Origin of the sequence: Paenibacillus fonticola DSM 21315, assembly GCF_000381905.1 — a bacterium.
Lineage (GTDB): Bacteria > Bacillota > Bacilli > Paenibacillales > Paenibacillaceae > Fontibacillus > Fontibacillus fonticola.
The window spans coordinates 2,951-60,621 of sequence record NZ_KB907245.1 but is presented as its reverse complement, the minus strand read 5'-3'; the positions used below and the strand labels follow the sequence as shown (position 1 = coordinate 60,621).

Below are 57,671 nucleotides of genomic sequence, written 5' to 3'. Positions count from 1 at the left end.
GGTGCTGTGGTTCAACGACTTGTCCTTTCTCAGTTGGAACTTCTCCGCTCACACTGCGCACAAAGCTGCTGAATTGCGCTTTTTGCTTGTCAGCCTGCTGTTTTGCTTGGAGAAGTTCTTGCGGGTCATTGGTCAATCCGTTTGGGGTGCTGTCAGTCAAGGCGATCCCTCCTTTCAGGTGAATGTAATTTAAGATTACCCGATGCGGTAAATTTCAATCGAAAGCCGGGGCCATTGATGCTCCTTATGTGAAACTTGCTTTGCCGGGCGAATCTTGCTTTATCGGACGTGTCGGGCGTAAAGAGCGATATGGTGCATTCCGCCCAACAGTTGTCCAGAGTATGGTATAATGTGTTGCAGGCCGCTTCTGTGCGGTACCAATTCTTCTATTTCTTAATGTTTGTAATGTTGCCGGTCCCCCGCTAGATGAACATCTTTTACGAAGTGTTAACACTTCGGCTCACTCGAGTTTAAATAACCTCACGTTTACAATCCCTATTTTTGTCAGCTTGGTATTATTTATGCACTTTCATTTCCAGTATTAACATTATTTCTAGCAAAAAATAATGTAAACGCTTAATATTAAGCGCTTTCAGAAGAAAAATGGTGTATTTCCATGATTTATATGGTTTAATGGACAAGTAAGGTGTTTTTTCTCGATTTTTGTCTAGTTTAATTGTTCGTTGGATGTTAAAATGGGCCATGTGTTTTTTAAGTGAATCTATCAAGCACAGGAAAAGGGAGATCATAGCATGTGTATTCGTTCCTTCCAGTTGAGTGATGCCAATCAAGTGATGGAGCTTCTGCAAGTAGCCCTGTCAGAACAATGCTACGAGGACACTAAGCGGGCTTTTGCCAGACAATTGTCCTGGGATTCGGAGTTAATTATGATCGCAGAAGCCGATGAGGAAGTTGTCGGTGTGTTGATTGGAACCGTCGATCAGAATCTTGGCTGCATTTATCGAACTGCAGTTCATCCCGAATATCGTCGTCAAGGGTTTGGCAAAAATCTGGTTAGCGCTATGGAGCAAAGATTCCAGCAGCGCAACGTTCGCCGGATTGTTGTAGCTGGTGATGAGCACAACAAGGCTATCATGCCGCTCTATGAAGCAATGGGATACGGAGCAAGCAAGTTTTTGGAAGCGTTCCAGAAACTGGGTATCGCGGCGGTTCATTCGCTGTAGGATTCATATAAATAAATCCAATACCGCTATGCCGGATAATTTGGATAATGATCTCATTTTTAAGAAGCATATCTTGGCCCGTTGCATTTGGGCGTTAGATATGCTTTTCTATTATTAATGTTCAATACAGTTAAACGGGCTGTACAACGTATTTAATAAATGATCAAGTTATAAAAGAGGTGCAACATGAAGCCTGTCATTCCATCTGAACAACAGAAGTATGTTCGCGAGCCAAATGAGTTGGAAGAGGAAGCCGGAGCAGCTGATAACGAAGCTGTCGAAGAAGCAGAGCAAAGTATTTTAAAAAATAAATGGGTACAAGAACTGTGGGATATGGGCAAGACGGTAGCTGCTGCATTTATCATTATGATGCTGTTGAACATATTTGTGTTTAATTTGTCGATGGTGAAGGGTGAATCGATGCAGCCAACGCTCGAAGAGCGGGAGCGGCTATTTGTAGATAAAATTGTTTACTATTTCGGTGCGCCGCGCGGCGGTGAAGTCGTCGTGCTTAGAGACCCGAGTACCGGTCCGGGTAAAAAGCAATTTCTCGTAAAACGGGTTGTCGCAACGCCAGGACAGACGGTTGAGGTTCGCGATCATGTTTTGTATGTGGATGGTCAGCCGCTAAACGAGCCTTATACCGATGTGGAAATTCAAGACCGCGATATTGCGCAGATACAGCTCGGGGAGGACGAGTATTTTGTGATGGGCGATAACCGCCATTATGGCCGAAGTAAAGATAGCCGCAGTTTTGGGAGTGTACGGAAGAAAGATATTGTCGGGCGTGCAGAATTCGTATTCTGGCCAATTTCAAAAATTAGGGCGCTATAAAAATTAGAGCGTTATAATTGAATGATAATTGGATTGTTGAATGGTAATTGGAATTGTTAAAAAAAGGGTAAAATTGGAAAATGCAGCCGTTACAGGCCGCATTGGAGCGGAGGATATCTGGTGAAGGAGATTACAATTTATACGGATGGAGCCTGCTCAGGAAATCCCGGGCCCGGCGGGTGGGGAGCGGTTCTGCTATATAATGGGCACCGGAAGGAATTGTCCGGCGGTGAGCCGATGACGACGAACAACCGCATGGAGATCCAGGCGGTCATTTCCGCGTTGGAACAGCTTAAGGAGCCGTGTCGGGTGAAAGTGTACAGCGACTCTGCTTACGTCGTAAACTGCTTTAAGCAGGGCTGGATTCGCAACTGGTTGAAAAACGGCTGGAGGAACAGCAAAAATCAGCCTGTCGAAAATCAGGAGCTCTGGCAGGAGCTATGGGGCCTGATGCAGATTCATCAGGTCGAATATATTAAAGTAAAGGGACATAGTGACAATGAATTGAACAATCATTGCGATTTTCTGGCCCGGGAAGCGATTAAACGGATGGCTCGTTAACAGGATGTCTCGTTAATAAACGTCTTGTTAAAACGATTTCTCATAAAAGATTTACTTACAACCAAAAGTTCTCTATAACGATATGCCTACTATCTGATTGCTCAATCACCGCATATGCTCAACAACATGACTTAATCAATCGCTAACATGGGTGACACGGCGACAGAGTACACGAGTACGACAAATCCAGGAAAGGAGGGAGCGGAAATGTCGAAGGAGACGACGAAGGAACTACCGAAGGAGATAACAAAAGAACTGCCGAAGGCGGAAGACGGTCAGGACAGGAAGAGCAGTTGGGCAAAACTGAAGCAGGAAATCAAGGATGCCGCTCATTCCCTGGGAATTGATGATATCGGTTTCGCTTCGGCCGATCCGTTCCTGTCATTAAAAAATGTACTATTGGATCGCCGCGCCAAGGGCTATGAATCCGGGTTTGAAGAACCGGACATCGATAAGCGGATTTACCCTGAGCTGTCGCTCGAGCGGCCAGCTTCTTTGATCTCCATCGCGGTGGCCTATCCCTCCAAGCTGGATAATCCACCGAAATCTGAGCCCGGGATGCGCCGGGGAATTTTGGCCAGATCGGCATGGGGCCGCGACTACCATAATGTGCTTCGCGAGGCGATGACCAGGCTGGAGGAGTTCATTGTGGAGAGGGTAGAAGGTGCGCGGATCGTCAACATGGTCGATACAGGTGCGCTGGTCGATCGTGCTGTGGCGGAGCGGGCCGGAATTGGCTTTAAAGCGAAAAATTGTATGATCATTTCTCCGAAGTGGGGTTCATGGATTTATCTCGGCGAGCTGATTACAAACATTCCGTTTGAGCCGGATACTCCTGTGACTGAAGATTGCGGAGAATGCACGAAATGCATCGATGCCTGCCCTACTGGCGCACTCGTGGCTCCCGGGGTGCTTAACGCGCAGCATTGCGTTTCTTTCCTGACCCAAACCAAAGGCTTCATTAAGGACGAGTTCATGAAAAAAATAGGAAATCGCCTGTACGGTTGCGATACATGCCAGATCGTATGCCCGAAGAATAGGGGCAAATCGTGGGATCACCGGCCGGAATTACAGCCGGATCCTGAGACGGTGAAGCCGCTGCTTTTGCCCATTCTGGAACTGAGCAACCGCCAGTTCAGGGAGCGTTTCGGTACGAGCGCCGCGGCCTGGAGAGGCAAAAACCCGATTCAGCGAAACGCAGTTATTGCACTCGGCAACTTCAAAGATAAGACATCTGTGCCGAAATTAATAGATATCATGCGAAAGGATGCTAGACCTGTATTAAGGGGAACGGCTGCGTGGGCATTAAGCCGGATTGGCGGGGAGGAAGCCCTGCAGGCCATAACCCGGGCCATCTCCACCGAGCAGGATGCCGAGGTGCTTGAACGTATGCATGCTGCGAAGAAGCAACTTGAGCTGCAGGGTGTTGAACGGCAGGTTGAAAAGGAAGAGGCGCAAACGGAAAACAAGCTGCAGACGGCTATGAGGGTACAAGCTGATAAAGAGCCGCATGCGGATATGAAGGCACCAGCGGCTGTGGCACAAGCCGATAAGAAGCTGCAAGCGGATGTAGGAACACAAGCCGATCAAAAACCGCAGGTGGCTATAAAAGTACAAGCGGCTATGAAAGCACAAGCTGTTATGGAGGAACAAATGGATATGAAGGCAAAAGCGGCTATAGAGGCTGCGAGCTTGTATTTTACCGAAATGGATTCGCCTATAGGTGTGCTTACGCTGGTAGCCAGCAATGAAGGGCTGTGCCATATTGAATTTGGCAATTATGCGGACAAGGCTGATTTTTTGCAAAAATGGGCTGAACGCTATTACAAAGGTGCGGCATTGACTCGTTCCAGACAGCCGTTTGTTCCTGCTGTCAGCCAGTTGAAAGAGTATTTTGCCGGAGAGCGGGAAAGCTTCCAGCTTGCACTGGATATCCAGGGAACTGAATTTCAGCGCAAAGTCTGGAAAGCCTTGCTTGAAATTCCCTATGGCACGGCCGTTTCATACAAGTCGATTGCCGAGAATATTGGTCAGCCCAAGGCTGTACGTGCAGTTGGCGGTGCCAACAATAAAAATCCGCTGCCGATCGTCGTCCCTTGTCATCGGGTGATCGGCTCCAGCGGAGCGCTTGTCGGTTATGGAGGCGGGTTATCGATTAAGGAGAGCTTGCTGTCTTTGGAGGAGCAGAAACTGGCAGTATACTGACATAAGACGACAAATGATCGTCAAGGGGGCTAAGGTCATGAGATTCATGAGTGTGGAGGATATCGAACCGGGGCAGTACCTTGGTAAAACGGTGTATTCTGCTAACGGAACAGTACTATTGTCGGCTGGAATCCAGCTTACGGTCTACATGATTAACACGCTGAAGCGTATCGGCGTTACAATGCTTTACATTAAAGATCCGGAATTCGAAGACATTGAGCTCGAAGAGGTGCTTAGCGAGTCGACGAAAGGAATAATTTTCAAAGATATGAGCCATACCTTGGAAGCGGTGAGGTCCGGCAAGGACTGGAGCACGAAGAAGGTTAGTGTCAGCGTGGAAGCCCTGCTGGAGGATGTGCTGAATCACCGGGGCGTGCTGCTTCAGCTCACAGACATCCGTACAACGGACAATGACGATTACCTTCATGCTGTGAACGTATGTCTGCTGTCCGCCATGATCGGGCTCAATATGGGGCTTAATTATTCCCAGCTCAAGGATTTAGCGATCGGAGCACTGCTGCATGATATTGGCAAGGCGATACCATTGCCGGAAGATGCATCCGAGGAGGAACTGAACTCCCATCATACGTGGCGAGGCTTCGAAGTGCTGAAGAACAAACGGGAGTTTAATCTGATGATTGCGCATACTGCACTTCAACATCATGAATATTTGAATGGAAGCGGATTGCCCCGCGGGCTCGACAGCGACAGCATCCACTTGTTCCCCAAAATTGTAGCCGTCGCCAATAAGTACGATAATCTAATAGGCGGTGGCGGAGGCAACACAAACACGCCGCTGCTGCCGCATGAAGCATGCGAACGATTGATGGCCTCCTCCGAGCATGAACTGGACCATGAGGTGCTGGTCGAGTTCACCAGAATCATTTCTGTCTACCCGAACGGGACGTCCGTTCGGCTCTCCACAAAGGAGACAGGGGTCGTTGTCAGCCAGCACCGCGGCTTGCCGGGACGCCCAGTCATTCGGATTATTCGCGGCTCCGGTGATGATATGGATATTAAGGAAGTCGATCTTGCTGTGGAAACGACCGTTTTTATCGAGGCGGTTTTAGCTTAAATTTTAGAATTTAATTTGCTAGGTATGTTGCGGGATGTTATGATATTTTGAGTTGCTTAACGGCAGCCTGGAAGAAACATTTCAACTTAATACAGGGGTGGCGGAACTATGAATTATGTAATTCCTATTATTACACTGATCGTCGGTCTGATCGGCGGTTTCTTCATTGGTGTATTTTATTTGCGCAAACAATTGACGAAGATGCAGAATGATCCGCAAATGCTTCAGAAGATGGCTAAGCAGATGGGCTACAATCTGAACGGGCAGCAAATGCAGCGTGCCCAGCAGATGATGAAGAAGCAGGGAATGTCCCAGCCTCAGGGCCGGCGCAAGAAGAAATAATAGGCTTTATATTTAGCAACACACATAAACTGCTCCCTGAACAGGGAGAACAGGAAGGAGGAGGCGCGAGTGGCAGGCGTCAAAGATTATGTAAATACCCGCGTTGGAGCCAACCGGGAGCAAATTGAACACCATGTCCGCGAAATTTTGAAGCTGATTGGTGAGGATGTGGAGCGGGAAGGTCTTATCGATACTCCTGCTCGGGTAGCCCGGATGTATGAAGAAATATATGGCGGCTACGATGTAGACCCACGAGATGTGCTTGGCGTGACGTTTGAGGAAAATCATGAAGAGCTGGTTATTGTAAAGGATATTGTGTATTACAGTCAATGCGAGCACCACACGGCCCCTTTTTTCGGTAAAGTGCATATCGGTTATATCCCTAGCGGAAAAATTGCCGGATTAAGCAAACTGGCCCGTCTGGTAGAAGCGGTCACGCGCCGGCTGCAGGTACAGGAGCGCATCACATCGCAAATCGCCGACATCATGGACGAGGTGCTGAAGCCGCAAGGTGTAATGGTTGTCGTAGAGGGGGAGCATCTCTGCATGTGCGCCCGCGGGATCAAGAAGCCGGGCAGCAAGACGGTGACCTCTGCGGTACGGGGAACGTTCCGTTCGGATGCTGCGTCGAGAGCGGAGTTTTTGTCACTAATTAAAGAGTAGCGAGCTGAATTATGTCGCTGATTAAGAGTAGAGAACTGAACTATCTCGTTAATTAAAGAGTAGAGAACTGAATATAGTATGGTGTAAATAACATCCCTAGGCATGTTGCTGCCGGACACTTGACCAGTGACATGTGCAGGGGGTGTTTTTTTTATTTGTTCATGATATTATTTGTAAATGAAGGAAATTATACATAGTTTAGGAATCGCTTCTATGCTTTGGTTGGCTGACGTTGGTGCTTAACAATTTTTACGAGGTGAATTATGAGCAAGGAAATCATCTTATCGGCGGATAATTTAACGAAGACATATGAGGAAACAGAGCATAGCGTATCCGCGCTAAAGAATGTCACTTTTGATTTGAAAAAAGGAGAAATGCTGGCAATCATGGGGACCAGCGGCTCGGGAAAAAGCACGCTGCTGCACATTATCGGAGCGCTGGACAAGCCGGATCAAGGCAAAATAACTTTAAACGGCGTCATTCAGGACAAGATGTTTACGGAACCGCACGCTACCGAATATCGGGGTGAAAATATCGGTTACATTTTTCAGTCCTTCCATTTGTTGAAGGATTTGACGGTGGAGGAGAACATCGCATTGCCGCTGATTTTAAAAGGGGCTAATGAAGCCTTGTTAAAGGAAAAGGTAGATCAGATTCTCGGACTGATGGGATTAACGCCTTGGAGGAAGCACCGGCCGATCCAACTGTCAGGCGGGCAGCAGCAGCGCGTGGCCATCGGCAGAGCGCTCATTATGTCGCCTCCGATTATTTTGGCGGATGAGCCGACAGGGAACCTGGATTACAATACATCAAACGAAATTTTGAATGTATTGGTGGAAATGAAAGAGCGTCTGAATCAAAGCATGATTCTCGTTACGCATGATGCTAACGTGGCTGCGTACGGGGATCGCATTTTATTTTTTCACGATGGCGAAATTGTCGACAGCTACGTACGGACAACGGACGAAGCGGATATGGATTGCATTCTCGATAAGTTGAAGCAGATTATGGAGAAATCGGCATGATTAAATCTGTGAAGGACCTGGCCTTTCGCTTTTTCAAAACAAACCGCTTTCTCTCGCTGTCGTCGGTCATCAGCATTGCGATTGCCGTATGCTTAACTATTGTGATGACGATCTATATTTTTAATGCCAATCAATCCTATCGTGATGAAATTAAGAAATTGTACGGAAACATGGACATTATGGCCGGATTTAATCCAGAGCAAAGGCTGCCGATCGAATCGGATCTTTTGGCGCAAATGAGTTCTATTCCCGGCATTGCCGAGTCTTCCCCTGTGCTGCTCGACCATTTGTATCTAAATGAGCTTCATAGCAGCGTATATACCATTGGTGCGGAATCGGATGATTTAACTAAAAGCAAGTATCATTTTACGGAAAATATTTCTGCAGATGAAGTCATTATAAACGCAGGGCTGGCAGAAGCGCTGCATGCAGAGGTCGGGCAAGCCATTATGTTAGAGGGCATCCCCTTTACTGTAAAGGAAATATTGCCCGATTTGAACAACAGCAGCGGAAGTACGAACGACTTACTGATTATGCCTAGAAACAGGCTGAAGGAGTTCATACATGTCCAGACAGGCATTCAGAATGAAGCCTCCTATGTCCTGATTAAAAACGAGCCGGGAGTGAATTCATTTGAAGTCGCCAAGTGGCTGAAGCAAGCGGATCAAAACTTACGGATAGACATTGTTGAGGAGGAGGAAGGCATTAAGTCCAATCTGATCTCCTTGCGCATATTTATTATCGTACTGTCTGTACTGGTGCTTATTGTTACGGCGCTGCTGATCACTTCTAACCTCCAGACTTATTTGTATAAGTACAAGGAGCAATTTGCCATTATGCGTTCGATTGGGGCGCGGGCGGATGATTTGTTTAAAATTATTTTTATTCAAAGCCTGATCATCAATATAACGGGAGGAATTTTAGGATATATTTCGGCTTTCTTAGCCAGCAAATATTCAAGGGTTTGGTTTGAGCGTTTGTTCGCTGTTTCTGTTGAAGATCTTTCCTTTAATTTTGGTTTAGCGTTCGTTGTACTTATAGCGGACATAGCGGTAATACAAATATTTATGCTGATACCAGCTTATCGGGCCAGTACTATACTTCCCCTGCAAGTTCTGCAGGGTAACGAGAAGGGTGATTTTTCCTTTACAAAGGCACGGCGAAAGCTGGGGAAATTCATTATGGCCGCAGGTATATTCCTTCTTATCTATGGCAAGATTTTGACTGCTTCATATGACAGTGATGCATTGCTAGTGTTATTGGGAATACTGCTGTTTATTATAGGCGTATTCGTATTGTTCCCGCTCTATTTATCGGCATTGTTGACGGGGCTTCTTCCCGTCATCCAGCGCTTGCTTGGCAGAGTGTCGTTTGTCGCAATCAAGAATGTCATTCCGCAAGTGAGAAAAAATACATTTGTCATTCTGTCACTTAGTATAACGATGATTATTGCAGTAGTAGGCTCGACACTGATGACGACGATTAAGGGGAACGAAGCCAACTATATCAGGGGCAATTATCCTACGGATATCCTCATATCCAGCCGGGCTCAGGATTCGGCTTTGGTTGATTATGCAGAACTGCGGTCTGCTTTGGCGCGTATTGATGGAGTAGAGGGAGCAAGTATAGTGAGCAGCAATGTCGCGGGGCGAATGTGGTATGAAGAAACAAATGCGCATATTAACTATGTTATGGCGGATCTTCAGGATATGATCGACCAGCAGCTGATTCCCGGCTACGACGGCTCTTTAAGAGAGGCGGTGTATATAACTAAGCCATTTGCTGACCGCTATCAAATTAGCGAGGGCGATGCGCTGGATCTTGGCTTATACTCCAACTCCAGACAGGCTGATATACCGGTTAGCCGGTTTAACGTGGCGAGGGTTGTCGATAAGCTGCCGGGTGTTTTTGGAGAACATATTTTTATTGATTGGAGCAATACGCCATATATCACGGATTACATTTATGTGAAGAAGATATTTATCAGTTCCTCGGAACCGTCAGAACAGCTCGTGGCGCAATTAGAAGCACTCAAAGGGCAATTTCCCGGACTGAGGATTGACACGTATGAGCAAACGATGCAAAATTCCAAGCAAATGTTCTATCAAAGATGGTCGCTGTTTATTATCGTTTTAATCGTTATGCTGGCGGGCGTGTTAATAGGCGTTATTAATTCCCTTTTAAACAATTTTCATTCCAAGCGAAAAGAACTGGCGATACTGCGTACGTTATCTGTTACCCGTGGCGGCATTTCCAGAGTCGTCTTAACACAAGCCTTCGCTTACACTGTTACCGGCTTGCTGCTGGGAGCGGCAATCGGCATTTTGCTATCTTATGCCTTAATGTTAATCGATCCGGTGGGCATGCGGATTAATTATCAGGTAATGGGCGTGCTCACTGGGGCTGTAACCGCTTCTGTTATCGCCGTGTTATGGCCATACTCTGCCTACTTGGGGCGCAGAAGCTTAACGCGTGAGCTTACCCAGGATGGTTGACAGCCATAAAGAAACAGGCTGCTTATCGGTGAAGAACCGAGAGGCAGCCGTTTTTCTTTGCAAATGTATTTAAAATTAAAACGGCTGCCATTTGAGCTGCCTAGCCTTTTCAAATCGTTTTGCGACTTCCGGCCAGTAAACGACTTTCCACCAGTCGGCAATATATTTCGCCCGCTCATTTTGGTGCTTTAAATAATAGGAATGCTCCCAGACATCCAACGCGAGCAGCGGAACGACATCCCATTGCGATAAGTTCTGATGCTTCTCGGCCATTAAAATTTCCAGGCGATGACTGCGCGGACTCCAGACTAAAATGGCCCAGCCGCCGCCTTCCACTTTATCCGCGGCATTCGTAAATTGATTCTTGAATGCCTCATAGCTGCCGAAGTCTTTGCGGATTTGCTCAGCAAGTTCGCCTTGGGGCTTGCCTCCTCCTTTGGGATTCATTGTATCCCAGTAGATCGTATGCAGGTAATGTCCAGCACCGTTGAATGCCAGCTCCCGCTCCCAATGCTTTATCAGGTCGAAATTCCCCGATTTACGGGCTTCCTGCAGTTTCTTCTCTGCTTTATTCAGATTGTCAACGTAGCTCTTATGATGGATGTCATGATGTATGCGCACTGTTTTCTCATCGATATGCGGTTCTAATGCGTTGTAAGGATAAGGAAGCGGGGGCAGCGTATGTCCGCCAATCGGAACGGCATCGTCCTTATCCCTGTTGTCATTGATTGTCATTTCCTCTTCATAGGCCGCAATTTTTAGCTTTGGCTCCGACCAGGACTCCGACCAGGGTTCCGTTCTGGGTTTCGAGTCGAAATCCGGGCCGAAGTCTGATAAATCTGGGCTTGAATCGGGGAAACCATTTCCCAGCAGCTGATGCGGGTCGCCTGCAATTTGCTGAAGATCAGGGGTGGAAGGGAACTGCTCAGAGTTTCTTTTGATGGCGCCAGGGGAGTTCAACGTCTCCAGCACACCCAAGAAATATTCCGACTCGCGGATAATGTGGAGCAGGACGGTCTTCGCAAGCGGGACAGCTTTTACCGCATGACTGCAGTCCAGAATCGTATACAGTTGTCTTACGAATTCATGAGATTGGCGGAATGCGGTGTTCAGCAGCTTCTCTGTCTCATGTATTAATTTCGGATCACAGGCGGCATGCTGGGAGGACGTTGCATACTGCAGTAATTGGTTGGCGGCTAGCGTAGTCTCTTCAAACACTCTTTTCCAATCGTTCAGAAGTTGAACATAGTAAGGCTCAAGTCCAGGAACGATGGCTTTAATTACGTCGGTATGCTCTGCCTCCTGCTGCTTCCAGAAGCGGATCTCTTCCAGAATGCGGACAGGCAAATAGGGCCCGTAGACCAATAGCATCGGGTTAACCTCCTTCGATTTAATCGGCAATACAAGATTATGCGAATGAAGGGTTGGCCTATGCCTTGGTATACGGGCCGCAATTAATATTATTTCGCCTTCGCGGGCTCTACACTGCTTAGAAACTTGGAAACTTTGCGAAGGTATTCTTTCGGATGCTCCCGGAAAATCATCTCATGATGCGAGCCTTGCACGATCCAGACGTCTGAAGCGGCATTCGTCTGGTTCTCAGCCAGCTTCTCGGCGATAGGATAAGGCGCCTTCTCATCCTCTGTTCCATGGATAAACAGGGTTGGGAAGGGATAATCGTTCGCTTTGACCTCGGTATACGGAATTTGGCGCATGCTCGTTCCGTTCAGCACTGGAAGCAGGAGACCGATAATTTCCAGGGAAGGGTGCCGTGGCAAATCGATATGCTGGCGGATATTATGGTACATCGTATCAGGCTCCAGCAGGAAGGTGCTGTCCAGAATCATGGCATCGATATCTTTACTTGTTAGCGCTGCCTGAAGCGCTGTGCCTGCTCCCATGGAGAAGCCCCATACAACAATTTCTTCTGCTCCGCGTTGTTTGGCAAGTTGAATTGCACCCAGCAGCTGTTCCGCTTCCTTCTTGCCGCCGGTCGCGACCTCCTTACTCGTCTGTGCCGCGAAGCCATAGTCGAACATAATGACATTATAATTGAGGCGATTGGCGTAATGAGCCAAATCGTACATTGGTACCCAGGGCTCTTCGCGGTTCGCTCCGTAGCCATGGCTAAATACAATCGTTTTCGTGGAATGCTCAGCCGGAATGTACCAGCCTTGCATCATGCGGCTGCTATCTGCCGCCGGGAAAAAAACATCTTCATATGCTAAATTTTTGGACAGCTTCGGATTGGAATACAAAGGAGCAACATTAGGATTGGACAGCACCCAGGCAATATATCCGTGCAGGACAATGAAGCAGAATATTAGAAAAAACAAGGAAGATAGCAGAAGAGCCACTAAAATGTGCTTGAGGCTGACCTGCCGTGCGGACAATATGCGCGTCTGTGGCGGTGGAGTGTCTTTCAGTCCTGATCTTAAGGGAAGATCACTCCGGGTTGTTGGACTCATGTTCTTCCCCTCCTCATCATATATTTAGTACAATATATACCCGGGCATACACCAGGGATCAGATGAAATAAATCTTAATATGTCGATTCCAGGCGAATCTTATAAAAATATCGTAAGGCAATAGGTTCAGTAAAGTCAATGATAGGATGATAATGCGTACGTGATGCATTGACGATTGAGAATGTTTTACATATAATTTATGTAACCACGTTTCACGTAGTGAAACTTATGGAGAGGTGAGGTCGGATGGAAGACCGAAAATTAACCGTTCGCGCGGTAGAGCGGGCGCTTGATATATTGATGTGCTTTACGAAGGGGAATGAGCTCGGACTAACGGAAATTGCCAACAGTATCGGACTTCACAAAAGTACGGTGCATCGCTTGATGACGACGCTAGAGGATAAAGGCTTTGTCATTCGTGATACGGCAACGGAAAAATATAGGCTGGGTTTAAAAATATGGGAGCTGTCTGCGCATTTGTCGCATAGCGATGATCCGGCTGTCCTGCTGCTTCCACAAATGGAGCAGCTTCGCGATCGGCTGGGGGAAACAGTTAGCCTTTATTTGCGGGACGGTACAGATCGGCTGAGAATCCAAGCGGTTCAGAGCAATCAGGCTATTCGCAGAGTAGCTCCGGTTGGTGCAAGGCTGCCGCTTTATGTCGGCGCATCCAGCAAGGTGCTGCTCGCTTATGCCGATGAATCGGTATTGCAAGCCGTACTGAACAGCCCGGACTGGCCTGCGGCGGTTGATAAGGAAATATATGTGTCCCAGCTCCAGGACATTCGGCAGTCCGGATATGCAACCAGTTATGAGGAGCGTGAGCCCGGGGCTGCCGCGGTGTCCGCGCCGATTTTTGATCGAAGCGGGGGAATAGCTGCGGCTCTGTCCGTATCGGGGCCTGTCAGCAGGCTGTCGCCACAAACTCTGATTGAATTCGGCCCTGTGCTGGTCGAAGCGGCCCGCGATATGGGCATGATGATTCATGCCTAAATTTGTATCATGCTGTGAAAGGACGGGTTATGTTGAAGAGGTAATGGCACAGCAGGCCTTGTACTTTTTACTGCTTCCGCAAGCGCACGGTTCTTTGTGTCCTGGAGCTTTGCCGTTAAAATACAGTTGCAGATTGCGGGCATAAAGTTCCTTGCGCAGCCTTTGGCCGAGCTTTTGCATTCTCTCGTGGGCATAATATTTCGAATACCCTCTGATTCATCGCGCATAATAACTGGATTTGTTGTATTTAAAAGCCGTACTCTATCTCTGAATGTATAATTAGTTGGATTTCTTACCGTTAAAATGAGGTTTAAGGCTAATAAGGCCCAAAACGATGTTTTTGACACACGGAATACAGCTATTTCGCGTCATTGGCGCAAGATAGACAAAATAAACACATGGAATCCAGCTAAATCCAACTTGGAGGGTCTACACTTAAGCCCTTATTTAAGTACGAAAGTTGAGTTAAAAAATATAAAGAGATAGTAAGACAGTGCAATTAGTAAGGTAGTGAAGGATGAGGTGGTCTGAACTGCGCTCAAACCCGGCGAATGACGGAAAACTCCAGGATATTATCGCTTTTCTGCATCGCTAGAAGCTCCCAGCGCACGGCGTCTGTCCTGGTCAGGCGTCATATGACGAGTGGTCAACCTTTAGCGGGAATGCCCTTGTTTGCCCTTGTTTGCCCTTGGTTGGCTTTGGTTGGCCTCGGATGGCCCCGGGTTCCGTAGCTTAAATGCAGCCGCGATGGGAAGATGATGCTGAAGCTCTGTATCTGACGTAATCTGGCTTTGGCGCAGTTAAATTCAGGAGAAGCCATGTGACGGCTTCTCCTGTTTAGATGTTTTTGCCGTTATAATGTTTTAGTTTGTTAATTGTTAATTGTCATATGTCATAAATCATATGTCATATTTCATATTTCATGGATCGTTAAAGTCCCAGGAAGAGCCCTATGGCAATAACGATAATTAAGCCTGACAGAATGAACCAAACCCCAGGATGGGCGAAATTGATCGTCCAGCCGATGCCGACTCTTTTCTCAACGGATAGGGAAGGGTCGTTCGGGTTGTAGTAAAACATGCCCAGCTTCCAGTAATCGTCATCATTCACGGGCACGACGGGGGAGCCGTCCTTCGAACGGCCAATCCGGCTGCCACCTTGACCAATCGTAATGGATAGAATGATTGCAAAGAGTACGATAAATAGGGGGAGCAGCAGGCTGACGAACATCATTGTGCTGTTCTCCAGCGGATGAATCATATTCAATTGTATGAAGGAAAACAGGCCGACAATCGTAAGTCCGGATAATATAGAAAACAAGGACCAGCGACGGCGAAAAGCTACATTTTGCCGCACAGAATGCTCAGGATTACCGGGGCTGATTTGCTGTTTGCTGCGTTGAATACTCCAGTTAACAAATATAAACAGCGCTATGATAAATAATTGCATGAGATTAGGATACAGTACGGTTACATACGATTTTGCGACACTGTTGATGATGTTGCCTTGCAAGTCAAACTTCATCGCAATCTGTTCCGGAATGCTGTCATAATAAATGAGAGCAGCAGCTGCGCTAACAAGCGAAAGGATAAGATGGATAATATACCATTTATTCGACAATACAAGCTTCTGACGGTGGAAGGAAGTGTCGACAGCCAACACAGCCTTTTTCTGAACAGATACGGGAAGCGAGGCTTTCAGTTTTTTCATATTAAAATAAAAAGTTATATTTAAAGCCAAGGAAAAGATCACAATCAGACAAATCATAACTCCAAATAACACACTCTGGAGCTCAGCACTGCTCTGCATTGATACATAGATACAGATAATAAATATAGGAATATAGAAAGCCAAACTGATTACAGCGTATTTCTTTCGCATTTTGCGGAGCGGCTCACTGCGGAAGACTTCCTCGCTAATGGAAATACCGAAGCTTACGGTCTCCCTCGTTAAATAAGGCATAAAAGCAAGAAGAGCTGAAATGGGTATAAACATAAATAAAAATGTGAGGGTAAATAATAGTGTCATTAAGCATTCCCCTTTTCGTTGTCGGTCTCTGTGATTTCCTTATGGATGAGTTCTACCATATCAATCAACTGCTGCTTGCCCATTCCCCGGCATATCGCTTCTGCGACGATTGGCTTCAACTGGCTGTGCTGCTTGGCCATGAATTCCTCCGTCACAGGGGGCATGCCTTCTGGATCAATGACGACGCCGCGCTGGCGATGCACCTGAATATATCCGTCCTGCTTGAGCAGGGTATAAGCCTTGTTTACGGTATGCAGGTTAACGCCGATATCCGCGGCTAAACTCCGAACCGAGGGAAGGGGTTCCCCCAACTTCAACCGTCCGCTGGCAATGCCTTCGATAATTTGGTTGACCAGTTGGGTGTAAATAGGGATATCCGATTGCATATCAAGTTCAATAATCAATATGACACCTCCACTTACTATCTGTTATATATATACTATAACAGTTACAACGAATATAAGCAATGCTTTTTTGAATGTCAGGTGGCAGGAGGCTCGATTAGTTTGTTTGGCTTGTCTTGACTTGAATTGGCTTGGCTTGGCCTAGCTTGGCCTGGCCTGGCTTGGCTTGTTTGATTTGATTTGGCTTGCCTAGCTTGGCTTGGCTTGATTTGATTTGATTTGATGGTAATGGTGGTTGCGGTGGTGCAGGTGGTAATGGCAGTAAAGTCAGTAATGGCAGTAAAGGTAGTGAAGGCAAGCTAGTAAAGGTAGTAACGGACACAGGAGGCGCTATTTGCGCATATTTCAACTATTCCAGTAAGTAACGGACACAGAAGACCTTATTTAGTAATTATTGTCCAGTTTTTTGGGTATTATATACAAATAAGTGCATCTGAGTCCGTTAGCTTGCCGTGATCGACGTATTTTAGCCAAATAGCGGATTCAGGGTCCGTTGCAGTACAAATACAGTTCAAACTCGATTACTGCTTGCTCATTATCTGCTCATTATCTGCTCATTACCTACTCACCACCTACTCACCAGCTACTTATCACCCGCTCACCAGTTACTCACCAGCAACTCACTCCTACTCCCCAACTAATCGCTGCCTACCTTTAAATTCTTGTACCTGCGAAATTTGCACAAAAAAAGAATGTCCCACCCAAAAGTTGGATAGAACATTCCTAAAAACAAGTATTTAATATTAGTTGTTAGATTGAATCATTTGCCGCAGTACAGTTTGCAAAATGCCGCCATTGTGGTAGTAGTCGACGTCGACCATGCTGTCGAGACGGGCGATTGCCGTAAATTCAAACTGCGTGCCGTCTTGGCGGGTCGCTACAACGGTCAGTTCTTGGCCAGGCTTAACGTCATTGCTCAGCCCGATAATATCAAACGTCTCTGTACCGTCAATCCCCAGCGTCTTCCAGCCATGTCCGTCCTGGAACTGGAGCGGGAGCACGCCCATGCCGACCAGGTTACTGCGGTGAATCCGCTCGAAGCTTTCGGCGATGACGGCTTTAACGCCAAGCAGGTAAGTTCCTTTGGCCGCCCAGTCGCGGGAGCTGCCTGTACCGTACTCTTTGCCAGCGATGACGACGAGATTTTGGCCATTTGCCTGGTAGTTCATTGAAGCATCGTAGATGGACATAAGCTCATCTGTAGGCAGATACTTCGTTACGCCGCCTTCTGTACCTGGAGCGACTTGGTTGCGAATACGGATGTTGGCGAATGTCCCCCGCATCATGACCTCATGGTTACCACGGCGGGAGCCATAGGAGTTGAAGTCCTTGCGGGCCACGCCATGATCGTTCAGGTAAATGCCGGCCGGACTTGTCGGCGAGATATTACCTGCCGGCGAGATGTGGTCGGTTGTGACCGAATCGCCAAGCAAAGCGAGCACGCGAGCGCTGCGGATATCAGTGATGTCCTGCAGGCCGTCGCCAATTTTTTCGAAGAACGGCGGGTTTTGAATGTACGTGGACTTCTCATCCCACTCATACAATTCGCCTTCTGGTACTGGAATGGCGTTCCAGCGTTCGTTCTGAGTAAATACGTTCTCGTATTTGCTGCGGAACATTTCCGGGCTAACGGAGAGACCGATCGCTTCCTTGATCTCTGCCGAAGATGGCCAAATGTCCTTCAAATAAACCGGCTGATTATTTTGATCGTAGCCGAGTGGCTCGCTTTGCAGATCAATATTTACCGTTCCAGCCAATGCGTAGGCTACAACGAGCGGCGGAGAAGCCAGATAGTTCGCTTTAACCTGGGCGTGAACACGGCCCTCGAAGTTCCGGTTACCGGACAGTACAGCGGCTACAGTAAGGTCATTCTCGGCAATCGCTGCGCTAACTTCATCTGGAAGCGGACCGGAGTTACCAATACAGGTCGCACAGCCGTAACCGGCAACGTGGAAGCCGAGCGCTTCGAAGGAATCGATAAGTCCGGCTTTGTTCAGGTATTCGGTAACGACAAGCGAACCTGGCGTCAAGCTGGTCTTCACATAGCCCGGCTTTGTAAGGCCGCGCTCGACCGCTTTCTTGGCAAGCAGGCCTGCGCCGATCATAACACTTGGATTCGAGGTGTTTGTACAGCTCGTGATCGCAGCGATGACAACTGCGCCGGCTCCAAGCTCGCTAGTGCTGCCGTCCGGATGCTTGACGGTAACTTTCTGGTTTACCTTCTCATCGCTAAGGCCATAGCCGCCCTTATCGACTGGAGTGCGGATAATGCCGTTGAAGTTCTCCTTCATATCCGTCAGCTCGATGCGATCCTGCGGGCGTTTTGGGCCAGCAAGGCTTGGCACGACGGAAGCGAGATCAAGCTCGATCAGATCCGTGAACTCTGGATCTACAGTATCGCTCGTACGGAACATGCCTTGCGCTTTGTAATAAGCTTCGACCAAAGCGATTTGCTCCTCAGAGCGGCCTGTGCTGCGCAAATAGGACAGCGTCTCGTTGTCGACAGGGAAGTAACCGATCGTCGCACCGTACTCGGGAGCCATATTGGCTACGGTTGCCCGGTCAGCAAGGCTGATATTGGCCAGACCTGGTCCGTAGAACTCGACGAATTTGCCGACGACGCCTTTTTTACGGAGCATTTGCGTTACAGTAAGTGCTAGGTCAGTTGCAGTAGCGCCTTCTGTCAGGCTGCCTACCAGCTTGAACCCAATAACTTCAGGTGCAACGAAGTACAACGGTTGGCCGAGCATGCCGGCTTCCGCCTCAATGCCGCCAACCCCCCATCCGACAACGCCCAGACCGTTAATCATCGTCGTATGGGAGTCAGTACCGACGAGGGAATCCGGGAATACAACGGTCTCGCCGTCGATCGTCTTAGTGGCGGCCACCGAAGCCAGATACTCCAGGTTGACCTGGTGAACGATACCGGTAGCTGGGGGAACAGCGCGGAAATTATTGAAAGCGGTTTGGGCCCAGCGAAGGAAACGATAGCGCTCCTCGTTGCGTTCAAATTCCACTTTCATATTATATTCCAGAGCTTCCGGTGTACCGAAAGCATCGACCATGACAGAGTGGTCAATGACGAGATCAACAGGAACAAGCGGGTTGATTTGCTTTGGATCACCGCCTGCTTTCTTCACTGTATCACGCATTGCAGCGAGATCAACGACTACAGGCACGCCTGTAAAGTCCTGCAGAACGATACGGGCAGGAATAAAAGGAATTTCCTTGTTCTGATCCTGACCTTCACTCCAGCCGGCGATTTGCTTTACGTGTTCCTCGGTAATTGCTCTTCCATCAAATTGACGAACGGCAGCCTCCAGCAGCACTTTAATGGAAAAAGGCAGCTTGGAAATTGAACCGAGACCTTGTTGTTCCAGCAACTGCAAATCATAGTAACGGTAGTTCTTTCCCCCAACTTCGAGATTACGGGAGACAGAGAAAAAATCTTTCGTTGTCATGAATGAACCTCCTTGTTTCACTAGATGAAACACTATTTCAAAAAATATCACTACATTAAGTATACCGTCCTCCTTGTTGGGAGTAAAGAACTTTTTGTTGGCAGAACGCTTGTTTTTCTAAGGCAGGACGCCTACTGAGCAAGTTTTTCCGGTACATACTCAATCCACTTCTCTCATATAAATGGAAATGATGAGGAGGGGATTGAATTGAACGATGATTGGAGAAGAACGTTATCCTTGTACGTGAACCAGCATAATCAGGATGAGGTGGATTATCGTCCCCGAAATGATGACGCCATTGTGGCTGATTTACAATATTTGCTCCGCCGTGGCGAGCGGAAGCGGAAGCTTCAGGAGTGGTATAAGGAACGCGGCGCGACTCCGCTGCGAAGCGAGACCAGGGCCAGGCTGTTGCGGGAAATTGAGAGCCGCAGCGGCGAAGTGGAGATCGAGCTGCAGTTAGCCCGCAAAACGAATTATGAGAAGGGAGGCGCCCGCCACCAGGAGGAGATCATCGACAGGCAGCGTCTGACGCTTCAGCGGGATGGAAATGAATGGATCATTACACGAATCGACCAGCCCGTGGCAGAGCGCCATATTCCTCTTAAGCTGCCCGACAGTCCAGGCGAGTGGGAGGGGCGGGAACGCGGTTCATTGCCGGGACCCTACCTGAATAGGAAGGTGCTTGGAGGTGGGGCTTCGCGAAGCACAGCTTACCGCCGCGAGGACGCTGTATTGTACGCCGACCGCTGGTGGGAGAGTTTTAACCCGGAATTTTCCGCTTTTGAAGTAGATTGCACCAATTATATATCCCAGTGTCTCTTTGCAGGAGGAGCCCCAATAAACTATACTGGAAAAAGGGAATCCGGCTGGTGGTACAAAGGGTATGTTGGCGGCCGGGAAGCATGGAGCTACAGCTGGTCTGTGGCGAATGCCTTAGAACGCCTGCTGACCTACAGTAAATCAGGACTCCGGGCAGAGGCCGTGGAAAGGCCCGAACAGCTCCAGTTGGGAGATGTCATCATTTATGATTGGGATGGAGACGGCGGTTTTCAGCACAGCACGATTGTGACCGCGTTCGATGCGGGCGGCATGCCGCTTGTAAATGCGCATACGACTCCAAGTAAGCACCGTTACTGGGATTACCGGGATTCATATGCCTGGACGGAGAACACCCTTTATCGTTTTTTCCGGATTGCGGATTATTTCTGAAGATTATTGAATTAATAAATTTTCAGGAGAGCTGGAACAATTTTATCATCGCAAGAAAATTACCGCTTATCATGGTCTGTCTTCTTAGAGAAGACGTCGGTAGATGAATTGCGGTTTGTCTTCTTAGAAAGTACGTCGATGGACGTTTTTCTTTTGACATGAGGCCAGCGCGGCAATCAATGACTATCAAAGAAAGAGGTTTATCATGGGACAAGACAAATTAACCGTCGGACTTATTTACGGCGGTAAATCCGGGGAGCATGAAGTATCGCTGCAAACGGCTCTGGCGGTTTCACAGGCATTTAACTACGAGAAGTACGAATTAATTCCTTTTTATATTACGAAGAGCGGGGAATGGCGGGTAGGCAGCAAGCTGACCGGTCCATTTTCGGCTTTAGAGGAGCTGAAGCTGGAGAACGGAGCGCATAACACGTCCGCGGCGATTAACATGCTGTTCGAAAAGCTATCCACCGGCCATAGCACACTTGACGTTGTATTCCCGCTGCTGCACGGAACGTATGGGGAAGACGGCACGATTCAAGGATTGTTTGAAATCGCGAATCTGCCTTACGTAGGTGCCGGTGTATTAGCGTCAGCCGCTGGTATGGACAAAGTGATTATGAAGAAGCTGTTCGCAGAGGCGGGGCTTGCCCAGTGTGAATACTGCTATTTCACAGCATCGGAATGGGAGCGTGACAGTCACGCGATCGTACAGGGAATAGAAGAGAAGCTCCGTTATCCTTGCTTTGTCAAACCGGCCAACTTGGGCTCCAGCGTAGGGATATCCAAAGCGAGAACGCGAGAGGAGCTATTAAGCTCCATAGCGATAGCGCTCCGTTACGACATTAAAGTGATCGTCGAGGAATTTGTAGATGCCCGTGAAGTGGAGGTCGGTGTACTCGGCAACGAGGAGCCTTTGTCATCGGTGCCGGGCGAGATTGTGTCCTCCAGTGAATATTACGACTACCAGGCTAAATATCTGGATGGCAAATCGCAAATGCTAATTCCAGCCGAGCTGGATACGGAGCTCGCGGAAGAGATTCGGGACTTAGCCGTCAAAGCATTTAAAGCGATTTCTGGCAACGGGTTGTGCCGGGCAGATTTTTTCGTAAAAAAATCCGACCAAACTGTATGGATCAACGAAGTAAACACGATGCCAGGATTTACTCCATACAGTATGTATCCGTTACTTTGGCGGGAGACAGGTCTTTCCTATGAAATGCTGCTAGACCGGTTGATTGAACTGGCACTGGAGCGGTACGAGGTCAGACAAAATCTTAACTTTGAAAATGGTGTGCAGTAAAACCGGGCACGATTTGCTCTCCGTCCAGGCAGAATGGGCGGCGAACGATTACGGAGATGGAAAGGAAGTAGAGCTATGGGCTTTCAAACCGAATTCAATTCAGTATGTAAATTCAAGAAGGAGCAGGAGCTTTATGAGCTTCTCGAGTATGGGCGCGGAAAAATGCTCAAGGAAGGGCTGCGGGTGTACCCAACCGGGCAAAAGGTGATTGCTTATTCACCGGATAACAAGGCTGTGGCGATCGTCAAAATTACCGCCTGCGTATCGGAAATTAATTTTAACGGAGATGAAGTGACATCGGTGGAACTGCAGCTTGTTCGTCAATTGACAGAGCAGGAATCTGCTGTGCAGACAGCGCTTGCGCATGAAATGTTCTTCGGGGATGTGGACTCCATTTGATTGTTCGCTTCGGATACGTAGCCATGTCAACGGTCGTAAAGAACGCTTCTCCATCCAAAACTATGACTTACAAGACGTTCAGCGGTCTGAGTGACCGAGCGGCAGCTATACGCCGTTTGGAGGCGATCTCGGCGGAAAATTTGCACAATACGCTCCGGCTATTGCGGCATAACGAGGCGAATGATATTAAGGTCTACCGCTTTTCCTCCAAGCTGTTGCCGTTGGCGACGCACGAAGCTTTAGTGGATTGGGACCCGTACAATGCGCTCGAAGCATCCTTTAAAGCCGTAGGTGATTATGTTAAACAGCATCGCATGCGCGTTTCGTTTCATCCGGATCACTTTACGGTGCTAAGCACGCCGCGTCCGGAGGTGCTGCAAAGCTCCATCCGCGATCTTTGCCATCATGTGGCGATGCTCGATGCGATGGGCTTGGACGCACGGGCGAAGAACAACATTCACGTTGGCGGTGCATATGGAGATAAGCAGTCGGCCGCCGGCCGCTTTAAAGAGAATGTTGCGTCTCTCCCAAGCCGTATTAAGCAGAGGCTGACCTTCGAGAACGACGATAAGACGTTTAATGCTCCAGAGACGCTTGCGCTGTGTGAGTCGCTCGGAATACCGATGGTGCTCGATATTCATCATCAGTGGGTGAACAATGAGGGAGAACAACCGACGGACTTGTGGCCGCGTATAATGAATACGTGGCAGTCGCCATTTGCACAGGCGGATTCACAAGGAGAAGAGCCGCTTCCGCCGAAAATTCACGCCTCTAGTCCCAAAAGCATGAGCGACCCCAGAGGGCATGCAGACCATGTCAACGTTTCACCTTTGCTTGATTTTCTACGTTCGATCGCAGCTTCAACCGATCGGATTGATGTGATGCTCGAAGCGAAATTGAAGGATGGCGCCCTTTTTAAGCTGATGGAGGACCTGCGTCAATATGAGGGCGACGGAGTTCATATTTTGAATGAAGCATGTGTCCGAATTGTCCCTTAACGCCGGTTATTGCTTGAAAAAGCAGCCGAAATAAGGTAAGTTGAACAAAAATAAGAAACAGCAATATAAGCTGAGCAAAATGAAGTAAACAAAAATACAGTGTTAGTTGGAGGTAGGTTCTACTATGGGAGAATTACTGGCAGGTAAAAATATTATTGTAATGGGCGTTGCCAACGATCGCAGCATCGCATGGGCGATTGCTCAAAGCTTGGCTGAACAGGGTGCCCGCTTGGCGTTTACATACGAGAGTGAGCGCGTGGAGGGCCGGGTGCGCAAGCTGGCCGAAACGATTCCTAACTCGCTTATTCTTCCATGTAACGTCACTGTCGATGAGGAAATCGATAGACTGGCCGATACGCTGAAAGGTGAATTCGGCGTGCTGCATGGCGTTGTACACAGCATTGCCTTTGCGAAGGCGGAGGATTTGGCGGGAGAATTTGCGGACACGTCCCGTGAAGGTTTTGCGCTGGCCAACGATATTAGCGTATACTCGCTCGTGGCCGTATCAAAGCGTCTTGCCCCGCTCATGACAGAAGGCGGCAGCATTATGACGATGACTTATATGGGGTCAGAGCGTGTCATGCGCAACTATAACGTTATGGGTGTAGCCAAAGCAGCTCTGGAAGCTTCTGTCCGCTATTTAGCGAACGATCTTGGACCGAAGAATATCCGTGTAAATGCGATTTCTGCCGGACCCATCCGTACGCTCGCTGCTAAAGGCATCAGCGATTTCAACTCGATTTTGAAGCAGGTTGAAGAGAAAGCACCTCTGCGCAAAACGACAGAAACCGCAGAAGTGGGCGATACGGCAATGTTCCTGCTCAGTCACCTGTCTCGCGGTATTACTGGAGAAGTTATATTTGTCGACGGCGGATACAACATCGTCGGTGCATAATTGCTTACATGATAAGGAAAGTTCGTTCCCGGCTGTCAGGTGCTTGTCCTGTGCTGGTTACGGGCTTTTTGCATAAGGAAGGACATTTCGGTCAAGCTGCCCGATTGCAGTCAGGGCGGGGTAAAAGGATGCAACTTTATGATCCTCAAGGCGTATAGTTTTATCAAGAGCAGATTACAAGATTAAGATAGAAAGTAGAGTGAACATTAGTGGAACCAAACGACAACGTGGTGGGCAGTAAAAGTCCGACAGCTGTAGCTATTAACTCGGCCTCCAAAGCTGGTGAATGGATTAAGAGCAGGCTTGGCACGTATAAGCAACTCGATACGAAGCTATCCCCACAGGATTTGGTGACGGATGTGGATAAGGGTGCGGAGCTAATGATCCGCAAGCTGATTCTTACTCATTTTCCCGATCATGAAATATTGGGGGAAGAAGGTATGCCGCCAGGCGCCGATGCTTCAGCGGAAGCTTTGGCCAAAGCGAGTACTTCGGACTATTTGTGGATCGTGGATCCGGTAGATGGCACGACTAATTTCGTACATGGCTTTCCATTCTTCTGCGTATCGCTCGCATTGGCTTATCGAGGCGAAGTGGTCGTCGGTGTGATTTATGATCCGCTCCGTGATGAGTTGTTTGTGGCCGAGAAAGGGAAAGGGGCATACGTGCACGGCAACCCGACCCACGTATCGGAGGATGCGGATCTGTCCAGCAGCGTAGTAGCCGTTGGCTTTAATCCGGACCGCCAATTTGCCCTGCCAACGAATATGAAGGGCATTAACGCGCTTGCCATGCAGACACGCAGTATAAGAGCCGGTGGCTCGGCCGCGCTTCATCTTGCTTATGTAGCAGCAGGACGTCTTAGCGGGTATTATGAAATCGGGCTGAATGTATGGGATGTGGCGGCAGGTGCCTTGCTGGTGAAGGAATCGGGAGGAACCGTGACGGATACGGAGGGAAATCCCTATCATCTCGGCGTGAAGCATCTTGTGGCCACAAACGGCAAAATTCACGGTGAAATGCTCGAATCCTTAAAGGCAGCAGAGGCTACTGGCATTTTGAAGTAAGTATTACGCTTTCTGGCAAACTTTATTTTCCGTGTCGGAGGATAGCTGGAGCCGTTGTTAGCAGACACTAGTTCTGAAATTCCTTAGTACATTGGTAATCCAACGATGAAAGGGTGTCCCAGAATGAGTGAAAATAACGAGAAGCGTTTGGAGGAAGAGCTTAGCGGGCTGCTAAGCGATGCCGAAGAGAAGAGCGAAGAAGAACGTCTTGAGGAAGGCCGCAAAAGTCTTCCATACAAATACGAAATCCGTATTCAGACGGAGCTTGATCCGATCGTAGAGGAAACCATCAAGTATCGGAGCATGGCCAAAGAGCTTGATGGCCGCTACGATGAGTATTTAAAGAAATCAGGACGTGGCGGGAAGGGCTCTGATTAATTCGGGCCCTTGTTTTTTGCTAAACGTGGCTGTTCCGCATCGGTCCGGCCAAATAGCAGTGCAAGTGTGAAGCCGGCTGGATTTGGTTGTTACACCGGCTTTTTGTGTGACGAGGAGTTGAGTTGAAATTGTTCAAAAATAAATACGGTATATGCCACGCTCTGACAGGGTTGCTTGTATTCGCGCTGCTGCTTTCTTTTCCGGCAAATATCCTGGCCGGGGCATCCGCGCTTCTGGCGGCAGAGAAGGCCCGCGGCGAGCAAGCTTTACCGATTGCCGTACGCCAGAAGGATTACAATATCGTTGCCCTTGGCGATTCCATTAGTGCTGGCTATGAGCCGGGAATGACCGCGCAAAGCACTCCTTACGGCTATGTGGAGCGTTTGAGGGAGCAGGGCCTGTACTACGGGCGGACAAAGACGTTTAACTACGGCATCTTGGGTCTGACCAGCGAAGGACTGAAAAATTACGTAACCGCGATTGGGAGCGGTAAACCAGTGAAGGCCGAGGCGATCCAGCGAGGAGTGCCAGATCCTCGAATATCTGTGCTGGCATCGGAAATTGCCGAGGCGAGAGCGAATATCGAACGGGCGGATCTGATTACGATTACGATTGGCGGCAATGATCTGTATCAGCTGATTTCAGATGTGGATGATTATGATTACAGTATCGCTGAGATAGAAGCCAAGGGAGAAGATCTGCTGAATGCCTATATTTTTAACGTTCGAGAAGTAATCCGGGCTCTCAATGAAATAAATCCAGAAGCGCAAATTATTTTGATGGATCAATATCAGCCTATACCGAAAATAATCGGAGGGACCATCTACAGCCAACTGCAGAGCGCGGCAAACAGCTTTACGGGGGCAGTAGAAGGGATTGCGGCCGAATTCACTACATTGGGCAAACTGGTAAAGGCAGCGCATGTGGCTGAGGTGTTTAAGGGGCGGGAGATTGTGTTTACTCACATTTTCCCCGGAGGTGATATTCATCCTAATCAGGCGGGCTATGAAGCGATTGCCAAAGTTGTGGCCAAGGAAGTGTGGGGGAGCTATCGCGAGACAGAAGCTTTGCGGGACGGAGTGCCCGTTAACGTCGTCATAAAAGGTAAGAAGCTGCAGACGCCCTATAAGCCGGTGCTTCGGAACAATCAGACCTTCCTGGCCATTAAAGATATTACAGATGCGATTGGTGCGGAATCCCAATGGGATAATCGCAGCAGCACAGCTACGGTTACATACGGCGGACGAAAGGTCGTCATTCCGGTCGGCTCCAGCACAATTGTAACGGGAGGGAAATCCGTGCCAACGGCGAGTCCGGCCTTTTTGAACAAAATCGGCCAGGAATCGAAAACTTATGTTCCGCTGGCCCTGCTTGCGCAAGGATTAGGTTTGGATGTGCAATATGTAGAAAAGACCAAGACGGTATTTATAAATTTATAAGCGTTCCGGCATCAGCTATCATTTAAATTAAAAAGGGCGGCCCCGCTTGTGATATGCTCCCTTACAAGTGCAGGTAAAATAAAACCTGTTTTGTGAGAAGCAGTTCATTGAATGCGGGAACCGTCCTTCTTTTACGACGAGATAGATAAGTTATTGCTGCATATGAATTTGGTTGTATGCAAGCTGATTTTATTGGGCTGCGATTTCGCGGAAGGATGCTTCCGCAGCGTCGAGTGTGAAATCGATGTCTTCATCGGTATGAGCTGTCGTCAAGAACCAGGCCTCGTATTTGGAAGGCGCAAGGTTGACTCCCCGATTCAGCATCGCCCGGAAAAAGGCAGCGAACATTTCACTATCCGTATTTTGCGCCTCTTCATAGTTTGTAACCGGGTGATCGCAGAAATGTGTTGAGAACGACCCGGCGATCCGATTGATCGTGAGCGGGACGCCGCTGCGGCGGGCGGAATCGGCCAGGCCGTCCGTCAGCTTGACGGCAAGCCGTTCCATTTCCTCGTAAACGCCTGCGCCTTGGAGCACTTCCAGGCAGGCGATTCCGGCGGAAATGGAGGCTGGGTTACCGGCCATGGTACCGGCCTGATAGGCCGGGCCGAGCGGGGCAACCTGCTCCATGACCTCCTTCGTACCGCCGTATGCGCCGATCGGCAGACCGCCGCCGATGATTTTTCCCAGCGCGGTCAAGTCGGGCCGGATCGCCTCGTGATTGGCGAGGCCGGTAAACGTCTGGGCCGAGCCGTAATGGAAGCGGAAGGCGGTGATCACCTCGTCGTAGATGACAAGGGCGCCGTACTGGCGGGCGAGCCTGCACAATTCCTCCAGAAAGCCTTCCTTGGGCATGACCATGCCGAAGTTGCCGACAATCGGCTCGACCATTACCGCCGCAACATCGTCGCCCCATTTGTTCAGGGCGGCCTGAAGCGCTCCGGCATCGTTAAACGGTACGGTGATCACCTCGTGGGCGATACTGGTCGGGATGCCCGCGCTGTCGGGAATGCCGAGCGTGGAAGGCCCCGATCCAGCCGCCACGAGCACGAGGTCGGAATGACCATGGTAGCAGCCGGCGAATTTAATGATCTTATTTCTTTTAGTATAGGCACGGGCAACACGGATCGTTGTCATTACCGCTTCGGTGCCGGAGTTGACGAAACGGACCTTGTCCATTGAAGGAATCTGGGACTTCAGCATTTTTGCCAGCTTGATTTCCAGCTCCGTTGGCGTACCGTATAATGTTCCGTTTGCAGCGGCTTCCTGAATCGCCCGGGTCAGATGGGGATGGGCATGGCCGGTAATGATCGGGCCGTACGCGCCTAAATAATCGACATAGCGGTTGCCGTCTACGTCCCAAAAATGGGAGCCCGACGCTTTGTTCATAAAAACGGGCGCCCCGCCCCCAACCGCTTTAAACGAGCGGGAGGGGCTGTTGACGCCACCGACAATATGCTTGAGTGCTTCTTCGTATAAACGTTCTGATTGAATCCGGTTCATGAGGTCATAACTTCCTTTCAAATGGTGTTAACGGTTGGCTTCGACGCCTGACGTCAATTGCTGTTGTTAACGCCTAATTGTCCACGTCAAGTGTCAAAGCTTGGGTCAATGGCATATTATTCATTCCGCCTTCCGCCGTACAATTACAGACGGGGCACCCCGGAATCTGCCGCTTCCGCTTTATTGCTCGAAGAATTGCCGGCAGCCGCAGGTCCTCCGGCAGCACCGGATTTGCTTCCCGTGTCGTCAGTTGAATTATCACTATCGGAGTTGTCTTCCGGTTCATTCGTTCTGCTGAACACTTCTTGTACGTATTCTTTGAGCTGTTCCTCGCTGCGGACGACAATCACGTCGGAGCCCCCGATTTTTTTCTCTATCAGCAGATTCATCGGCGGGATTTGCTCACTGGCGGTCATTTGGCTGTCATAGCCGATCGTCGCCAGTTTCCACATGTCATTGACTGTAAGGTTCGTATCAACGTACGGATTTACTTTTTCCAAAATCGTCGGAAGCTTCATTAGCGAAGTTGTCGAGATCATCTTCTCGGCCACCGCTTTAATGAAGTTGCGCTGACGTTCGGTACGCGAATAATCGGACAAGGCATCATGCCTGAAACGGACGTATTGCAGGGCGGCATCTCCGTCGAGGTGCTGCTGCCCTTTTTTCAAATTAATATCGAATTCGTGCTTATCGGCTTTACTTGTATAGCGCATATCCTTCTCTACATAGAAGTCGACGCCGCCGATGGCATCCACGAGCTCGATAAACCCTTGGAAATCGGTATAGACGTAATACTGAATCGGTATGCCAAGCAGTTCGGATACCGTCTGCATCGCAGTGTTCGGCCCGTAGGTGATCGCCGCATTGATCCGGTCGGAGCCGTGTTCAGGTATTTTTAAATACGTATCACGCATAATAGAGAATAGATAGGATTTTTTCTCCACAGGGTCAATAGAAGCGACCAGCATTGTATCAGAGCGGGGGATTTCGCCTTTCTTGAGCCCCCGGGCGTCTACGCCCATAAGCAAAATGTTGACTCGCTCCGTCCCTTCCCATTTCGGAGGTTCGGCTTCCTTCTTGGTTTCCACCGGCTGTACCTTATAAAAAGGGGAATCCTCGCCTTTCTTCTGAAATTGCTCTACTTGGTTGTATATGGCGATGAAATAATAAGCCGCCACGGCGATAATAGCGGCCAGAACCCCGGTAATTGACCAGATAATCGTGCGTTTTGTTCGTTTCGTCATAATATTCGTTCCTTTCAGGGGATAACGATGAAAACCGTTTTCATATTGGATGTTACACATACCCATCCATTATAATTTCTTTTGTAGGTACAATCAATTTTCGTATTTATGAACGCAAGGAGAGGAGCTTTTACAAAATGATTAATAATGAAGTGCAAGTGGGGCAGCTTGTCCCTGATTTCCGGCTTCCTGCCAGCGGGGGGGAAGAGATTTCCTTAAGCCAATATCGCGGCCGCAAGGTCATTTTATATTTTTATCCGAGAGATATGACGCCAGCCTGTACCCAGCAGGCTTGCGAATTCCGCGATCAGAGTGAAGTTTTGCAAAAGCATGGTGCGGTTGTGCTGGGAATCAGCGGCGACTCTGTAAAGTCGCATGATAAATTCATTGCTAAGCATGGGTTGTCTTTTCCGCTGCTTGCAGATGAGGACCACAGTGTCAGCCGTCAGTTCGGAGTATGGCAGCTCAAAAAAATGTATGGCCGTGAGTATGAAGGGATCGTTCGTTCGACTTTCCTCATCGATGAGGAGGGCAGGCTGCTGCAAGAATGGCGCGGCATACGAGTAGCAGGGCATATCGGCAAGGTGCTGGAGGCATTGAAGGACCATTCCCGGAAAAAGTGAGGTTGGCGCCGTTTCAGTTTGATAATAGTTTGTGCCTCGTAGTCTTTTTTTCATAACGTGTTCATATAATCTACCAGAAGCCAAAAGAATTGATATAAACGGCGGAGGTAGAATCGATATGAATAATAAATGGATATCCGGTCTCATGCTCGGTCGCATGATCTTTGTAGTAGTTGTTATTACTTTATTCGTTGCTGTTGTTCCGTTTGCGGAAACACAGAATGTATGGCCAGAGGCTGCCGCCCAGTCCCCGGTGAATGTGGCGGCTGTCCCTGCGGCCTCTTCCTCCCCAGCATGGATAGATGCCGGAATTGCCAAGCCCGGACCGAGCTCTGCGCCTGAATCCCGTGTTCACAACGGGGCTGATTCGCTTGCCGACACAACCTTAACTTCAACTTTCATATCAGCTTTACTAACAACACCATCAACAACCTCAACAACACCACCATCAGTGTCAACAGTATTAACAGCACCAACACCAACAACACCATCAGTATCAACGTCATCAACATCAACAGCAGGATCAACAACCCCAACATCAACCTCCATATCAATCTTAGCCTCAGGTCCATCCGCTGCTGTATCGGCTGCCGCCACCTTAAAATCACAAGAGAACAGCAAGGTGGTTTATCTTACGTTTGATGACGGCCCAAGCAAGCTGACGGACGAGGTACTGGCCATTTTACGCCGCGCCGACGTGCCTGCTACGTTTTTTTTGCTCGGAGAGCAGGCAAAGCGTTATCCGGAGGTTGTGAACCGGATCAATGAGGCAGGGCATGCCATCGGCAATCATACCTATAATCATAAGTATGATGCATTGTACAGCAGCTTCGGAGAGTTCTGGTCACAGATCAAGGAAACGGAAGAAGTGCTAAGAAAAATTACCGGATCGCGTACCCCGCTTGTCAGGGCACCAGGGGGGACGTACGGTCATTTTGATAAAAATTATTTCAATTTACTGGAGCAGGGCGGTTACAAAGTTTTCGATTGGAATTTGGACAGCGGAGACTCCAAGCGCAAAGGAGTGCCGGCTTCGGAAATATTAGAAAACATCACTTCTGCCAAACAGGGGCAATCCATGAACGTCCTCATGCATGACGGTGCAGGCCATGAGCAGACGGTAAAAGCACTGCCGAAAATTATCGAGTTTTACAAATCGCGGGGATATGAATTCCGCGCTCTTACTCCGGATGATTCCCCGGTTCAATTTGCCGTAGCACCTTCTATGAAGAACAGCAAGCGTCCGGTGCCTTCCAGTGCCTGGATCCAGACGCACGTTGTGCCGAATGCAGCGCTATTCATGTCCGGGTCTCCATTATTCGTTGAGGCAGGCAATGTGGAAACACGGCTTGAAACGGGGGAATATGAGCTTCGCGATAGCCAGTACAGAGTGCCTCTCCGGACATTGATGGAGCGGCTTGGAGCAGAGGTGAGATGGAATGATAAGGAACAAGCTGCTGTTGTATCGTGGAGAGATGCGATTATTACGATTCATACCGTCGAGGGAACGATGAGAATTGAAGCGAAAGGCTCGGCTGCAGTCGAATCAACCGTCACCCTGGACAGAAAAAACGGCCTCATATGGCTGCCGCTGCGCAGCTTGCTTGAGGCGGCGGGGCATGACGTTTTGTCAGTCACAGTCAATCAGGACGAGAGAAGGGTGCGGGCGTTGTAAAGCAGATGCAATGAGTCAATGAAGTGAATCAATCAATATAATGAATCGATGCAGTGAGTCAGCTAATCAGCGAATCCTATGTAATATGACATTCTCTCATCGACGTCTATTTCCGGTAGTTTCTGGCGACAATGATTCGTAGAATGGTTGCCGGAAATGGAGGTTAGAAGAGAAATGATGCATGAATCTTCGGTAGATCTGCTCGGAAAGCTGGTTAACCGGGTAGATAGCGTAATTACAGGAAAAAGAGAAGAGATCGAACTTGCAGTTGTCTGCCTTTTATATGGCGGTCACCTCCTGCTAGAGGATGTGCCAGGCGTCGGCAAAACGCTGCTCGTTCGCACACTCGCCGCCTGCCTTGGCGGCACGTTCGGCCGAATTCAATTTACCTCGGACCTGATGCCGTCCGATGTAACGGGCGTATCGGTTTATCGCCCCCAGACAGGGCAATTTGAATTTCGTCCCGGTCCGGTCATGGCTCATATCGTTCTTGCGGATGAAATTAACCGGGCTGCTCCGCGAACCCAGTCCGCCCTGCTGGAGGCGATGGAGGAGCACAAAGTGACGGTGGATGGCACGACCTATCCGCTGCCAGCCCCATTTCTGCTGCTGGCGACACAAAACCCATTGGAATATGAGGGAACCTATCGTCTTCCGGAGGCACAGCTGGACCGATTCTTAATGCGCATCACCCTGGGTTATCCGGAGCCGGAACAGGAGATAGAGATGCTGAATCGCATGCAGGAGAGGAAATTCACCGAGGAGATCCGTCCTCTGCTTCTGCTGGAAGAGGTTGCTCAGATGCAGCGTCAAGTGAGAAAGGTTCTCGTTGATGACCGGATTAAACAGTATCTGGTAGCAGTTGCCGCAGCCTCGCGTCGTCATCCTCGCATAGCGCTTGGAATTAGCCCGCGCGGAACATTGGCCTGGATGGGGGCGTCCCAAGCGATGGCCTATTATAAAGGGAGGACGTACGTCATCCCGGACGATGTGAAAGGCGTGGCAGCCCCGGTGCTGTCTCATCGTCTGGCGCTTACGGCAGAAGCGAGATTATCGGGTTTACAAGGGGAGAATATCGTCACTGAACTGCTGTCACAGGGCAATATTTCTTTATTTCACCAAGTACCGGGAGTATCGTCATGACGGGCGGCGGATGGAGGAGTTGGTTTGCTGCTGTCATAGTAACCGGTTGTCTTGCTGCTCTATACGCCTGGAAGGGCGGAGCAGCTTCGCTGTTTCTCCTCCTGCTGGCGCTGTTCATTATTGCCATCGGCGGATTCATCCAGTTGAGCGGGCCGAGGCAGGCGGTTGTTAGGCGGACTTGGCATCCCATTTCCCCTTATGATGGGGAAGAGATTGAAGTTACGATTGCAGTCAGTTTAGCTGGCGGAATGCCTCCGCTCTGGCTGCGGGTTCAGGATCATATAGCTGGTGAAGAAGAGGAGGGCGGCCGGCTGCTCTTCACCGGGTTCAAGCGCGAGCATACCGGTAAATATCGGCTGAACGGAATGTCGCGAGGCTTATATGCCGAAGGGGCCACAAAGATCGTTTGGGGTGATTTCTTCGGCTGGTTCACCGGCGGTCTGCAGGTTAGAGGAACGGATAAGCTTCTTGTTCAGCCCCTCCCGCTGCAAGGCTTATCTTCATCTGCGTTAAAAGGTTGCGAGGAGAATGACAGATTAGGAAAGCCAATCTATTCAAATGAAGTTTTAGCTGGAGACAGCCGATTAAGAAAATATGAATTAGGAGATCCTCTTGGACGCATCCATTGGAAAAGCTCTGCTCGCAGTGGATCACTGATTACGCGGCTCCCGGATGAAAGACAGGAAAATCCCCCCAGCCTGCTGCTTGATACGAACGAGAAATCCTATTGTCCGGACACTTTTGAAATCGCTATATCGGCAGCGGCAGCCTGGCTGCATCAGGAGAGCGCTGGCACTGGGGAGCTGTATTTTTACCTGGGTATGGAGCATTACGGTCTTCAAATTGCCGGAAAAGAAGGGCTCTTTAGCGGACTGGAAATGTTGGCGAAAGCCCGAATTGTTAAAAATACTTCCGATAGGATCCCGGCATTGATACGGCGTGGAATTAATCTTGTTCCTGGACAGCGGATTACGGTGATCACCGGTTACTTGACCTCCCCTCTGGTTGCAAAAGTTTTGCAAATGGCTGATGCTGGAGCGTCCTTGAATTTGTGGCACGCTGGACCAAAGGTCAGCAACGCGGCTGACGAAATGCTAGCACAGCTTGGATCGCGCGGGATTCAAATAACTTACCTCCTGCCTTATGCCTCGTCAAAATCGAAGATGGCGACAGGAGGTAATGAGCATGTCATCGCTTAGAACGGAGGGAACTTCGGTTTATTCCGCATCGGGCGCCGCCGAAGCTTCCGCTGAATCCGCTACTGCTAATTCTGCTCAATCTGCTGAATTCGCTGAATTCGCTCATTACGATCGACACGGGCCGATCAGAAGCCGGGTGCAAAGAAGTGCGCTTTCCTTACTATTATTTTTGCTGTTTGGCGAATGTTTGTATCCTCTCTATTCTATTGTGATAGAACAAGAGAGAGGAAGGATTGGCACTTTATTAATATTTACAGGTGCCCTGCTAATTGTGGGCTGTCTTCGTTTGGCATCATGGCTGCATCTCATGCTGAGCTTCATGCTCATTGCCGGTGCCTTGTATTATTTGTTTGGAATTCATGAGGGACTTCATTGGTTTAACGGCTACAGTGAACTGTGGATCCACGACTTGAAAGAAGTACTGCATTCGGGAAGGCTTAATCAGGTGAGCGCAGAGACGCGGATGCTATTACTGTTATGCGGATGGGCTCTGCTGGTCGTCTCCGTGCAGATGCTGGCTATAGGCAGGCAAACCATTTTGCTGTTTCTCTCGCTTGCCGTAATTTATTTATTGACGCTGGAAGTCGTGTTCGATGCTCATGTATTCTGGAATATAGTACGTGCGGCCGGAATCGGCCTGCTGATCCAAAGCCTCGTATTCACAATGTACTTGCGGGAAGAAGGGTATATACATTTGCGCTCTCCATACCTTGGGCACAATATTTGGAAAGCGTCAGCCTCCGCTGCTGTCCTTGGCCTGGTGCTGACAGCTGCTGCCCTGAGCTGCTTGCTGCCGATTCAGCATGAGCGGCCACAGCCGCTGCAAGCTTTAATGAAAACGATCCAGAGCTGGAACGCCGGGGAACGCTTCGCCTCAGCGAAATTGTCGGCTGCAAGCGTATCGGGCTATGGACGGGACGATGATGTACTCGGAGCACCGCTTGAGCTTCGGAGAGAGGCGTATTTTACGGCGAGGTCGCCTATGGCGGCTTATTGGCGCGGGGAAAGTAAAGGAGTGTATACCGGACGCGGCTGGATTCAGCCTATACGCCATGGAGACGCGGAGCAGGTCTACAGTAATGAGGTGCCGACGCCCCGGCTGCGGGATACGATGGACAGCAGCCGGGAGATGAAGCAGACGATCATTTTTAAAGAGCCGATATCCGGGACCCGGCCTTTAATGAGCGGGGGGCTTCCCGTTCAGGTCGAGCGCCTATTTACGAAGGATTTAATCGGCGTTTCGCTGAATACGAGGTTCGATGTTGACTCGGATGCGATATTTATTGAACGAGTATCTCTTGCTGAAGGAATTCAGGGCTATGAACTGACCGTTAGCCAGCAGCCCCCGGCCGGAAATGATTTGCGGTACGTCCAGGGGGAAGATCCGGTGCAAATTGTAGAGCGATATGTTCAGCTTCCGGATAGTTTGCCTGAACGCGTTCGGACGCTCAGCGCATCGCTGGTTCAAGACGCGGATAACCGTTATGATGCGGCAATGGCTGTTGCAAAATATTTAAAGCAGCATTACTCCTACAGTTTGAACACAAGCATTCCGCCGGCCAATGAAGATTTCGTCGACCGGTTTCTGTTCGTTGACCGTCAGGGGTATTGCGATCATTTTTCTACGGCGATGGTTGTCTTGCTGCGCAGCAGCGATATTCCGGCCCGGTGGGTCAAAGGCTTCGCCCCCGGAGAGCAGAGCAAGCAGGATCACAGCCTGTATACGGTATCTTATGCCGATGCCCATGCATGGGTCGAGGTTTATTTTCCCGGAAAAGGCTGGATCACATTCGATCCGACACCAGGATATGAGGCCGGTATGACGGGTTTGGCAGTGCATCAGGGTCAGAGGGATTTGCCTCCATGGGCAGCAAATATACTGCAGGGGATACTGGAGCGGGCAGCCTCGGTGATTGCCGTTATGCACCGTGCTGCAGCCGATTTGCAGGCATCATTCACAAAGGAACCGGTTGCCTGGACGGCGGTTTTGCTTGGAGGCGGGCCGGCAGTATGGTTTGTGATGCGGGTTTTAGCACGAGGCTTCCGCGACATGATTGCCTATCGAAATTTATTTTTACTGTGGGTTCTGCTTACAAAGCCCCGTTACGGCTTTCCTGATCGGAGCCTGCTGTTGAATGCCGCTGACCGGGTCTGGCGAGAGCTATACCGCCTTTACGGGAGAAAGCCCGAAGCGATGACGGCTAGGGAATATGCCGGACTGCTCGCTGCAAAGCAGCTGAGAAACTTCAGCCAGTTGGAGGAGTTTATCTCGAATTGGGAAATGATTTATTATGGGGGATTTCGCCCGGACCGGACAAACAGCAAAAATTTTCTGGATATATGCCGGAAGTTGGCTCTGCGCCGTGGATAAGATGTCTTCCGAACTTTCTTGACGACTTCTTTTGTCGTTTCGTATAATTAGGTTCATGAATTGAGGGAGGCTCGGTAATGAATAAGCCAAATGAAATGATTGTCGTTCTTGATTTTGGAGGGCAGTACAATCAGCTGATAGCAAGAAGAATTCGCGATTTGGGTGTATACAGCGAATTGTTGCCATACAATACTTCGGCAGAGCGACTGCGGGAAATAGCCCCTAAGGGCATCGTTTTCTCCGGCGGTCCTTCCAGTGTGTATGCAGAAAATGCACCGCAAATCGACCCTGCTGTTTATGACATCGGTGTACCGATTTTTGGGATTTGTTACGGAATGCAATTGATGGCGCACACGCTCGGCGGAAAGGTAGAACGTGCGGCTAAACGCGAATACGGGAAGGCAGACGTAAACTTCGCAGAAAATTCGGCGTTAACAAAAGGCCTGGAGTCGAAGCAAACGGTATGGATGAGCCATGGCGACCATGTCGTAGAGCTGCCGGAGGGATTCGTCGTCGATGCATCGACGGAGCATGCTCCGATCGCTGGATTCGCGAATAAGGAGCGCCGGTTGTACGGCGTCCAATTCCATCCGGAGGTACGCCACTCCGTGCGTGGCAACGAAATGATCCGCAACTTCCTGTATGAAGTATGCGGATGTGCAGGCAACTGGAGCATGGAGACGTTCATCGAAGATACGATTAAGGATATTCGTGCTCAAGTCGGCGACAGCAAAGTACTTTGCGCATTGAGCGGCGGGGTTGATTCCTCCGTTGTTGCGATGCTCATTCACAAGGCGATCGGCGACCAACTGACATGCATGTTCATTGACCACGGACTGCTGCGCAAAGGCGAAGCCGAGAGCGTAATGGAAACTTTCGTTGGCAAATTCGACATGAAAGTCGTCAAGATCGATGCGCGCGAGCGCTTCTTGTCCAAGCTGGCCGGGGTGGATGATCCTGAGCAGAAACGGAAGATCATCGGCAACGAATTCATCTATGTATTCGAGGAAGAATCGAAGCAGTTCGATGACTTTAAATTCCTTGCTCAAGGCACGCTGTATACGGATATCGTAGAGAGCGGCACGGCGACGGCCCAGACGATCAAGTCTCACCATAACGTCGGCGGCCTGCCTGAAGATATGAAGTTCGAGCTCGTTGAGCCGTTGAAGGCTTTGTTCAAGGACGAGGTTCGCAAAGTGGGCGAGGAATGCGGCCTGCCGTCGGAAATCGTATGGAGACAGCCGTTCCCTGGACCGGGTCTGGCCATTCGCGTATTGGGCGAAGTTACGGAGGACAAGCTGAAAATCGTCCGCGACTCTGACTACATTCTGCGTGAAGAGATCGCCAAGGCAGGTCTTGACCGCGAAATTTGGCAATACTTCACGGCGCTTCCGAACATGAAGAGCGTTGGAGTTATGGGCGATGCCCGGACCTACTCCTACACTGTGGGCATCCGCGCGGTAACTTCCATCGACGGTATGACCGCCGACTGGGCGCGCATTCCATGGGATATCCTCGAGAAAATCTCGGTACGTATCGTCAATGAGGTGGATAACGTCAACCGCATTGTGTATGACATTACATCGAAGCCACCGGCGACGATTGAGTGGGAATAATCTAGTGACACCTTACACATCCCAAAACGTTGATTTTACGCCATATTAGTAAAACTCAAATGAATTTAGGAGACCGAAATTCATTTGAATTGTCTCCAAGATTGTCGCCAAAAACTCTCACCGAATCATTGTCGGTGGGGGTTTTTATTTAGTCGTTAGCCGGTTGAGTGTATGGAATGCGCGAAACATAGTGAAGATGCCTAGGGATTTCCTTTAGGTATATTTCTGATCGATCGGCTTCACCACGGTGGCATGGTGTATGATATGGTAAGTGACTGTCGAATAAAAGGATTTACGGCTAGAGTGTGGAACAAGTTTGTTGGAATAGGTAAGGGGCTATAAAGCTTTTTAGAAGTGCTTCTGTAAACAATATAAGTTAGAAGGAAAATTGGAGGTTTACAAATGACAAGTGCAACACAACGTGCCGAATTACAATCTCAAATCTGGAAAATAGCCAATGATGTCCGTGGCTCAGTAGATGGATGGGATTTTAAACAATATGTTTTAGGAACGCTTTTTTATCGATTTATTAGTGAGAATTTTTCTAGCTATATGGAAGCGGGAGACGAAAGCATCAAGTATGCAGAACTTCCTGATGATATTATAACGAAAGAAATCAAAGAGGATGCCATTAAAACAAAAGGGTATTTCATATATCCGAGTCAACTGTTTGCTAACATCGCGAAAACCGCCAACACGAATGATAGTTTGAATACCGATTTGGCTGCTATATTTTCTGCTATTGAAAATTCAGCAAATGGTTATCCATCTGAACTAGATATTAAGGGATTATTTGCTGACTTCGACACGACAAGCAATAGACTGGGCAATACTGTAAAGGATAAAAACAGCCGTTTAGCTGCTGTCATTAAAGGTGTTGAAGGGCTTAATTTTGGCAATTTTGAAGATAGTCAAATCGACCTCTTTGGTGATGCCTATGAGTTTTTAATCTCTAATTATGCTGCCAATGCAGGTAAATCTGGAGGGGAGTTTTTTACACCGCAGAGTGTGTCTAAGTTAATTGCTCAATTGGCAATACACAAGCAAACCTCCATTAATAAAATTTATGACCCAGCAGCCGGCTCAGGTTCACTTTTACTACAAGCAAAAAAACAGTTTGATGCTCATATTATCGAAGATGGTTTTTACGGACAGGAGATTAACCATACAACTTATAACCTTGCTCGTATGAATATGTTTTTACACAATATAAACTACGATAAATTTAATATTGCTCTAGGAAATACACTGTTAGATCCTCAATTTGGAGATGAAAAACCTTTTGATGCGATTGTATCGAATCCACCTTATTCCGTAAGTTGGATTGGTAGTGATGATCCAACGCTTATTAATGATGAAAGATTTGCCCCTGCAGGCGTATTAGCGCCAAAGTCCAAAGCTGATTTTGCCTTTGTTCTGCATTCGCTTAGTTACCTTTCAAGCAAAGGTCGTGCTGCTATCGTTTGTTTCCCTGGTATTTTTTACCGAGGTGGTGCAGAGAAAAAAATTAGAAAGTACCTAATTGATAACAACTTTGTTGAAACGGTTATTGCATTAGCACCTAATCTTTTCTACGGAACTTCCATAGCGGTTAATATCTTGGTTCTTTCTAAGCATAAAACCGATAATAAAACTCAATTTATTGATGCAAGTGGCGCAGATTTCTATAAAAAAGTAACCAATAATAACATACTTACAGATGAACACATTGAGCAAATCATGAAAATGTTTGACAGCAAAGAAGATGTTGACCATGTTGCAAAATCCGTTGATTATGATGCAATTGTTCAAAATGATTACAACTTATCTGTAAGCTCATATGTGGAAGCAAAAGACACAAGGGAAGTTATTGATATAAATCAGCTGAATGCAGAAATAAAAACGACTGTAGCAAAGATAGAGCAACTTCGTGCTGAAATTGATGACATTATTGAGGTGATTGAATCGTGATTAAGCCGAATTATATAAAGAAACTACTTGGTGGGGTTGAGGTTGAGTGGAAAGCATTAGGGGATGTTACATTACCAACTTCCAATATTAAGTGGAGAGAGACAAAGGATACTTATCGGTATATTGATTTAACTTCAGTTAGTCGCGAAACAAACAGAATAATTGAGACAACTGAAATATCCGCCGAAGATGCACCAAGCAGAGCCCAAAAATTAGTAATAGAAAATGATGTTATTTTTGCAACAACTCGGCCTACCCAGCAACGAGTTTGTTTGATTACTGAAGAATTTTCCGGAGGAGTTGCTAGCACTGGTTATTGTATCTTAAGAGCCAGAATAAATGAAGTTTTACCTAAATGGATCTATCATTGTATTACTTCATCTGAATTTAAAAAGTATGTAGAAGAAAATCAAAGTGGATCAGCATATCCAGCTATTTCTGATGCGAAGGTCAAAGAGTTCAAAATCCCCATTCCATCTCTTAAAGTGCAAGAAGAAATCATCCGTATTTTAGACTCCTTCTCAGAGCTTACAGCAGAGCTTACAGCAGAGCTTACAGCAGAACTTACAGCTCGTAATAAGCAATATACCTATTACCGTGACAAGTTGTTAACTTTTGAAGAGGGTGAAGTTGAGTGGAAGACGTTGGGAGATGTAGGCGAATTTACACGAGGCAAGAGATTTGTAAAAACCGACATGCTTTCAGAGGGTTTCCCATGTATTCATTATGGTGAAATGTATACGCATTATAATATCTGGGCGGAAAAAACAAAATCGTTCGTTAGTGATGATTTAGCTTCAAAGCTAAGAATTGCAGATTATGGTGATGTGGTAATTGTTGCTGCTGGTGAAACGATTGAAGATATTGGAAAAGGCACTGCATGGCTTGGTAATACAGGGGTTGCTATTCATGATGCTTGTTTTTCGTATAGAAGTTCTTTGAATCCTAAATATGTTTCATACTTTACACGAACCAAGCAATTTCATAATCAAATTAAAAAACATATATCTTCGGGGAAAATCTCGGCGATTAATGCGAATGGTTTGAGTAAAACAATAATCCCCATCCCACCCTTTGAAGAACAAGATCGGATCGTATCTATTTTAGACAAATTCGACGCCCTCACATCCTCCATTACCGAGGGTTTGCCTCGTGAAATAGAGTTGCGTAAAAAACAATACGAATACTATCGTGATATGCTGCTTTCATTTCCCAAAAGTGAGGTAGAATAATAGTATGGGGAAGAGTTTAAATGAGATTGCACAACAGTTAGTAGATAATAATAAAAAAGTTCAGCTGATTTATGCTTTTAATGGAACTGGTAAAACTAGGCTTTCAAGGCAATTTAAGTCATTAGTTGAACCTAAACTAGATGGTGATACAGAGTTAGAGGAATTAGAAGTAATAGATAAAAAAGTACTTTATTACAATGCGTTTACTGAAGATTTATTTTATTGGGATAATGACTTAGAATATGATACTGAACCAAAACTTAAAATCCATCCTAATTCTTTTACAAGATGGATTTTTGAAGAACAAGGACAAGATAGGAATATTATTTCTAATTTTCAACATTATACTGACGATAAATTAACCCCACATTTTAATGAAGAATATACTATCAAAGATAGGGATGGTAATACTGTAACAATAGGAGCTTTTACAGAAATAGTATTTTCATATGAGCGTGGTAATGATGAGCATTCAAATAACATTAAAATTTCAAAAGGTGAAGAGAGTAACTTTGTATGGTGTGTTTTTTATACTCTACTTCAACAAGTTATTGCTGTATTAAACGAAGCCGAACCCAGTGAGAGAGAAACAAATCAGTTTAACCAGCTGGAGTATGTATTTATAGATGATCCTGTAACTTCATTAGATGATAATCACCTGATTGAATTAGCAGTAAATCTAGCAGGATTAATAAAATCATCTGCATTAACAGACCTTAAGTTCATTATTACCACGCACAATCCTCTTTTTTATAACGTGTTGTTTAATGAATTTAGTAATTCCGATAGAAGTACAGGTTACAACAGTCGTAGACATTTTAAATGGTATAGACTAGAAAAGAAAGAAGAGGGTACTTACGAACTAATAGATCGGCTTAAGGATTCACCATTTTCTTATCATCTTTTCCTAATAAATGAAATCGAAAAAGCTATTGAAACTGATCAAGTTTATAAATATCATTTTAACTTTCTTCGAAATATTTTAGAGAAAACTGCCACTTTTTTGGGGTATTCTGATTGGACAGAATTGTTGTTACCTGTTAAAGGAAATCGGGATGCATATGTAAAAAGGATTCTAAACTTATCCAGTCATTCAAAGCATTCAGCTGAAGAAATTGTTGAGCTAACAAGTGATGACAAAAATGTTTTAAGACATCTTATTAGTGAAATTAATGAAATATATAGGTTTAAAAAAATTAATTAAGGGGGGAAATTAATGAGCGACTACAAACCCATCGCAGAATCGAATAATTTTATCGTTTTAGATAAATATACCAAAATAGCAGAACAAGGGGTTGGCTATCAAACGGAAGCTAATTTAGAACGTGAACTCATTCAAGATCTAGTGAATCTTGGCTATGAGCATTTGCCTAATTTAACCTCTCCTGAACAGATGCTTGCGAATGTTCGCGTGCAGATCCAAGACCTTAATAAAACGCAATTTTCAGATGCCGAATGGCTTAGGTTTTGTGAACAGTATTTAGATAAACCGAGTGACAACCACGTTGATAAAACCCGTAAAATACATAATGATTATATTTATGACTTTGTCTTTGATGATGGGCATATTCAGAACATCTACCTAGTAGACAAGAATAATATTGCCCGTAATAAGGTGCAGGTTATTTCCCAATTTGAACAAAAAGGAACGCAGGCTAATCGATATGATGTTACGATCTTAGTCAATGGCTTGCCGTTAGTACAAGTCGAGCTTAAAAAGCGGGGGATTGCGATTCGCGAAGCCTTTAATCAAGTTCATCGATACAGTAAAGAGAGTTTCAATTCTGAGAACTCTCTATTTAAGTATTTACAGATTTTTGTGATTTCTAATGGGACAGATAGCCGTTATTTTGCGAATACGACGAAACGTGACAAGAATAGTTTTGATTTCACGATGAATTGGGCCAAAGCGGATAATATCTTAATTAAAGATATAAAAGATTTCACAGCTACATTTTTTCAGAAAGACACTTTATTGAGTGTACTACTAAAATATTCCGTATTTGATACGAGCGACAACATGCTGGTTATGCGACCTTATCAAATTGCCGCGGCAGAACGAATATTATGGAAGATTAGGAGTGCATACCAGGCCAAAAAATGGAGCACCATTGAAAGCGGAGGGTATATTTGGCATACAACAGGTTCGGGGAAAACGCTTACGAGTTTTAAAGCGGCTCGTTTGGCAACTGAATTGGATTTTATAGATAAAGTCTTTTTTGTTGTAGATCGAAAAGACCTAGATTATCAGACGATGAAAGAGTATCAGCGTTTTTCTCCTGATAGTGTGAATGGTTCGGAAAGTACCGCAGGATTAAAACGTAACATAGAAAAAGATGATAATAAAATTATTGTGACGACGATTCAAAAACTGAATAATCTAATGAAAAACGAAACAGAGTTACCTATATATCATAAGCAAGTAGTATTTATATTTGATGAAGCCCACCGTTCACAATTTGGTCAAGCTCAAAAAAATATCAAAAAAAAGTTTAAGAAGTTCTATCAATTTGGATTTACAGGTACGCCTATTTTCCCGGAAAATGCGTTAGGTTCTGAAACGACTGCTTCTGTCTTTGGTAGAGAGTTACACTCTTATGTCATTACGGATGCTATTAGAGATGAGAAAGTTTTAAAGTTTAAAGTAGATTATAACGATGTCCGCCCTAAGTTCAAAAGTATTGAAAAAGAACAGGACGAGAAAAAGCTATCGGCAGGTGAAAATAAAGAAGCATTACTGCATCCCGAACGGATTAAAGAAATATCTCAATATATTCTGAATAATTTTAGAATAAAAACCCATCGTTTGAATGCGAATGGAAAAGGTTTTAACGCCATGTTTGCTGTGAGCAGTGTTGACGCAGCCAAATTCTACTATGAAACATTAAATAATTTACAACAGGAAAGCAGTAAACCTCTAAAGATAGCGACAATTTTCTCCTTTGCTGCTAATGAGGAGCAAAATGCGATAGGTGAAATTCTGGATGAAACTTTTGAACCTTCAGCAATGGATAGTAGTGCAAAAGAGTTTTTAAGTTCAGCCATAAAAGACTACAATGCGATGTTTAAAACCAATTATGGCGTAGAAAGTAAGGAGTTTCAAAATTATTATCGTGACCTTGCTAAACGAGTAAAAGACAAAGAGATCGATTTGTTAATTGTTGTTGGAATGTTTTTAACTGGTTTTGATGCACCTACACTAAATACTCTTTTTGTTGATAAAAATCTTAGATACCATGGTTTAATACAAGCTTTTTCGAGAACAAATCGTATTTATGATTCCACCAAAACCTTTGGAAATATTGTTACTTTTAGAGATTTAGAACAAGCAACCATAGATGCCATTACTCTTTTTGGGGATAAGAATACTAAAAATGTGGTACTGGAAAAAAGCTACAAGGAGTATATGGAAGGATTCTCTGATGTGGCAACGGGTGAAGCCCGTCGTGGTTATTCAGATGTAGTAAGAGAATTAAAGGAACGCTTTCCCAATGTTGATGAGATTGTTACTGAGAAGGATAAGAAAGAATTTACTAAACTATTTGGTGAATATTTGCGTATCGAAAATATTCTGCAGAACTATGATGAATATTCAGCTTTAAAAGCGTTACAAACAGTAGATGTGACTGACTCTAAAGCTTTAGAAGACTTTAAGGCTACTCACTATGTAACGGATGAAGATATAGCTGTTATGCAAGAGACTCAAGTGTTGGAAGAAAGAGCCATTCAAGATTATCGTTCTTCGTATAATGATATTCGTGATTGGTTTCGTCGTGAAAAAGCTGGAAATGAGAAAGGAAATGCCTCTATTGATTGGGATGATGTTGTCTTTGAGGTAGATCTTCTGAAATCCCAAGAGATTAACTTAGATTACATTCTTGAACTTATTTTTGAGCATAACAAAAAGGTGAAAGATAAAGCATTCTTGGTTGAAGAAGTTCGCCGCTTAATTCGTTCTAGTGTAGGAAACCGTGCCAAAGAAAGCTTAGTTGTTGATTTTATCAACCAAGCTGATTTAGATAGTATTCAAGATAAAGCAAGTATTATCGAGGCTTTCTTTTCATTTGCTCAAACTGAGCAAAAACGTGAAGCAGAAGAGTTAATTAATACTGAAAAACTTAATGAAGAGGCTGCGAAAAGATATATTTTAAATTCTTTAAGGAGAGAATATGCAAGCGAAAACGGAACGGAGCTTAATGAAATTCTTCCTAAAATGAGTCCTCTTAATCCTCAGTATTTAACGAAAAAGCAGAGCGTTTTTCAGAAAATCTCTGCCTTTGTAGATAAGTTTAAGGGAGTGGGAGGAAAGATTTAATAATCTAAAATAGCGGTTGAATATCAAAATATTGGGATTTGCTTCTAAAGGAACAAAATTCAATGGTGATGGTGTAGAATTATTTCAGTCTACATCATCATCTTTTTATTTATCGCTTTTTTAATTTAGTAAAGAGTTAATCGTAGATAAAAGGTTATTAGACTCAAGGCGTTATAGTTCGGAAAGGCCCACTAGGAAAATATATTTCGCAAGAATTACAATCGGAAGAACCACACGAAAACAGTTGATCGAAAACGGGTGCTTGCATTAGATGATGATTCACTCGAAGTGTTGCGTGATGGAAAGAACGACAAGCACAACACGGAAATATGTATTTCATTTTCTCCTATGATGGCTTACCCATGATTAAATCAACGATTACTCGAATAATTGCTCGTTATGCGAAGCTTGCAGGTGCTCCAGTAATACAGGCAAAAGGACTACGTCATTCTCATGTAAGCTTTCTCATCAATGAGCACATTTGTGGCGTGGGATTGATGATGCTGTTGCCGAATCAATGGCAGGCATTATTAATATTTAAACTGCAACTAGTAAGCAATTTACATTTGTCGGTAATCAAACGGTGAAACGAAACGAATGTCGCCAAAACTGTCTCCAAGGTAGTGGAGACACCGTAGAAAAAGTGATAACAACAGGCTTTATAAGCCCTACCCGCACGGTTGAGTGGGAGTAAATACGAATAAAGACAGAGTAAAAAATAACTCTCTTTTATTTGCGTGATTAGCAAATAAAAGAGAGTTTCTTTATGCTAAAAATCATTGGAACGATTTGAATAAGTTCAGGAATTATATTCTATCGACAGGCTCTTATTTGTGCTGTCCCAAATAATCTTTGCACCAAGAATGGAAGGAATCTCCCTGGCTTTGATGTAGGATGATCCCGAAAGTATTTTGAATTCCTTAATGGTAGTGCCGTTGATTGTCGGAGCTTTTTTGGAACTGTCATAGCCTGCTTTAACCCCGAGTAAATCACTGGTAGACCGTAATGGCACGTAGACGCTCCCTTCTATCATACGTCCTGATGTTGCAACCTTGCCATTGACGGTGACCGGTATTTCCTGGTAGAGTGTTTCCCTTTGAGAAGGGGGGATGTATGTTACGATGACATAGGCTTCCTCCTGGACGTTCAATTCAGGATCTGTTGGAGAAAGAACAGTAATGTCATGCTTCCCGGTTATGGAACCAAGCGTAACGGTTACCGCAGCTGTTCCCAATCCGATTGTCCGAATACTCCCTGGGGAATGAACTTTAAGAATCTGAGTGTCCGTAGATTGCCACGTCACCATTTCGGTGACATAGGCCGTGTCGCCGTTATCGAAATTAGCCAGAGCATTCAATTCTATGCCTATATCTACGCTAACCTTGAATGGATCTGCAGTTGGTGGGAGAGTACCCCTGACGACGTCAATGCTTTTCGGAATGTCGACGAGGATGTCCGCAGATGTTGCGGCAAAGTTCTGAATAGCTTTTCCTGAATGATCCTCCAATAGGGCAGATTGGATTTTGATGGAGGTATTTTGACTTGAGATGCCTTCCTTTACCGTAAGAAAAAATGATACAAAGGCTTCGTCAGAGGTAGCTCGAATAAGTTTACCGTTATTAGCGGATACGGATATGGTCACTTCTTTCCTGCCATCAGTAGGATCGATATCCATAGGATATGGAGTCTCAATACTATAATCATTATTGCTAGAAGGAATGAAAAAGGTGTCACCTCTCCATACATCCATTCCAAGGGTTTCGTCAAAACGTATGTTACCATCCGTCGTAAAAATGCTTTCGTCATAGCTTAAAATAATTTTTGCCGCTCGCAGTCCCATGTCATCTGGAAGCTCCTTAGTAGAGATTCTTACCCCAACCATGACACTTTGTCCGGGAATCAGGCTCGTATAGTTGCTAATGACGTCTAAGGATATCTTCTTTGAATCTGCTGCCATGGCCGTATTTGCAAGGCAGCCCAGCAGCATGAAAAGTGCAAGCAGCGCTGCAATGAGTTTCTGGTTGATCACGTACATTTCATAACCCCCATTATCCATTAAATGATATATTTGTAATATCGGCAGCATTGAAACTTTAAATAAGAACACGCCTTGATCTTTTGCGTGACGCTGATTTTATTGTTCTATTTTTTTAATGCGATTAAGTTTTGTATTTCAATAATTAAGCAATTAATTATAACCCTGTCCTAAAATTATGCTACCTAAGTTATTTTTGTTCATTTCAATGAAACAAGAATTTCGCAATTTAGCTTACAAGAAATGTCATCGCGTAAACGTCTAATTACATCTTTAATGACGAGAGGAGTTTGTAGGTGAGAGCGATTTGAATAACGGAAAAATACCGAAGGAAGCGATTCGAGCATTAAAAGTTGTAGAAGAGTTGCTTGGCAGTGAGGTAGTCGCGGTATATCTATTTGGTTCTGCCGTAATTGGTGGCTTGCACATTAACAGTGATGTAGATGTCCTAGTGGTCGTAAATCATAGTTTAACCGAATTGACTCGAAGAAAACTGACGGACAGACTGATGCTTATATCTGGAAAGATAGGAAATATAGATTCTGTGAGACCACTTGAAGTCACGGTGATCAACTATGGAGATGTTGTACCCTGGCGTTATCCGCCAAAAAACGAATTTATCTATGGTGAGTGGCTTAGGGATGAGTTTGAGAAAGGACAAATTCAGGAACCAACTTATGACCCTGATTTGGCTATTGTTTTAGCAAAGGTAAGAAAGGATAGCGTTGCTCTTTTTGGTCCGGATGCTTCAGATATACTTGCCCCCGTGCCAATGACAGATATTCGCAGAGCGATTAGGGATTCTTTGTCGGGGTTAATTGAGGGTGTCAAGGGTGACGAACGTAACGTAATTTTAACCTTGGCGAGAATGTGGCTGACATCGGCTGTTGGTGAAATCTCACCAAAAGATGTGGCTGCAGAATGGGCCATATCCCGGTTGCCTAAAGAACATGCGGCTTTACTTGATTTGGCTCGAAAAGCCTATCGGGGAGAGTATGTTGATAAGTGGGAAGGACTGGACTCCGAGGTGGCAGCACTCGTTAATCATATGAGAAATTCTGTAGAATCTTATCTTAGTAGCTGAGTATGGTCTCAGACAAGCGATAACAATGCATGCAGATATGCAGCGCTGAAGAGTAAAAATTTTCGCAAATCTGAATTGAGTTAAAGCATTAGGCAAATGACACGCAGGTAAGGACAAGAAATGTAGAAAAATGATTAAAGAACCGTTCGGGGCGTTCAGCTTTGGGTGGTTCTTAGTACTCTTTTTGCTTGAGAAAGCGAATTTTGTCAATTTTAAAATAATACTGTCGAATAAAATTTAACAAATCACGAACAATTGTAGTGATTGGTTAAAAAAACATTCGCTTTTTCTGTTGACAAGCTGAGACTTCAAGCCTAGAATAAGTCATGTAATAAGTCTTTGAAACAAGACTTGTACGGGAAAATTCGACAAATTCAAATAGATGCTTTTCGTATAATTCCGGGGATTGGCCCGGAAGTCTCTACGAGGTCACCGTAATGATCTAGCTACGAAAAGAAGAACGCGGAACATGCTATCAGATGGAATTCTGGGTGGAGAATGCTTTATTCATGACACGGTCGGTTGGCCACATGTCATTGAAATTTCTACCACAGACCATCGTCTGAAAATGCGGTTCTCAGTATCTTCTGCTCAGCACGGGACCCGGGGATGGTAAACTCACTCCGGGCTTTTTGTCGTTCCCGACTCAATTTAAGGAGGAATTATAAACCATGGATCGGTTCTTTAAGCTTAAGGAACACGGCACAAATGTAAGAACGGAAATTATTGCAGGTGTTACAACGTTCATGACGATGGCTTACATCCTGTTCGTGAACAATCTGTTCTTGGGCCCGGGTGGTGCGGGTATCCCTTCAGACGGTGTATTTTTTGCTACTGCGGTTGGTGCGGGTCTGATTACGATCATCATGGGATTGTTCGTTAACATTCCAATTGCGCTTGCCCCTGGTATGGGTCTGAATGCGTACTTCATGACCGTCGTTCTCAGCTCTAACGGAGCAATTACATGGCAAGCGGCTCTGGGTGCTGTCTTCATCTCAGGTATTATCTTCCTGATCCTTACGGTGACGAAAATTCGTCAAATGCTCCTTGTGGCAGTGCCAGAAAGCATTAAGTCTGCCATTACAGTCGGTATCGGTCTTTTCGTAGCCATTATCGGTTTCAAAATGAGCGACCTCATCGGTATTAAATTGAACGGCCCTGTTGAAGACTTTACGCATCAGGTGCCAGGAAGCTTTTTCAACTTGGGACTTGGCGATTTCGTACACAACTCGGGTGTGCAGTTAACATTGATCGGTCTAATCCTGATCGCCATTCTTATGGCGCTTCGCGTTAAAGGCGCATTGCTGATCGGTATCGTGGCAACGACGCTGATCGGTATTCCAATGGGTGTGACCAATGTTAGCGGACTGTCCGGTGCAAGCTGGTTCCCGAATGTAAATGAGCTGGCTGTCGGCAAGCTCGACATTATGGGCGCGCTCAAGCTGGGATTGTTTGAAATCGTATTAGTGTTCACCTTCGTTGAATTGTTCGATACGTTTGGAACTTTGGTAGGCACAGCAACGCGTGCTGGACTGATGAAAAATAAAGAAGAAGGCGAGAAGAAGATCGGTAAAGCGATGCTGGTTGACGCTGCTGGCGTTAGTGCCGGTGCGGTTCTCGGTACGAGCACGATCACTTCTTATGTTGAAAGTACGGCTGGTGTTGCCGAAGGCGGACGTACCGGACTTACAGCTGTAACGACAGGCGTATTGTTCCTGCTTGCGCTGTTCATCGCTCCTCTTGCAGGCGTGGTGCCTTCCGCAGCAACAGCGCCAGCACTGATCATCGTTGGTGTGCTCATGATGGGTCAAGTCCGCAATATCGAGTGGGACGATTTCCTTCATGCATTCCCTGCGTTCCTGACGATTGTACTTATGCCGTTTACAGGCGGTATCGCAAACGGTATTTCGGCTGGTATTATCTCGTATGTTGTTCTTGGCGCATGCAGCAACATTTTTACGACGAAGAAGGTTAAAGTTCACTGGTTAATGTGGGTGCTCGCAATACTTGTACTTTGCCGCTATATTTTCCTGGGAGCAGAATAACGAATTTTGCAGTATCATATTGCATTTAAATGAGACTGGCCACTTTAGTGGCTGGTCTTTTTTCATGGAGTTTTTTATGAAGCGCCTTTCGCAACTGCCTCGGTTACCCAGCCTCTCAGCTATGCAGGCCCATTTGTTGTGAATCTATTAATGCAGTCATAATCTTTGAATTCGTACATATATTTGGTACAAACATATGATTTATTTGCTAGGTATTATCAACGAGTGTTGGCTCAACCAATCCCGTATGAGGTGAAATAGGACATGCCAAGTCGTGCTATGCGGGCAGTTTTACTGTTCGTGCTCGGAAGTTTGCTGTTTGTAGTACTGCCGCCAGGGGTTCATGGGTTTAATTCTTCACTAGGGGTCAACGCATTTTATTCGCTTTATGCCCCGCTCGGGAGTGGTGCACTAAGTACGTTCCACGCTGCATCACTAGTGGGTCCGCAAGGGGAGGAGCTTCAAGCTCCAGACCATAATCTTGTGCAGAATCCGGGGTTTGAGCAGGGAAGTTCGGAAGTGCCGGAAACTTGGGAGACGAATCGCTGGCAACAAGAAGAAGGAATCAGCGAATTCGGAGTCAGCCAAGATGATGCGCATGCAGGAAATCGAGCTGCCTGGATTGAGAGTTCACAGCCGGATCATGCCAAATGGGTTCAAAGCATCCCGGTTGAGCCAAGCAGTTATTATGTGATTTCTGGCTGGATTAAAGTGCTGCGCCTCGGGGACGGTGAGATTGGAGCCAACTTGTTCCCGCTTGGGGTTGGCGGGATATTTCCACATATTAATGAGTCTTCTTCCGAGTGGAAAAAGGTACAGTTTTACGGAATAACCGGGCCGCAGCAAAAAGAGCTCAATATCGCCGCAGCCATCGGCGGATATGGGAGGCTTAATTCCGGTAAAGCCCTGTTTGATGATGTGAGTGTTGAGAGAATCGACTATTTGCCAGAGGGTGCTTCACTCCTGCCGCTTGACACGAGTATGGATTTACAGCTGCAGTCTGTAGCAGATGGTGGGAGTGGTGGTGTTGCGGCGGGCGGCGGGGAATTGGCAGATGAGGCAGAAGCGGCAGAAGATGCGGCGAATATAGCAGCCGCAGAGGGAAGAGAGCAGGTACCGGTATTGCCGATCATGATGTGGTCAGCCGCATTCAGTTTGCTCTTCGCTTGGTTATATCAAAAAATGATCCGTCAGAGTCATCCCCTGGATCGCCGTAATTTTTATGAACACTGGATAGGTGTTGCGCTTGCTGCGGGGTTTTTGCTGCGTATTTGGATCGGGCTGATCGTACGCGGTTATGAGACGGATATGAACACGTTTATGGGCTGGGCCCAGCATGCGGTGGCACGGGGCTTGGCTGGATTTTACACAGAAGGCATTTTCGCCGATTACCCGCCCGGTTATATTTACGTGCTGTATATTCTTGGCTTGATTCGCGATTGGTTTGGCTGGGATTTCGGTACGCCAGGCGCGATGCTGCTCTTCAAGCTCCCTGCGATCGTTGCTGATATTGTTGCCGGCTATCTCGTTTACCGTGCGGCTCATCATAAATTCGGCAGCAAGCTTGGCTTGGCCCTCTCCATGCTGTATTTGTTCAACCCCGCTGTAATTGTCAATTCCGCCGGCTGGGGACAGGCAGATGCGTTTTATGTATTGTTCCTTATCAGCTCCTTGACGGCTCTAAGTGAACGCAGGCTGGAGCGTTCAGCAATATGGTTCGCGATTGCTGCAATCATTAAGCCGCAGACTTTTATTTTCACTCCGGTATGGCTGCTTGCCCTGATTTATTTTCGGTCATGGAGGCGTACCGCTGTTAGTTTACTGCTGGGTGCAGCAGTATTTAGCCTGCTTGCCCTCCCGTTTTTTTGGAACAATGGAGGGGTTTCCGGGCTCATCGATTTATACAAAACAACACTGGCATCATATCCGTATGCCTCGGTAAATGCGTTTAATTTATATGCGCTTTTTGGCCATAATTGGGCCCCCCTCGATCATCGTTGGCTGCTGCTGTCCTTTCGTACGTGGGGAACGCTGTTTATCTTAGGGGCCGTGGCCTATGCCTGCTACATTTTTCTGAGAAAACGCGGACGAGACTTGTCCAAATTGTATTTCATTGCCCTCTCGCTAATTGCCATCATGTTCGTTCTGGGCACTAAAATGCATGAGCGCTATATGTTCCCAGCCTTGCTGCTGTGCCTGTTCAGCTTCATTCAGTCGCGAGACCGCCGGCTGCTCTACGTATTTCTTGGATTCAGTCTGACTCAGTTCATTAATGTAGCTTACGTTCTGGGATATTTGAATTTAGGTACAAGTCCGGACGATGACGGTATTTTACTGCTTTGCTCTCTTACTAACGTATGTTTGCTAGTATATATGCTGTATTTAGGCTTCCAAATCTATGTGCGAAGAAGACGGCTGCCAATCAAGCCACGAGATGAAGAGGAGCGGGAAGCTTCCGACGCCTTACTGCTGAAAGGGCTAAGGCCCCCTAGTTCACGAGAGGCTGACCAACACATTCGACTTCAGAAAAAAGACTGGCTATGGATAGGGCTCGTTACTGCGCTGTATACAATAGTTGCTTTATTTCAATTGGGTTCGGCCCGGGCACCTGCTACAGAGTGGAGGCCAGGCGCACCGACTAGCTTTTACGTTGATTTCGGTGAAGTTAAAGCTGTGGAAAGGGTGAATTATTTCGGCGGAGTTTCCGTAGGCAAGCTTAGGCTGGACTTCGGAAACACACCGTATGAATGGGGGGAGCCGGTTAACCTCGAGGGGGAAGTTGGGGACGTCTTTGCCTGGAAGAGCCAGCCTATTGAAACTGAAGCGAGATATGCGCGGATTACGGTAGATGAAGCGGGCTTATCTTTGCATGAGATGGCTTTTTATGAAGCCGGAAGCCGTAGGCTGATCCGTATAACGGGCATTTTTGATGATGCCGGTGAAACAATGGCAGTCGAAGAGTATGCTTCGTTATTTGATGAACCGTCCACAGCTAGTTATTCTCCGAGCTTTTTAAACAGCACTTATTTTGATGAAATATATCATGCAAGAACGGCATATGAATATTGGCAGCAACTGCCGCCGTACGAGACGACGCATCCTCCGCTTGGAAAGCTGCTCATTGGAGCAGGCATACAATTGTTCGGCCTCAATCCTTTGGGCTGGCGCATTGTTGGAACATTGTTTGGCGCAGCGATGCTGCCGCTCATTTATCGGTTTGCTCTCCAGTTATTTTCGCAGCGAAAATTTGCTGTTATGGCTATTGTGCTTATTGCCGCTGAGTTTATGCATTTTGCCCAGACTCGTATAGCGACAATTGATGTTTATGCCGTATTTTTTATCCTGCTGATGTTCTACTGGATGAATCGCTATCTCCGTATGAGTTTCTTTAAGCAACCTTTGGGAAGGACGTTCGTTCCGCTGTTTTGGGCGGGCCTATTTTTCGGAATCGGGATATCTGCGAAATGGATCGTGTTATACGGCGGTGCGGGTCTAGCTGTCATGTTAGCCATTTCCTTGTTTACCCGGTACAGGGAATATGCGGCGGTCAAACGTAAACTCAGTGCAGCAGGTGAGAATGAACAAACGGAATATAGCGATTTATATCTGGACATTGAAAGTACATTTGCGAGGAAGATAATTCTTACTTTAAGTTCTTGTGTCGTTTTCTTTGTGCTGATCCCCGCTTTAATTTACACATTAAGTTATATACCTGCATTAACGGCGACGGAAGAAGGTTTTACGATCGGAAGCTTGATTCAAGCTCAAAAAGATATGTTCGATTATCATAGCGGACTCGTGGGAAGTCATCCCTTTGCTTCTTCTTGGTGGGAATGGCCGTTAATGAAAAGACCGGTATGGTTCTATAGTGCGCAAGGCGAAGCCGACGGTCTGGCCTCGGGGATCGTATCCAGCATTGTAACTATAGGCAATCCGCTAATATGGTGGAGCGGGATTCTCGCCATGGCAGCCACCTTCTGGCTTTCCATAAAGTGCAGAGATCAGGGGAAATATGTGATTTGGATTGCATTTCTCGCTCAGTACGTTCCGTGGATGCTCGTTACCCGCGAGACATTCCTGTATCACTATTTTGCCATGGTGCCGTTTCTGATTGCAGCAATTGTGTACGTGGCGAGTTTTGCCGAGAAGAAATGGCCGAAATTCAAACCCATAAGGTATGCGTACCTCGGGGCAGCTGTAGCGTTGTTCATCATGTTTTACCCCGTACTGTCAGGCATGGAGGTGAACGCGGATTACGTTAAGTATGTTCTAAAATGGTTCCCGACATGGGTATTCTAAATAGCTGATATTTGTGACTGGTCAGATGCCGTTTAATTTAAATGCGTCCTAGTTCAATATCAAGAACGGAAGAGGCAGTTCAGAAATTAAGGAGGGCAGTTATGGAAATCTGCTGCAGTGTTGTCGTGCCGATGTTTAATGAAGAGGAAGTAATCGAGCACACGTATACCCGTCTAAAACAGGTTATGGATTGTACAGGGGAAGGATATGAAATTATTTTCGTAAATGATGGAAGCCGGGATCGGACTGTGGAAATTGTCGCAGCGATCTGTCAAAAAGATCCCCATGTTAAACTGGTCCAATTTTCCAGAAATTTTGGTCATCAGGTAGCGATCAGTGCTGGAATGGATTATGCATCAGGCCGCTGCGTTGTCATTATTGATGCGGATTTACAGGATCCTCCCGAGTTAATTTTAGAAATGATCAGCAAATGGAAGGAAGGCTATGAGGTTGTTTACGGTAAACGGATTAAGCGTAAAGGAGAGAGCGTATTTAAAAAAGTGACGGCACTACTCTTTTACCGATTGCTGGGCAGCATGACCCAGGTGGATATTCCGCTCGATACCGGAGATTTTCGTCTCATTGACCGGAAAGTGTGCGAAGTGATGAAGGGATTAAAGGAGAAAAATCGTTTCGTTCGCGGACTTGTCGGATGGGCCGGCTTTCGGCAGACGAGCGTGGAGTACGTACGTGATGAGCGTTTTGCGGGCGTAACCAAGTATCCTCTGCGAAAAATGATATCGTTCGCCGCAGACGGAATTACTTCTTTTTCACATAAACCGTTAAAAATTGCTTCATATATTGGCGTTATTCTATCGATCTCAAGTTTTGTTTATTTGTTCGTTGTTTTGTTTCAGAAGTGGTTTGAAATCGGGACTGTTCCCGGCTGGGCATCGATCGTTGCGATTAATTTGTTCTTTAACGGGATCGTTCTGATGCTGCTTGGCGTGATGGGCGAATATATTGGAAGGATCTATGATGAGTCCAAGGGAAGGCCGTTATATATCGTTTCCGATACACTTGGTTTTCAAAACAAGGGGGAAAGCGTCATTGTTAAGCCTTCCTATGTGCCAGAAGGGATGAGGGAACAGGTGGAAGGGTATGCCGGATAAAGGATGGGGGCGCCTTGCGGTTCAATTTTTGAAATTCAATGCAGTGGGGCTTGTGAACACCGTTATTGATTTCGCTTTATTTTCGCTGCTGCTTTTTTTAGGGATGGCAAGTGTATGGGCCCAGGTTGTATCTTACACCGCCGGTACAGCGAACAGTTTTGTGATGAATAAAAAAATTACTTTTACCGAAAAGTCAGGATCGCCGAAAAACGGGATTGTTAATACTTTGCAGTTCGTTCGGTTCGGAGCTCTAAATGTGGCTGTTCTTGCTTTAACGTTGTTACTGCTGCATCTGTTTATTTTTGTGGGTGGAATACCGCCGCTGACAGCGAAGCTAATGGTTACTGGATTTACGGTTATTGTAAATTTTTATGGGAACCGGAAGTGGGTGTTCACCAAGCAGGCTTATTTACAGGAAGAGTAGAAGATGCTGTCCTTTTTATTAGATGAGAATTTAATCATAGCAAATAACTAATAGATAGGCATATGCGTAGAGGAAGATCAATAAATTATATTGAGGAAGTGTGATTATTATCGTATTGGAGTGGGGCTAATGAGGAGCAGGGCCAGGACAGTTATTACTGCGACGCTGGTTGCCGGATTAACACTCGGCACAGGGAACAGTGCATTTGCAACGGTAGATGGACTACAAGAAAATTTAAACGAACCGGAAATTGAGTCGCTCGGGTGGTGCCCAGCTCCAACACCGACACCGAAGCCAACACCGGAACCAACGCCAACACCGACAGTGACACCGGAGCCAACACCAACACCAACACCAACACCAACACCAACA

The 57,671-nt window shown here is 46.7% G+C and carries 45 protein-coding genes and 1 riboswitch (1 of these 46 cut by a window edge); of the genes, 35 read left to right on the top strand and 10 right to left on the bottom strand.

Going from position 1 to position 57,671, the window contains the following annotated elements; genetic code table 11:
• The 10 genes from G358_RS32790 to G358_RS0100190 form a co-directional block, all read left to right on the top strand.
• Nucleotides 1-193 carry the 3' portion of a hypothetical protein gene (locus G358_RS32790; RefSeq protein WP_157274208.1) on the top strand. Its footprint begins 749 nt before the window's first position, so only the last 193 of its 942 coding nucleotides appear in the window; the start codon falls outside the window, past its left edge; the stop codon is at nt 191-193.
• A 559-nt stretch (nt 194-752) separates the two neighbouring features.
• Nucleotides 753-1,184: a GNAT family N-acetyltransferase gene (locus tag G358_RS0100235; RefSeq protein ID WP_019635180.1), complete on the top strand. Its 432-nt coding sequence runs from the start codon at nt 753-755 to the stop codon at nt 1,182-1,184.
• A 186-nt stretch (nt 1,185-1,370) separates the two neighbouring features.
• Complete coding sequence (lepB, locus tag G358_RS0100230; RefSeq protein WP_019635179.1) at nt 1,371-2,018, top strand: signal peptidase I; 648 nt, start codon at nt 1,371-1,373, stop codon at nt 2,016-2,018.
• Nucleotides 2,019-2,138: 120 nt separating this feature from the next.
• A complete protein-coding gene (rnhA, locus tag G358_RS0100220) occupies nt 2,139-2,579 on the top strand; it encodes a ribonuclease HI (protein WP_019635178.1) in 441 nt (146 codons plus the stop codon).
• Between the two features lie 207 nt (nt 2,580-2,786).
• The gene (queG, locus tag G358_RS0100215; protein ID WP_019635177.1) at nt 2,787-4,784 is read left to right on the top strand and encodes a tRNA epoxyqueuosine(34) reductase QueG; all 1,998 of its coding nucleotides are present in this window, start codon (nt 2,787-2,789) and stop codon (nt 4,782-4,784) included.
• Nucleotides 4,785-4,821: 37 nt separating this feature from the next.
• Complete coding sequence (locus G358_RS0100210; RefSeq protein WP_019635176.1) at nt 4,822-5,859, top strand: HD-GYP domain-containing protein; 1,038 nt, start codon at nt 4,822-4,824, stop codon at nt 5,857-5,859.
• Nucleotides 5,860-5,967: 108 nt separating this feature from the next.
• On the top strand, nt 5,968-6,201 hold the full coding sequence (locus G358_RS0100205; RefSeq protein WP_019635175.1) for a YneF family protein: 234 nt from the start codon (nt 5,968-5,970) through the stop codon (nt 6,199-6,201).
• A gap of 69 nt (nt 6,202-6,270) precedes the next feature.
• Nucleotides 6,271-6,864 carry a GTP cyclohydrolase I FolE gene (folE, locus tag G358_RS0100200; RefSeq protein WP_019635174.1) on the top strand — a complete coding sequence of 198 codons (594 nt, stop codon included), beginning with the start codon at nt 6,271-6,273 and terminating at the stop codon, nt 6,862-6,864.
• A gap of 263 nt (nt 6,865-7,127) precedes the next feature.
• Nucleotides 7,128-7,889, top strand: a complete 762-nt coding sequence (locus G358_RS0100195; RefSeq protein WP_019635173.1) for an ABC transporter ATP-binding protein — start codon at nt 7,128-7,130, stop codon at nt 7,887-7,889.
• Nucleotides 7,886-10,384, top strand: coding sequence for an ABC transporter permease (locus G358_RS0100190; RefSeq protein ID WP_019635172.1), 2,499 nt, complete (start codon nt 7,886-7,888; stop codon nt 10,382-10,384). The genes G358_RS0100195 and G358_RS0100190 overlap by 4 nt, the downstream gene beginning before the upstream one ends.
• 75 nt (nt 10,385-10,459) lie before the next feature.
• Here G358_RS0100190 and G358_RS0100185 read toward each other — a convergent pair whose 3' ends face one another.
• Together G358_RS0100185 and G358_RS0100180 are read right to left on the bottom strand one after the other, a co-directional pair.
• Nucleotides 10,460-11,755, bottom strand: a complete 1,296-nt coding sequence (locus G358_RS0100185) for a Fe-Mn family superoxide dismutase (RefSeq protein ID WP_019635171.1) — start codon at nt 11,753-11,755, stop codon at nt 10,460-10,462.
• A gap of 89 nt (nt 11,756-11,844) precedes the next feature.
• Nucleotides 11,845-12,852 (bottom strand): alpha/beta hydrolase, encoded by a 1,008-nt coding sequence (locus G358_RS0100180; protein WP_019635170.1) that lies wholly within the window; start codon nt 12,850-12,852, stop codon nt 11,845-11,847.
• 246 nt (nt 12,853-13,098) lie between these two features.
• Between G358_RS0100180 and G358_RS0100175 the strand changes: the two genes are divergently transcribed.
• Nucleotides 13,099-13,845, top strand: a complete 747-nt coding sequence (locus G358_RS0100175) for an IclR family transcriptional regulator (RefSeq protein ID WP_019635169.1) — start codon at nt 13,099-13,101, stop codon at nt 13,843-13,845.
• 27 nt (nt 13,846-13,872) lie between these two features.
• On the opposite strand, the gene G358_RS32015 is transcribed toward G358_RS0100175, so the two are convergent.
• The 4 genes from G358_RS32015 to acnA all read right to left on the bottom strand — a co-directional run bounded on the left by G358_RS32015 (nt 13,873) and on the right by acnA (nt 19,738).
• Nucleotides 13,873-14,025 carry an SEC-C metal-binding domain-containing protein gene (locus tag G358_RS32015; protein WP_240479904.1) on the bottom strand — a complete coding sequence of 51 codons (153 nt, stop codon included), beginning with the start codon at nt 14,023-14,025 and terminating at the stop codon, nt 13,873-13,875.
• A gap of 750 nt (nt 14,026-14,775) precedes the next feature.
• Nucleotides 14,776-15,873, bottom strand: coding sequence for a DUF1648 domain-containing protein (locus tag G358_RS0100165; RefSeq protein ID WP_019635167.1), 1,098 nt, complete (start codon nt 15,871-15,873; stop codon nt 14,776-14,778).
• Nucleotides 15,873-16,277 (bottom strand): GntR family transcriptional regulator, encoded by a 405-nt coding sequence (locus G358_RS0100160; RefSeq protein WP_019635166.1) that lies wholly within the window; start codon nt 16,275-16,277, stop codon nt 15,873-15,875. The genes G358_RS0100165 and G358_RS0100160 overlap by 1 nt, the downstream gene beginning before the upstream one ends.
• 743 nt (nt 16,278-17,020) lie before the next feature.
• The gene (gene acnA / locus G358_RS0100155; protein WP_019635165.1) at nt 17,021-19,738 is read right to left on the bottom strand and encodes an aconitate hydratase AcnA; all 2,718 of its coding nucleotides are present in this window, start codon (nt 19,736-19,738) and stop codon (nt 17,021-17,023) included.
• A gap of 207 nt (nt 19,739-19,945) precedes the next feature.
• Here acnA and G358_RS0100150 point away from each other — a divergent pair, with 207 nt between their 5' ends.
• From G358_RS0100150 to G358_RS0100115, 8 genes are all read left to right on the top strand, one after another.
• Nucleotides 19,946-20,950 carry an amidase domain-containing protein gene (locus G358_RS0100150; protein WP_019635164.1) on the top strand — a complete coding sequence of 335 codons (1,005 nt, stop codon included), beginning with the start codon at nt 19,946-19,948 and terminating at the stop codon, nt 20,948-20,950.
• 205 nt (nt 20,951-21,155) lie between these two features.
• On the top strand, nt 21,156-22,253 hold the full coding sequence (locus tag G358_RS0100145) for a D-alanine--D-alanine ligase (RefSeq protein ID WP_019635163.1): 1,098 nt from the start codon (nt 21,156-21,158) through the stop codon (nt 22,251-22,253).
• Nucleotides 22,254-22,328: 75 nt separating this feature from the next.
• Nucleotides 22,329-22,652: a hypothetical protein gene (locus tag G358_RS0100140; RefSeq protein WP_019635162.1), complete on the top strand. Its 324-nt coding sequence runs from the start codon at nt 22,329-22,331 to the stop codon at nt 22,650-22,652.
• Entirely contained in the window at nt 22,649-23,650 is a 1,002-nt protein-coding gene (gene uvsE, locus G358_RS0100135; RefSeq protein WP_019635161.1) for a UV DNA damage repair endonuclease UvsE, read from the top strand. The genes G358_RS0100140 and uvsE overlap by 4 nt, the downstream gene beginning before the upstream one ends.
• Before the next feature lie 124 nt (nt 23,651-23,774).
• Complete coding sequence (gene fabI / locus G358_RS0100130) at nt 23,775-24,545, top strand: enoyl-ACP reductase FabI (protein WP_019635160.1); 771 nt, start codon at nt 23,775-23,777, stop codon at nt 24,543-24,545.
• A gap of 209 nt (nt 24,546-24,754) precedes the next feature.
• The gene (locus G358_RS0100125; RefSeq protein WP_019635159.1) at nt 24,755-25,612 is read left to right on the top strand and encodes an inositol monophosphatase family protein; all 858 of its coding nucleotides are present in this window, start codon (nt 24,755-24,757) and stop codon (nt 25,610-25,612) included.
• Between the two features lie 123 nt (nt 25,613-25,735).
• Nucleotides 25,736-25,990, top strand: a complete 255-nt coding sequence (locus G358_RS0100120) for a hypothetical protein (RefSeq protein WP_019635158.1) — start codon at nt 25,736-25,738, stop codon at nt 25,988-25,990.
• 128 nt (nt 25,991-26,118) lie between these two features.
• Nucleotides 26,119-27,429 carry a stalk domain-containing protein gene (locus tag G358_RS0100115; protein ID WP_019635157.1) on the top strand — a complete coding sequence of 437 codons (1,311 nt, stop codon included), beginning with the start codon at nt 26,119-26,121 and terminating at the stop codon, nt 27,427-27,429.
• 189 nt (nt 27,430-27,618) lie between these two features.
• On the opposite strand, the gene G358_RS0100110 is transcribed toward G358_RS0100115, so the two are convergent.
• Together G358_RS0100110 and G358_RS29200 are read right to left on the bottom strand one after the other, a co-directional pair.
• Nucleotides 27,619-28,932, bottom strand: coding sequence for a glutamate-1-semialdehyde 2,1-aminomutase (locus G358_RS0100110; RefSeq protein ID WP_019635156.1), 1,314 nt, complete (start codon nt 28,930-28,932; stop codon nt 27,619-27,621).
• Between the two features lie 143 nt (nt 28,933-29,075).
• Nucleotides 29,076-30,176 (bottom strand): LCP family protein, encoded by a 1,101-nt coding sequence (locus G358_RS29200; RefSeq protein WP_033403673.1) that lies wholly within the window; start codon nt 30,174-30,176, stop codon nt 29,076-29,078.
• A 137-nt stretch (nt 30,177-30,313) separates the two neighbouring features.
• On the opposite strand from G358_RS29200, the gene bcp reads away from it, so the two are divergent.
• Nucleotides 30,314-30,799 (top strand): thioredoxin-dependent thiol peroxidase, encoded by a 486-nt coding sequence (gene bcp, locus G358_RS0100100; RefSeq protein WP_019635154.1) that lies wholly within the window; start codon nt 30,314-30,316, stop codon nt 30,797-30,799.
• A gap of 351 nt (nt 30,800-31,150) precedes the next feature.
• Here bcp and G358_RS33770 read toward each other — a convergent pair whose 3' ends face one another.
• The gene (locus tag G358_RS33770) at nt 31,151-31,396 is read right to left on the bottom strand and encodes a hypothetical protein (RefSeq protein ID WP_240479902.1); all 246 of its coding nucleotides are present in this window, start codon (nt 31,394-31,396) and stop codon (nt 31,151-31,153) included.
• On the opposite strand from G358_RS33770, the gene G358_RS29190 reads away from it, so the two are divergent.
• The 9 genes from G358_RS29190 (at nt 31,347) to G358_RS0100055 (ending at nt 46,300) form a co-directional block, all read left to right on the top strand.
• Nucleotides 31,347-32,474, top strand: coding sequence for a polysaccharide deacetylase family protein (locus tag G358_RS29190; protein ID WP_276203550.1), 1,128 nt, complete (start codon nt 31,347-31,349; stop codon nt 32,472-32,474). The genes G358_RS33770 and G358_RS29190 overlap by 50 nt on opposite strands.
• A 174-nt stretch (nt 32,475-32,648) precedes the next feature.
• A complete protein-coding gene (locus G358_RS0100090; protein ID WP_019635151.1) occupies nt 32,649-33,617 on the top strand; it encodes an AAA family ATPase in 969 nt (322 codons plus the stop codon).
• Nucleotides 33,614-34,816: a DUF58 domain-containing protein gene (locus tag G358_RS0100085; protein ID WP_019635150.1), complete on the top strand. Its 1,203-nt coding sequence runs from the start codon at nt 33,614-33,616 to the stop codon at nt 34,814-34,816. The genes G358_RS0100090 and G358_RS0100085 overlap by 4 nt, the downstream gene beginning before the upstream one ends.
• Nucleotides 34,803-37,187 carry a transglutaminase-like domain-containing protein gene (locus G358_RS29185; RefSeq protein WP_019635149.1) on the top strand — a complete coding sequence of 795 codons (2,385 nt, stop codon included), beginning with the start codon at nt 34,803-34,805 and terminating at the stop codon, nt 37,185-37,187. The genes G358_RS0100085 and G358_RS29185 overlap by 14 nt, the downstream gene beginning before the upstream one ends.
• A 77-nt stretch (nt 37,188-37,264) precedes the next feature.
• Nucleotides 37,265-38,803, top strand: a complete 1,539-nt coding sequence (guaA, locus tag G358_RS0100075; protein ID WP_019635148.1) for a glutamine-hydrolyzing GMP synthase — start codon at nt 37,265-37,267, stop codon at nt 38,801-38,803.
• A gap of 402 nt (nt 38,804-39,205) precedes the next feature.
• Nucleotides 39,206-40,753 (top strand): type I restriction-modification system subunit M, encoded by a 1,548-nt coding sequence (locus tag G358_RS0100070; RefSeq protein WP_019635147.1) that lies wholly within the window; start codon nt 39,206-39,208, stop codon nt 40,751-40,753.
• Nucleotides 40,750-41,985, top strand: a complete 1,236-nt coding sequence (locus G358_RS0100065; protein WP_019635146.1) for a restriction endonuclease subunit S — start codon at nt 40,750-40,752, stop codon at nt 41,983-41,985. The genes G358_RS0100070 and G358_RS0100065 overlap by 4 nt, the downstream gene beginning before the upstream one ends.
• 4 nt (nt 41,986-41,989) lie before the next feature.
• Nucleotides 41,990-43,189, top strand: coding sequence for an AAA family ATPase (locus G358_RS0100060; protein WP_019635145.1), 1,200 nt, complete (start codon nt 41,990-41,992; stop codon nt 43,187-43,189).
• A 12-nt stretch (nt 43,190-43,201) separates the two neighbouring features.
• On the top strand, nt 43,202-46,300 hold the full coding sequence (locus G358_RS0100055) for a type I restriction endonuclease subunit R (protein ID WP_019635144.1): 3,099 nt from the start codon (nt 43,202-43,204) through the stop codon (nt 46,298-46,300).
• 799 nt (nt 46,301-47,099) lie between these two features.
• Here G358_RS0100055 and G358_RS0100050 read toward each other — a convergent pair.
• Entirely contained in the window at nt 47,100-48,335 is a 1,236-nt protein-coding gene (locus G358_RS0100050) for a hypothetical protein (RefSeq protein ID WP_019635143.1), read from the bottom strand.
• Nucleotides 48,336-48,642: 307 nt separating this feature from the next.
• Between G358_RS0100050 and ant(9) the strand changes: the two genes are divergently transcribed.
• From ant(9) to G358_RS33590, 6 genes are all read left to right on the top strand, one after another.
• Nucleotides 48,643-49,419, top strand: coding sequence for an aminoglycoside nucleotidyltransferase ANT(9) (gene ant(9) / locus G358_RS0100045; RefSeq protein WP_019635142.1), 777 nt, complete (start codon nt 48,643-48,645; stop codon nt 49,417-49,419).
• 369 nt (nt 49,420-49,788) lie between these two features.
• A riboswitch (purine riboswitch) is annotated at nt 49,789-49,888 on the top strand.
• A 202-nt stretch (nt 49,889-50,090) separates the two neighbouring features.
• Nucleotides 50,091-51,464 carry an NCS2 family permease gene (locus tag G358_RS0100040; RefSeq protein ID WP_019635141.1) on the top strand — a complete coding sequence of 458 codons (1,374 nt, stop codon included), beginning with the start codon at nt 50,091-50,093 and terminating at the stop codon, nt 51,462-51,464.
• 264 nt (nt 51,465-51,728) lie between these two features.
• Nucleotides 51,729-55,763 carry a phospholipid carrier-dependent glycosyltransferase gene (locus G358_RS29170; protein ID WP_019635140.1) on the top strand — a complete coding sequence of 1,345 codons (4,035 nt, stop codon included), beginning with the start codon at nt 51,729-51,731 and terminating at the stop codon, nt 55,761-55,763.
• 101 nt (nt 55,764-55,864) lie between these two features.
• Complete coding sequence (locus tag G358_RS0100030; protein ID WP_019635139.1) at nt 55,865-56,875, top strand: glycosyltransferase family 2 protein; 1,011 nt, start codon at nt 55,865-55,867, stop codon at nt 56,873-56,875.
• Nucleotides 56,865-57,299, top strand: a complete 435-nt coding sequence (locus tag G358_RS0100025) for a GtrA family protein (protein WP_019635138.1) — start codon at nt 56,865-56,867, stop codon at nt 57,297-57,299. The genes G358_RS0100030 and G358_RS0100025 overlap by 11 nt, the downstream gene beginning before the upstream one ends.
• A 129-nt stretch (nt 57,300-57,428) precedes the next feature.
• A partial coding sequence (locus G358_RS33590) for a hypothetical protein (RefSeq protein ID WP_205621499.1) occupies nt 57,429-57,671 on the top strand: 243 nt, incomplete at its 3' end.

Coding starts and splice junctions, on each gene's coding strand:
- G358_RS0100110 (WP_019635156.1), bottom strand. CDS start 28,932: ATGAACCGGATTCAATCAGAACGTTTATACGAAGAAGCACTCAAGCAT.
- G358_RS0100195 (WP_019635173.1), top strand. CDS start 7,128: ATGAGCAAGGAAATCATCTTATCGGCGGATAATTTAACGAAGACATAT.
- G358_RS0100185 (WP_019635171.1), bottom strand. CDS start 11,755: ATGCTATTGGTCTACGGGCCCTATTTGCCTGTCCGCATTCTGGAAGAG.
- G358_RS0100180 (WP_019635170.1), bottom strand. CDS start 12,852: ATGAGTCCAACAACCCGGAGTGATCTTCCCTTAAGATCAGGACTGAAA.
- G358_RS0100025 (WP_019635138.1), top strand. CDS start 56,865: ATGCCGGATAAAGGATGGGGGCGCCTTGCGGTTCAATTTTTGAAATTC.
- queG (WP_019635177.1), top strand. CDS start 2,787: ATGTCGAAGGAGACGACGAAGGAACTACCGAAGGAGATAACAAAAGAA.
- G358_RS29185 (WP_019635149.1), top strand. CDS start 34,803: ATGTCATCGCTTAGAACGGAGGGAACTTCGGTTTATTCCGCATCGGGC.
- G358_RS0100235 (WP_019635180.1), top strand. CDS start 753: ATGTGTATTCGTTCCTTCCAGTTGAGTGATGCCAATCAAGTGATGGAG.
- G358_RS0100190 (WP_019635172.1), top strand. CDS start 7,886: ATGATTAAATCTGTGAAGGACCTGGCCTTTCGCTTTTTCAAAACAAAC.
- G358_RS0100055 (WP_019635144.1), top strand. CDS start 43,202: ATGAGCGACTACAAACCCATCGCAGAATCGAATAATTTTATCGTTTTA.
- fabI (WP_019635160.1), top strand. CDS start 23,775: ATGGGAGAATTACTGGCAGGTAAAAATATTATTGTAATGGGCGTTGCC.
- lepB (WP_019635179.1), top strand. CDS start 1,371: ATGAAGCCTGTCATTCCATCTGAACAACAGAAGTATGTTCGCGAGCCA.
- G358_RS0100120 (WP_019635158.1), top strand. CDS start 25,736: ATGAGTGAAAATAACGAGAAGCGTTTGGAGGAAGAGCTTAGCGGGCTG.
- acnA (WP_019635165.1), bottom strand. CDS start 19,738: ATGACAACGAAAGATTTTTTCTCTGTCTCCCGTAATCTCGAAGTTGGG.
- bcp (WP_019635154.1), top strand. CDS start 30,314: ATGATTAATAATGAAGTGCAAGTGGGGCAGCTTGTCCCTGATTTCCGG.
- G358_RS0100040 (WP_019635141.1), top strand. CDS start 50,091: ATGGATCGGTTCTTTAAGCTTAAGGAACACGGCACAAATGTAAGAACG.
- G358_RS0100145 (WP_019635163.1), top strand. CDS start 21,156: ATGGGACAAGACAAATTAACCGTCGGACTTATTTACGGCGGTAAATCC.
- G358_RS0100140 (WP_019635162.1), top strand. CDS start 22,329: ATGGGCTTTCAAACCGAATTCAATTCAGTATGTAAATTCAAGAAGGAG.
- G358_RS32015 (WP_240479904.1), bottom strand. CDS start 14,025: ATGCAAAAGCTCGGCCAAAGGCTGCGCAAGGAACTTTATGCCCGCAAT.
- G358_RS0100175 (WP_019635169.1), top strand. CDS start 13,099: ATGGAAGACCGAAAATTAACCGTTCGCGCGGTAGAGCGGGCGCTTGAT.
- G358_RS0100205 (WP_019635175.1), top strand. CDS start 5,968: ATGAATTATGTAATTCCTATTATTACACTGATCGTCGGTCTGATCGGC.
- G358_RS0100060 (WP_019635145.1), top strand. CDS start 41,990: ATGGGGAAGAGTTTAAATGAGATTGCACAACAGTTAGTAGATAATAAT.
- G358_RS0100070 (WP_019635147.1), top strand. CDS start 39,206: ATGACAAGTGCAACACAACGTGCCGAATTACAATCTCAAATCTGGAAA.
- guaA (WP_019635148.1), top strand. CDS start 37,265: ATGAATAAGCCAAATGAAATGATTGTCGTTCTTGATTTTGGAGGGCAG.
- G358_RS0100090 (WP_019635151.1), top strand. CDS start 32,649: ATGATGCATGAATCTTCGGTAGATCTGCTCGGAAAGCTGGTTAACCGG.
- G358_RS0100050 (WP_019635143.1), bottom strand. CDS start 48,335: ATGTACGTGATCAACCAGAAACTCATTGCAGCGCTGCTTGCACTTTTC.
- G358_RS0100210 (WP_019635176.1), top strand. CDS start 4,822: ATGAGATTCATGAGTGTGGAGGATATCGAACCGGGGCAGTACCTTGGT.
- G358_RS0100030 (WP_019635139.1), top strand. CDS start 55,865: ATGGAAATCTGCTGCAGTGTTGTCGTGCCGATGTTTAATGAAGAGGAA.
- G358_RS29200 (WP_033403673.1), bottom strand. CDS start 30,176: ATGACGAAACGAACAAAACGCACGATTATCTGGTCAATTACCGGGGTT.
- G358_RS29170 (WP_019635140.1), top strand. CDS start 51,729: ATGCCAAGTCGTGCTATGCGGGCAGTTTTACTGTTCGTGCTCGGAAGT.
- G358_RS0100085 (WP_019635150.1), top strand. CDS start 33,614: ATGACGGGCGGCGGATGGAGGAGTTGGTTTGCTGCTGTCATAGTAACC.
- G358_RS0100165 (WP_019635167.1), bottom strand. CDS start 15,873: ATGACACTATTATTTACCCTCACATTTTTATTTATGTTTATACCCATT.